This window comes from Enterobacter cloacae complex sp. P38RS (assembly GCF_014930775.1).
Taxonomy (GTDB): domain Bacteria; phylum Pseudomonadota; class Gammaproteobacteria; order Enterobacterales; family Enterobacteriaceae; genus Enterobacter; species Enterobacter bugandensis.
This window is the reverse complement of sequence record NZ_JADBRS010000008.1, coordinates 57,672-114,973: the sequence shown is the minus strand read 5'-3', so window position 1 is coordinate 114,973 and position 57,302 is coordinate 57,672. Positions and strand designations below refer to the sequence as shown.

Sequence of the window (57,302 nt, the reverse complement as noted above, 5' to 3'; positions counted from 1 at the left end):
TGGTACATCTATTTTGCCGCCACGCACACCCAGGCGCTCGACGCGCTCGGGATGTTCCAGCACCGCATGTTTGCGATTGAGTGTGCGGACCGCGATCCGCTCAGCGGTACCTGGATCGAGAAAGGGCAAATCAACACCCCGTTCGACACCTTCGCCCTGGACGCCACCACCTTTGTTCATCAGGGCAAACGCTGGTACCTGTGGGCGCAAAAAGCCCCGGATATTTCCGGTAACTCTAACCTCTATCTGTGCGAAATGGAGAACCCGTGGACGCTGAAAGGCGAGCCGGTGATGCTCAGCAAGCCAGAATACGACTGGGAATGCCGTGGTTTCTGGGTCAACGAAGGTCCGGCGGTGCTGGTTCACGGCGATAAGCTGTTTATCAGCTACTCCGCCAGCGCCACCGATGAGAACTACTGCATGGGGTTACTGTGGATAGACCTGAACGCCGATCCGCAAAACCCGGCAAACTGGCACAAATCCCCTCGCCCGGTTTTCGTCACCAGCTACGAGAACCGCCAGTACGGGCCAGGCCACAACAGCTTTACGCAAACGCCGGAAGGGGAAGATGTATTGGTATACCACGCAAGAAATTACACCGAAATTGAAGGCGATCCGCTTTACGATCCGAACCGTCATACTCGCCTGAAGCTTGTCCGCTGGGACGAAAACGGGATGCCTGATTTCGGCATCCCGCCTGCGGATACGTTATAGCCTCTGCGGCGCGCTGGGTTACACCAGCGTGCCGTAAATCGTCAGCAGCGCCACAATCACCACCACCACAAACGAGGTTTTCTTCGCCATTGAAACGGCGGCTTTTGGCGTTTCGATCTTGTCGGTATGCGGTTCGCGCGCCAGCGAGAACTGCGCCAGGCGCGTCAACACCTGGTACTGGGACGTATGGCGGTCCCCAAGAGAAGCGAACCATGCGGGCAGCGCTTTTTCACCGTGGCCAATTAAGGCGTACACCACGCCCACCAGACGCACCGGAAGCCAGTCGAGCACGTGCAGGATGGCATCAATGCCGGACAGCAAACGCTCATGCGGCGTCAGATAACGGGCAAGCCAGGTCTGCCAGGCGCGCAGGAACGAATAGCCCATCAGCAGTACCGGCCCCCACGGGCCGCCCACCACAAACCAGAACAGCGGAGCAAGGTAGTAGCGGAAGTTAATCCACAGCAGCGCGTTTTGCAGCTCGCGCAGGAACTCGCGCTCGTCGCAGTCCGGCGGCACGCCGTGGATCATCGTCAGCTCGCTCGCCATCGCGCCGCGCGCGTGGGCATCGTCACGGGAGGCGGCTTTCAGGTAGGCGTGATAGTGCAAACGCACCTTGCCCGCACCAATGCACAGCACGCCGAGCAGGATCCACACCACCAGCAGCGGCACGTTGAAAAAGAGTCCGTACAGCGAGCGCAGCAGCAGGAAGGTAATCAGCATGACGCCCGCCATCATCAGCAGCGTGCGCAGCATGGAAAAGTGCTTGATGCGGCGGAATAACACCTCCAGCCGGTGATCCAGTTGCCAGTGCTCGCCGAGCTTGAACAGGCGTTCGGCGATGATAACCAGCAGCATGGTAAACAACGTCATGGTATCTCCTTATTCTGACGACGCGGCAAGCATGGCGCGAAACCGCGGCCAGTCAAATGCCGGGCCGGGATCGGTTTTTCTCGCCGGAGCGATATCGCTGTGCCCGGTAATATTGTCGGCGATTGCCGGGTAGAGTCCGATAAGCGTGTGGATAATAGCAACCAGCTGCTGATACTGGGCATCGGTGTAGGGGGTAGTATCCGTGCCTTCCAGCTCAATCCCAATCGAGAAATCGTTGCACCGTTCGCGCCCGTGATACATCGATACCCCGGCATGCCAGGCGCGCTTATCAAAAGGAACATACTGAACCACCTCACCATCACGCCGAATCAGGCAGTGAGCCGACACGCGCAGATGCGCAATCTCAGCGAAGAAGGGATGAGCATTGGGATCTATAGTTCCCGTGAATAACGCATCGATCCACGGGCCGCCAAACTCACCCGGCGGGAGGCTAATATTATGAACCACCAGCAGTGTGGGCTTTTCATCCTCCGGGCGGCAGTCGTGGTGCGGCGAGGGCACATGCCGCGCATCCACCAGCCATCCGTTTTCTAACAACATGCTGGAACTCCTTCTGTATGGTGCAATGACTCGGTTCAGAGTAGCATGTTTCAATATTATGATTCGTTACCAATTTGGAGTTTTATCATGCCGCCTCGCCGCTACAACCCCGACCACCGACGTGAAGCGCTTCTGGAACGTATTAATATGGATATTCCGGCAAGCGTCGCCCATGCGTTGAAAGAAGACCTGGGGGGTGACGTTAACGCCGATAAAGATATTACCGCACAATTGTTGCCAAAAGAGACACGCTCGCACGCGGTCATTATCACCCGTGAGGAGGGCGTTTTCTGCGGCAAGCGTTGGGTTGAAGAGGTCTTTACTCAGCTGGCGGGTGACGATGTACAGGTGACATGGCACGTTGATGATGGTGATGCAGTGACCGCCAATCAGCCGCTGTTCGAGCTGGACGGTCCTTCCCGCGTATTACTGACCGGCGAGCGTACCGCGCTCAATTTTGTCCAAACGCTCTCTGGCGTCGCCAGTGAAGTGCGCCGCTACGTTGACCTGCTGGCCGGCACCCGTACCCAACTGCTTGATACCCGCAAAACGCTGCCGGGCCTGCGCACTGCGCTGAAGTACGCGGTGCTCTGCGGCGGCGGCGCAAACCATCGTCTGGGCTTATCCGATGCTTTCCTGATTAAAGAGAACCACATTATCGCTTCAGGCTCCGTGCGTCAGGCGGTGGAAAAGGCCTTCTGGCTGCATCCGGATGTGCCGGTTGAGGTGGAAGTTGAAAGCCTGGAAGAGCTGGAGCAGGCGATTAAGGCCGGGGCCGATATCATCATGCTCGATAACTTCGAGACGGAGCAGATGCGCGAGGCGGTGAAACTGACCAACGGCCGGGCCCAGCTTGAAGTGTCCGGAAACGTCACTTTCGAGACGATCCGTGAGTTCGCCGAAACCGGCGTGGATTACATCTCCGTTGGCGCGCTGACCAAGCACGTTCGCGCCCTCGATCTCTCAATGCGCTTCAAATAACGCACGCTCCCCTCTCTGCCCGGAGAGGGGAATTTCAGCCTCGCTCGCAAATCCATTGTCCTTCTCTGCAACACGGAATGAATTCTCTGAAGCTCCTTTCTCGTTATCTTTTTTGCCCCTCGTTTCTGCCCTGTCCCGCTGACAAAGTAGCGCCACTTTGCATAAGGAGCAGATATGGACAGACAACAAGGATTCACACTCATTGAGCTGATGGTGGTCATTGGCATCATTGCGATTCTGAGCGCCATCGGCGTTCCCGCCTATCAGAACTACCTGCGTAAAGCAGCCCTCACCGATATGCTGCAAACTTTCGTTCCCTATCGCACTGCCATTGAGCTTTGCGCGCTCGATCGCGGCGGCGTGGAGAGCTGCGATGCCGGCAGTAACGGTATTCCCTCTCCTGCCACGACGCGTTACGTTTCAGGAATGAGCGTGGCAAAAGGGGTCGTGACCTTAACAGGCCAGGAGAGCCTGAACGGGCTGACGGTAACCATGACGCCGCAGTGGAGCAACGGCAACGGTATGACGGGCTGGACGCGTGACTGCAATATCAGTGCTGACAGCGCGCTTAAGCAGGCCTGCGAAGACGTCTTCCGCTTCGACACTAACTAAGGAGCGGATAATGAACACCGATCAACTCGTGGCGCTTTGTCTTCGCCACCATGCCCTGCTGCTCACCAGCGACAGCGACATGATTAGCATCGCCGTCGTGGGAACCCCCGCGCCTGAACTGATGGAGGCCCTGCGCTTCGCGACCCAGAAGCGGATTGATATCGAATGCTGGAGCGCTGAACGCATGGAAAAGCACCGGCAGTTAACAGCGCAATCGCATCTGCCCGTCGTTTCGCAACCCCACTCTGCGGTGGATATCCTCAACCAGACGCTGCAGCAGGCAGTAAACCAGCGCGCGTCTGACATCCATATCGAACCAATGGAGCACGCGTGCCAGATCCGCTTACGTATCGACGGGGTACTTTATCCGCAGCCTCCCCTTTCCGCCGCGCTGGCGACGATGCTCAGCGCCCGGTTAAAAGTGCTGGGTAATCTGGATATTGCGGAACGGCGCTTACCTCAGGACGGTCAGTTTACGATTGAGCTGACAAACGAGCCGGTCTCGTTTCGTATCGCCACGCTTCCCTGCAACGGCGGTGAGAAAATTGTGCTGCGTTTGCTACATCAGGTTCAGCAGGCGCTGGAGCCGAACGCGCTTGGCATGAGCGCTAAACAGCTGACCTGTTTTAATGAGGTACTCCACCAGCCTCAGGGGCTAATTCTGGTCACCGGCCCGACGGGCAGCGGCAAAACCGTGACGCTGTACAGCGCGTTGCAGTCGCGTAACACCCCTGAGGTCAACATCTGCAGCGTGGAGGATCCCATCGAGATCCCGCTTGCGGGGTTAAATCAGACGCAGGTTAACCCCCGCGCGGGCTTAACATTCCAGAGCGTACTGAGAGCGCTGCTCCGTCAGGATCCGGACATCATTATGGTCGGGGAAATTCGCGATGGTGAAACGGCAGAAATTGCCATTAAAGCCGCGCAGACCGGGCATCTGGTATTGTCGACGCTGCACACCAACTCGACGACGGAAACCCTCATTCGTCTGGAGCAGATGGGCGTGGCGCGCTGGATGATCTCTTCCGCGCTCTCGATGGTAATTGCCCAGCGGCTGGTTCGGCGCCTTTGCCCGCACTGCCGACAGAAAACAGGGGAGCATACGGACCTGCCGCGCTCGGTTTGGCCGCGGCAACTTCCTCGCTGGCAGCCTGCAGGCTGCGATCGTTGTTATCACGGTTTTTACGGGCGCGTGGCCATTTTTGAAGTACTTGCGATCGATAATCCCCTGCGCCAGGCTATTGCCAGCGGGGCAGGCACCGAGGTGATTGAAGCCAGCGCCCGACAGGCTGGACTCATCTCGCTGTTTGAACACGGCTGCATGGCCGTTGAACAAGGGATGACCACGCTTGAAGAGTTAGTGCGTGTTCTGGGTATGCCCGATGGCTGCTAATCAACTCTGGCGCTGGCGAGCAATCTCCGCTGAAGGAGCCCCCCGACACGGGGTACTCTGGGCCACCGACCGCAACGCAGCCTTCACCAGGCTGATGCGTAACGACCTCCATCCTCTGGCCCTGACCCGATGCGCTCAAAGGCACCGCTGGCGTCCACATCACTGCTACGAGATGTTTCGTCAGCTCGCAACGCTCCTGCAGGCCGGGCTGACGCTCGCGCATAGTCTGCAAATGCTGGCAGACCAGCATCCAGTAGAACCGTGGCGGGGGCTACTGCAAAACGTTGCCGATGAACTCAGTGAAGGCTGTCCTTTTTCTGAGGCGCTCAAAGGGTGGCCAGCGGTCTTTAGCCCACTGCATATCTCAATGGTGAAAACCGGAGAGCTAACGGGGAAGCTTGAAGCGTGCTGCCGAGAGCTTGCAGAGCAGCAAAAAGCGCAGCAGCAGCTCAGCGCGAAGGTGAAAAAAGCGCTGCGCTACCCGGCGATCGTCCTGACGCTGGCCGTGCTCGTCGTGCTAGCAATGGTCACCCTGGTTTTGCCCGAATTTGCCGCGATCTACAAAACCTTTAATACCCCGCTTCCGGCGCTGACGCGAATTGTTATGGGGATAGCCGCGTTTATGCAGTCATATGCCCTTGCGCTGTTCGCGATGCTGCTTGTTCCCGTAACCGCAGCCTGGCCTCTGCGACACCATCCTCGCTGGCAGCGTATTCTGCTGAGTTTTCCCGTAATGGGCGCGCTGGCGAAAGGGCAAAAACTGGGGCAGATCTTCACCGTGCTGTCGCTCACGCAGCAGGCGGGCATTGCATTCTTACAGGGGCTTGAAAGTGCAGAAGAGACTGTTGAAAGCCGGTACTGGCAGGGAATACTCCGCAGCATACGCGAGAACATTGAAAAAGGTCTCCCCGTCTGGTCGTCCTTTCAGAAGGCGGCAATGTTTACCCCGCTCTGTATTCAGCTTTTACGAACCGGCGAGATGTCAGGTTCGCTGGACGTCATGCTGGCAAACCTTGCTCGCCATCACACGGAACAGACCTTTCAACGGGCAGACAACCTGGCGGCGCTTCTGGAGCCACTGCTCCTGGTTGTTACGGGGGTTATCATCGGCACGCTGGTGGTGGCAATGTATCTGCCGATTTTCCATCTGGGTGATGCGATGAGCGCGGGGTAGTGCAGTAGCGCTGGCGCACGAGCATGCGCCAGCGAAAGCCATTACAGGCTATTGAAAACGCGGTTTTCCTGCTCCTGAACGCGAATAAACGTTGTGCGTTTCGTCAGCTCTTTCAGGCGGGATGCACCCACGTAGGTACAGGCTGAGCGCAGGCCGCCCAGGATGTCGCGCGCGGTGTTTTCAACCGGGCCGCGCAGAGGCAGCTTCACGGTTTTGCCTTCTGCCGCACGGTATTTTGCCACGCCACCGACGTGGCGGGTCATCGCGGATTCAGAGCTCATACCGTAGAACAGCATGAATTTCTCGCCGTTCTCTTCCACCACGGTGCCGCCGCTCTCTTCGTGGCCTGCCAGCATACCGCCGAGCATCACGAAGTCCGCGCCGCCGCCAAAGGCCTTTGCGACATCGCCCGGCATGGTGCAACCGCCGTCGCTGATGATCTGGCCGCCCAGGCCGTGCGCCGCGTCGGCACATTCAATGACCGCGGAAAGCTGCGGATAACCAACTCCGGTCTTCACGCGCGTGGTGCATACGGAGCCCGGGCCAATGCCCACTTTCACGATGTCGGCACCGGAAAGGATCAGCTCTTCACACATTTCACCGGTCACCACGTTACCCGCGATGATGGTTTTGGTCGGCCAGGCTTCGCGCGCCTTGCTGACGAACTGCACGAAGTGCTCGGAGTAACCGTTCGCCACATCAATACAAACGAAGCTAAGCGCCGGGTTAGCATTCAGGATCTGTTTGGTTTTCTCGAAATCGGCATCGGAAGTACCGGTGGAAACCATCACGTGCTTCACCACGTCAGCAGAGGCGGACGCAACAAACGCATTCCACTCTTCAGGAGTGTAGTGCTTGTGGACTGCAGTAAGAATATCGAACTGAGCCAGCGCCGTTGCCATCTCAAAGGTACCGACTGTATCCATGTTGGCAGCAATGATTGGCACGCCAGACCACGTCTGACCGGAATGCTTAAAGGTGAATTGACGTTCGAGTTCAACGTCTGAGCGACTTTTCAGTGTAGAGCGTTTAGGGCGGATAAGAACGTCTTTGAAACCTAACTTCAGATCTTCTTCGATACGCATGTGCGGATTCCTGGGGTTAGAGGCAAATATGTTAAAAGCACAACTCCAGTGACGCTATCATACGCACTAATACCTGCTCCGCAAGACTGCGAAATTCTCTTTTTTTACGCTACAATCCTATAAATTTACCTGGTAAAAAGCCGGTAAAGAGAATCAAACAATTACTGTCGCGCGTTTGTTTTTTAAGCAACTGATTTCCATAATGAATAATTCCCAGGATTTGATTTAATGGGGTATATCGTCGCAGTAACCGGCGGCATCGGTAGTGGCAAAAGTACCGTTGCGGACGCGTTTTCTCGTCTCGGCATCGCGATTATTGATGCTGATATTATTGCCCGTCAGGTGGTAGAGCCCAATACACCCGCGCTAAAGGCCATCGCCGACCATTTCGGTCAGGCAATCATCAATGCCGATGGCACACTGAACCGCCGTCAGCTTCGCGAATATATTTTTTCCGATTCTGCGGAAAAAGCCTGGCTTAATGCCCTGCTCCACCCCATTATCCACCAGGAAACTCAGCGTCAGATAGCCGCAGCCCGCTCGCCCTATGTCCTGTGGGTGGTTCCGCTCCTGGTAGAAAATCAGCTGCATAAGAAAGCCAATCGGGTATTGGTGATTGATGTCACACCCGAGACGCAAATCCAGCGAACCATGACGCGCGACCACGTCTCGCGTGAACATGCTGAACAAATTCTTGCCGCTCAGGCCACTCGCGCTCAGCGCCTTGCCGTTGCGGATGATGTTATTGATAATAACGGCGCACCAGATGCCATTGCATCGGATGTTGCCCGCCTGCACGAGCAGTATCTAACCTTCGCCGCGCAGGCCGTTGCACAGGAAAAACCATAATGTCGACTCACATCCTTTTTGAGCACCCGCTTAATGAAAAAATGCGTACCTGGCTGCGCATTGAATTTCTCATCCAACAGCTTTCACAACATCTGCCTGTTAACGATCATGCCACGGCGTTGCACTTCTTTCGCAACGTAGGCGATCTGCTGGATGTGATTGAACGTGGCGATGTCCGCACGGAGCTGTTGAAAGAGCTGGAGCGCCAGCAGCGTAAATTACAGGCCTGGGCCGAAGTACCGGGCGTGGATCAAAGTCGAATTGACGCCTTACGCCAGCAGTTGAAAAACAGCAGCACGACGCTGATGGCCGCGCCGCGCGTTGGGCAATATTTACGAGAAGACCGTTTGATAGCGCTGGTGCGCCAGCGCCTGAGCATACCGGGCGGTTGCTGTAGCTTTGATCTGCCAACGCTGCATATGTGGCTGCATATGCCGCAGGAACAGCGCGATCGCCAGGTAAACAGCTGGCTGGGTAGCCTGGAGCCGATGAATCAGACGCTATCGCTGATCCTCGATCTTGTGCGTAACTCTGCCCCGTTCCGCAAGCAAACCAGTCTCAACGGTTTTTATCAGGACAACGGCGACGACGCCGATCTTCTGCGTCTAAATTTGTCGCTTGGCGAGCAGCTTTATCCGCAAATTTCCGGGCATAAAAGCCGTTTCGCGATCCGCTTTATGCCGCTGGACAGTGAAAATGGCACCGTGCCGGAACGCCTCGATTTTGAACTGGCCTGTTGTTAAGGAGTGCCAATGTCTGACGTCACCACCGTAAACTGCCCAACCTGTGGGAAAACTGTCGTCTGGGGAGAAGTGAGTCCGTTTCGCCCGTTCTGCTGCAAGCGCTGTCAGCTCATTGATCTGGGCGAATGGGCGGCGGAAGAGAAACGAATTCCGAGCGAAGGCGACCTCTCGGATAGCGATGACTGGAGCGAAAGCCAGCAGTAACGTTCAAAGCCTGCTGGCGATTCGTTCGGCAGGCCTACATGTTTGTCGCTAAGCGGCGGATCACAGGCTCATTGGCTGGCGGGAATTTGTCGGCATCACTGATCTGAAGTTCCACCCAGTTACCCGGCTGTCCCTCTTTTCCCCAGGGTTCACCTTCCCAGCTTTCCACCAGCCAGAACCACAGCGTGATGTGCCTGTCGGGAAACTGATACTCCAGCTTATCGAACAGCGTGGCGCCAAGCGGGGTAATCCCCACCTCTTCCTGCAGCTCACGCACCAGCGCCTCTTCCGGTGTTTCTCCTGATTCGATTTTCCCGCCAGGAAACTCCCACTTGTTCGCCATATGGGCGTCAGCAGCGCGCTGGGTGATGAAGATTTGGTTTTGCGGGTTGCGAATAATCCCGACGGCAATTTGCAGTATTTTCATAGCGTCACTCCCATAAAAAAGGCGCAGATATCTGCGCCTTTTGAGTTAGTTATGTTCTTAGCTCAGGCGGCCGTGGCACGCCTTGTATTTTTTACCGGAACCACACGGGCACGGATCGTTACGACCGACTTTACGATCGCCGGTCTGCGCGGCGATCGCTGCTGCGGCTTCGCTTTCGTCAGTCTGGTGGCTCAGCTGCTGCATCTGCGCCAGACGCTCAGCTTCTTCACGGCGCTGCTGCTCCATCGCTTCCACTTCTTCCGGCATGCGCACCTGAACCTTGCTCAGGGTGCTGATCACTTCGTACTTCAGTGACTCCAGCATAGAGGCAAACATGGAGAAGGATTCACGCTTGTATTCCTGCTTCGGATCTTTCTGCGCATAGCCGCGCAGGTGGATACCCTGACGCAGGTAGTCCATCGCCGCCAGGTGCTCTTTCCACAGGGAGTCCAGCGTCTGCAGCATCACGCCTTTTTCGAAGTGACGCATCATCTCAGCGCCAACCACTTCTTCCTTACGCTTATAAACCTCCAGCGCGGTTTCAAAGATACGTTCGCGCAGGGTCTCTTCATGCAGCTCAGGCTCTTTATCCAGCCACTCTTTGATTGGCAGATCGAGATCGAAGTCGTTTTTCAGACGTTCCTGCAGGCCTTCAACGTCCCACATCTCTTCCAGAGACTGCGGTGGAATATGCGCGTCGATGGTGGCTTTGAACACATCTTCGCGGATGCTGTTGATGGTTTCGCTCACGTCGGACACGTCCAGCAGTTCGTTACGCTGGGTGTAGATCGCGCGACGCTGATCGTTGGCCACGTCATCATATTCCAGCAGCTGCTTACGAATATCGAAGTTGCGGCTTTCCACTTTACGCTGGGCGTTAGCGATCGCTTTAGTCACCCATGGGTGCTCAATGGCTTCACCAGGCTTCATGCCCAGCTTACGCATCATGCCGGACACGCGGTCGGAGGCAAAAATACGCATCAGCGCATCTTCCATAGACAGGTAGAAGCGGGAAGAACCGGCATCACCCTGACGGCCCGCACGGCCGCGCAGCTGGTTGTCGATACGACGAGATTCGTGACGCTCGGTACCGATGATGTGCAGACCACCGGATGCCAGCACCGCGTCGTGACGCACCTGCCAGTCGGCTTTGATCTGCTCGATCTGCTCTGGCGTTGGGTTTTCCAGCTCTGCGACTTCAGCCTGCCAGCTACCGCCGAGCATAATATCGGTACCACGACCCGCCATGTTGGTGGCGATGGTCACGGCTGCCGGATAGCCCGCCTGAGCAACAATGTCCGCTTCTTTAGCGTGGAACTTGGCGTTCAGAACGTTGTGCTTGATGCCTGCTTTGGTCAGCTCATTGGAAACCACCTCGGATTTCTCGATGGAGATGGTCCCCACCAGAACCGGCTGACCATTGGCAGTACGGTCGCGAATATCTTCGATGATCGCCTGAATTTTTTCCGCTTCGGTCATGTACACCAGGTCCGGCATATCCTTACGGATCATCGGACGGTTGGTTGGCACAACCACGGTATCCAGCTTGTAGATGGAGCTGAATTCAAACGCTTCGGTATCTGCGGTACCGGTCATCCCCGCCAGCTTCTCATACAGACGGAAGTAGTTCTGGAAGGTGATTGAGGCCAGCGTCTGGTTTTCGTTTTGAATGTCCACGCCTTCTTTCGCTTCCACCGCCTGGTGCAGGCCATCGGACCAGCGACGACCCTGCATGGTACGGCCGGTGTGTTCATCGACAATGATGACTTCACCGTCTTTCACGATGTAATCAACGTCGCGGGTGAACAACGCGTGGGCACGCAGCGCGGCGGTTACGTGATGCATCAGCATAATATTGCTCGGAGAGTACAGAGACTCACCTTCTTCCATAATGCCTTCAGCCACCAGCAGCTCTTCGATTTTCACCAGACCGCGTTCGGTCAGGTTCACCTGGCGCGCTTTTTCATCTACGGAGAAGTGGCCTTCACCCTGGAAGGTATCGGAGTCTTCTTTCTCCTGACGCAGCAGGTGTGGAATGATTTTGTCGACTTTACGGTACATGTCAGAGCTGTCTTCGGCCGGGCCGGAGATGATCAGCGGGGTACGCGCTTCATCGATCAGAATGGAGTCAACCTCATCCACCAGCGCATAGTGCAGCTTACGCTGGACGCGCTCTTCCGGGCTGAACGCCATGTTGTCGCGCAGGTAGTCGAAGCCGTATTCGTTGTTGGTGCCGTAGGTGATGTCCGCGTTGTAGGCTTCGCGCTTGGCGGGTGCCGGCAGTCCGGACATGTTGATGCCGACGGTCATGCCGAGGAATTCGAACAGCGGACGGTTGTTTTCGGCATCACGCTGGGCCAGATAGTCGTTGACGGTAACGACGTGAACGCCCTTACCGGTCAGTGCATTCAGGTAAGCCGGCAGCGTTGCGGTCAGGGTTTTACCTTCACCGGTACGCATTTCCGCGATGCAGCGTTCGTTAAGCACCATACCGCCCAGCAATTGAACGTCGAAGTGACGCATGCCGAACACACGTTTACTCGCTTCACGCACCACGGCGAATGCTTCCGGGATCAGGCTCTCTAAGGTTTCGCCTTTTTCCAGGCGTGCGCGGAACTCCGCGGTTTTCGCCTTCAGCTCATCATCAGAGAGCTTCTCCATCGCCGGTTCCATACCGTTGATGATGTTTACAGCTTTGCGCATACGGCGCAGGGTACGATCGTTACGACTACCAAAAACTTTGGTTAATAATTTGATTAGCATAATAAATTCTCAAACGCCCCAGACGGGCAGATAAATTAAGGTATTGAAAAAGGTTAATTTAGCTGAGGCATTGAGGCCCGGCACGGATGCCGTGAACCTGGCTAATCCAGGTTGAAACAGAGAATGATACAGGAGGAACAAACCAGGTTTGCGCCGTCTGACTCACGGTCACGGGCGGCTGGTTATCCTGCGTCAGAAGCGCATTAAGCGTATCGAGCAGGGCAAGATGCTGAGCCTGAACCGGCAGCGATTCTTCAGCAACAGGCATCGTCTGCGGCGCCATCGCGAACGACAGATGACGAATAACCGTGCGGATGGCGTGCTGCTGCCAGTAATCAACGGAGAAATTAGGACGACGGCTGGCTTCAAGCCACGCGAGATTAGTAAAGTTAACCCGCGTCGAGAGATCGTGTTTAGTTGTCGTGGAACGTGCTGGCGCCGCCGCTTCCGCACTGTTGCTGAGCGCAGGCAAGCCGAAACTCGCCGCGACCATCCCTAATAAGAGATGCGGCCAGAAGTAACGTCTGCCAAATTGTCGCCAGCGCGTCAGTATTCCGCTCACTTGCTCCACCACAATCGCCCGCCAGTGCAGGCTGAGTTCAATTATTCTTTTTTAGCGCCCAGATATTACCACTAAAGCCAATACGCAGCAGCAGGAATGACACCTTGCAGCAGGTAAAAACGGTCAATAATGCAGCGAACACACCGTTATTCGGCACACGACAATGGCCAGGGAATAGAGGGGCAAATCAAAGAAGGGCAGAAATAAAAACGACTGGCTTCCCTAGTCGGAGAGAGTACCAGGTGAACCAGTCGCTTTTCTTACGAAACGGCGTTAACCGTTACGCCAGGACCATAGTCGGTGCTTTGAACGCCAGCGGCAGTTCCGCTTCGTCTTCAAAGGTCACATATTCCCAGGCTTCCTGTTTTGCCAGGACGGCCTGCAACAATTTGTTGTTCAGTGCATGACCGGATTTGAACGCGGTAAATGCACCAATGATGTTGTGACCACACATGAACAGGTCGCCGATCGCATCCAGCATTTTGTGACGAACGAATTCATCTTCAAAACGCAGGCCGTCTTCGTTCAGTACGCGATAATCGTCAACAACGATGGCACAATCGAAGCTGCCGCCCAGGCACAGGCCGCGGGACTGCAGATATTCGATATCACGCATGAAGCCAAACGTACGTGCGCGGCTGATCTGGCGCATAAACGCATCAGCAGAGAAGTTCATCGCGTAGCGCTGGGTGCTGGAATCAATCGCCGGATGGTTAAAGTCGATGGTAAAGTCCAACGAGAAACCATTGTACGGTTTGAATTCAGCCCACTTGTCGCCATCTTCGACGCGAACGGTCTCTTTGATGCGAACAAATTTCTTCGCACAGTTCAGTTCTTCGATGCCGGCATCCAGCAACAGATAAACGAACGGCGCAGCACTACCATCCATAATCGGGATTTCTGGCGCATCGACTTCAACAATAATGTTGTCGATACCCAGACCCGCCAGGGCGGCGTTCAGGTGCTCTACGGTAGAAATCCGCACGTCATGCTCATTCACCAGACAAGTACAGAGCATTGTATCACGCACAGATTTGGCATCGGCCGGAAAATCTACCGGTGGATTCAAGTCGGTGCGACGATAGATGACCCCGGTATTGGCCGGCGCAGGGCGTAACGTCAGTGTGACTTTCTTGCCGGTATGTAAACCGACACCCGTCGCCTGAACGATACGTTTAAGTGTCCTTTGTTTGATCATCGTATAATCTCGCCAAATTAACTATCCAACCGAGAGTGTATATCACTAACGGTGGGCCAGTTTAGCACAAAGAGCGCAAATCCCCAAATTCCAGCCAATTCTTAGTCAGCTTGCTTACGCAGGAACGCCGGGATGTCCAGATAATCTGGCTCTTTTGCCGTTTGCGGCGTTGGGTCGTTCACCACTTTCGCAGCCGGTTTTTGCTCCTGAGTCAGAGGAGACATACCGTGCTGCTGGTAACGATCCATTACCGGTTGCTGAGTCTGCTTGTTGGTCACGAGGGTGATCTCAGGACGCTTGTCCATACCGATACCGGTCGCAACAACGGTAACACGCAGCTCGTCGTTCATTTCCGGGTCAAGGGAAGTACCGATTACCACGGTCGCGTTGTCAGAAGCGAACGCGCGGATGGTATTACCCACGGTTTCGAACTCATCCAGACGCAGGTCAAAGCCAGCAGTAATGTTGACCAGCACGCCGCGTGCACCGGACAGATCGATATCTTCCAGCAGTGGAGAAGAGATAGCCATTTCAGCCGCTTCTTCCGCACGGTCTTCGCCGCTCGCCACGCCAGAGCCCATCATCGCGTAGCCCATTTCGGACATCACGGTGCGAACGTCTGCAAAGTCAACGTTCATCAGGCCAGGACGGGTAATCAGTTCTGCGATACCCTGGACCGCGCCTTTCAGCACGTCGTTTGCTGCGCCGAAGGCGTCAAGCAGGGAGATACCACGACCCAGAACTTTCAGCAGTTTGTCGTTCGGGATGGTGATCAGCGAGTCCACATGCTTGGACAGCTCGGTGATACCCTGTTCCGCGAAGGCCATACGCTTTTTGCCTTCGAAGTTGAAAGGCTTGGTCACGACAGCAACGGTCAGGATACCTAAATCTTTAGCTACTTCAGCGACAACAGGTGCTGCACCGGTACCGGTACCGCCGCCCATGCCTGCTGCGATGAAGACCATGTCCGCACCTTCCAGTGCAGCACGCAGGGCTTCACGATCTTCTTCAGCCGCGTTGCGACCGACTTCCGGGTTAGCCCCAGCGCCCAGCCCTTTGGTGATGCCACCGCCGATCTGGATAGTCTGGCCAACTGCCGTTTTACGCAGTGCCTGCGCATCGGTGTTAACTGCGAAGAATTCAACACCTTCAATGCGTTCACGCACCATATGCTCTACGGCGTTACCGCCGCCGCCACCGACGCCGATGACTTTAATCACCGCGTCGTTGGTCAGTTCCATAGGTTCAAACATAATTTCTCTCTCCGTTGTGCCTGTCGCCCGAGACCGCTAATTCTCTCCGGTCTCTTTAAAAAATTAAAACTCTTTTCGCAGCCAGTTGTTCAGTCGTTTGACCCACGACCCCACTGAGACGCGTTTTTCCACTTCTGCTTCACCACTGAGATGAGATTCCTTCCCGTAGTGGAGCAGGCCCACAGCCGTTGAATAGTACGGCTCCTGAGCATAATCCGTTAAACCGGTAATATTCAGCGGCGCACCAATACGCACCTGCGTATGGAACACGCGCTGAGCGCAGGCCGCAAGACCTTCAATTTGCGCTGCACCGCCGGTTAATACAATCCCCGCCGCAAGATGATGCTTAACACCCTGCTGACGAAGCTGTTCCTGAAGCTGTAAAATCTCTTCGTTGACCAGGTTGAGCAGCTCGGTATAGCGCGGCTCAATTACCTCTGCCAACGTCTGGCGCTGCAGGCTACGCGGCGGACGGCCGCCCACGCTCGGCACCTCAACGCTCTCATCTTTACCAACGATAGACCCCAGCGCACAGCCGTGGCGTACTTTAATCGCTTCTGCATCGCTCGGTGGCGTACCAAAAGCGTAAGCAATATCGCTGGTCACAACGTTCCCTGCGTAAGGGATCACTTTGGTGTGGCGCAGCGCACCGCCGGTATACACGGCCATGTCCATTGTACCACCACCGATATCGACCACACAGACACCCAGTTCACGTTCGTCTTCGGTCAGCACGGAATAACTTGCCGCCAGACCGGCGAAAATAAGTTGGTCAACTTTCAGGCCACAACGTTCAACGGCTTTTACGATGTTCTTCGCCATATCGTTGTGACATGTGATCAGGTGCACTTTTGCCTGCATACGCACGCCAGACAGACCAACCGGGTTCTTGATCCCTTCCTGGTAGTCAATCGCATATTCCTGCGGGATCACGTGCAGCACGCGATGCTCATCGCGAACGCGCACGGACTTCGCCGTATGCACAACGTTTTCAACGTCTTCCTGCGTCACTTCTTCTTCAGAAATCGGCACCATACCGATTTCGTTCTGGCAGCTAATGTGCTTGCCAGAAAGGGCCAGATAGACAGAAGAAATCTGGCAATCTGCCATTAATTCAGCCTGGTCGATGGCGCGCTGTACGCATTTCACCACCGACTCAAGGTCGTTTACCCCACCTTTATCCATACCACGGGACGGGCAACTGCCCACGCCAATGATATTGACCATACCGTCGGGCAGAACTTCCCCTACTAAAGCGGCAACCTTCGCGGTGCCAATCTCCAGTCCAACTACCAGTTTTCTGTCCGTCGCCTTGATCATTGTTGTTCTGCCTGTACCTGTGCCTGATTCTGTTGCTGATTAGGTTCCTCGACCGGAGCCGGCTCCCAACCGACTGCTGCGCCTGAGTCATAGCGCAAATCAACGTAGCTTATCCGTTTGCCGTCCGCCTGCGCCTGCTGTTGTAAAACCGGGTAAAGTTCTACAAAACGCGCAAGACGTTTCATTGTGTCGCCGCGTCCCAGGTTGAGCTTAATGCCGTTCGTCAACGTCAGCTGCCAGGAGCGGCGCGCCGTCATCGCAGCATCTTTTAACGTAAACCTGTCCTTCGCCAGCACCTGCCCCATTTCACGAAAACCCTGCAATACTTCGTTTTCGCTGCCTTCAGGGCCATACAACATCGGTAAATTTTGCTTGTTGACACGATCGCTCGGGACGCTGAAGGAATTTCCATCTACGTCAACCATGTGCTGATCATTCCAACGCGCAATGGGCACATATTCAACCAGATGAATCTTCAATTCATCAGGCCATTGTTTTCTGACACTCGCCTGTTTTATCCATGGCAGACGTTCAATCTGGCTCTGGATAATATTGACGTCCTGCGTCATAAAGGTGCCGGGCGATCCCAGCGCCAGAATAGACTGGCGAATATCATCGTTACGCGTGTAGTGACGCTCGCCGGTCACCACCAGCTTTGACAGCGGCAACCGCTGTGCGTCTTCCATCCAGCCCAGCACCATCCAGCCGCTGATAAACACGGTGCACAGCACCCCGAGCAGGAAAATTATCCCTGCAAGACGCGTTCCATTACTCCGGCGTGAAGAAGTGTATTCTTCTTCGTCATCGCGGTTGCGCGTGTTCAATGCAGCCTGAGACATATCAGCCCGCCTGGTCCAGAATACGTACGACTAACTGCGAGAAGCTCATTCCCGCCTGACGCGCCGCCATCGGCACAAGGCTGTGGCTGGTCATTCCCGGTGAGGTATTGGCTTCCAGCAGATAAAACTGCCCGTCATTGTCCTGCATCACATCAATGCGTCCCCAGCCGCTGCAGCCCAAAACATTCCAGGCTTTAAGCACCAGGGACTGTAATTCGGCTTCGCGCTCTGCTTCAAGACCACAAGGGCAGAAATATTGCGTCTCATCAGAGAGATACTTCGCCTCATAATCATAGAAGACTCCGGCGGGTTGGATGCGAATTGACGGTAAAATTTCTTCGCCAAGCATCGCGACGGTAAATTCCGGCCCGCTGAGCCATTTTTCAATCAGAACTTCTTCATCATGTTGAAATGCCAGCGCTAAAGCAGATGTTAAATCTTCAGCTTTATCGACCTTTGACATCCCGACGCTCGACCCTTCCCTGCTCGGCTTTACAATAACCGGTAAGCCCAGTGCCGCAATGCGTGTATTAACGCTGTCCGACAGGCCCAATTCAAATTCGCCGCGCGTCAGCGCCACCCACGGCGCAACGGGTAAACCCGCTCCCTGCCAGAGTAACTTACTGCGCAGTTTATCCATAGAGATGGCGGATGCCATCACGCCGCTGCCGGTGTAAGGCAGGCCGATCAGCTCCAGAAGCCCTTGCAGGGTTCCGTCTTCACCGCCACGACCATGTAACGCGATAAAGACCTTATCGAAGCCCATCGCTTTTAATTGCGTCACGTCGACCTCTTTTGGATCGACAATATGTGCGTTTACGCCGCCTTCACGCAGGCCCGCCAGCACGGCAGCGCCGGAATTCAGAGAAACCTCGCGCTCGGCGGAGTTGCCGCCAGAGAGGACTGCAATCTTATCAGCCATGATGCTCATCCTCCTGGGTTTGCGGCTTCAGTTTGATTTCAGCTAAGGTACGGGCGATCTTGCCGATATTTCCCGCACCCTGAATCAGGATGAGATCGTTACCGGTCAGGACCGGTGCCAGAATTTCCGCCACCTGTGCCGGGTCAGAAACCAGAATAGGGTCAACTTTACCGCGCCCGCGGATGGTACGACACAGGGAACGGCTGTCTGCGCCTGGAATTGGTGTTTCGCCGGCGGCGTAAACATCCAGCATCAGCAGGGTATCCACCTGTGACAGCACGCTGGCGAAATCGTCATACAGATCGCGGGTACGCGTGAAGCGGTGCGGCTGGAAGATCATCACCAGATTCTTCTCCGGCCAGCCCGCGCGTGCGGCTTTGATGGTCGCGTCCACTTCCGTCGGATGGTGACCGTAGTCGTCCACCAGCATCGCGGTACCTGGCTTACCATTCACCGCATCCAGCGGGAACTCGCCGAGGAAGTCGAAGCGACGCCCCGTCCCCTGGAAGCTTTCCAGCGCGCGCAGGATCGCCTCATCATCAATGCCTTCTTCCGTCGCAACAGCCACTGCCGCTGCGGCGTTGAGCGCGTTATGGCGCCCTGGCGCATTTAGCGTGACGTGCAGCAGCTCTTTGTCCTGACGTGCCAGAGTGAAATGCCCCTGCGCACCAATCTGTTTGTACTCTTCCACGCGGACGTCAGCGTCTTCGCTGAAGCCGTAGGTGGTGATTTGACGACCGACGCGCGGCAGCAGCTCGCGGATCACCGGGTCGTCCACGCACATCACCGCGCGGCCATAAAACGGCAGGTTGTGCAGGAAATTGATGAAAGTCTGCTTTAAGTTTTCGAAGTCGCCCTGGTAGGTATCCATATGGTCAGCTTCGATATTGGTGACAATCGCCACCATCGGCTGCAGGTGCAGGAACGACGCGTCGCTCTCATCCGCTTCCGCAATCAGATAACGGCTGTGGCCCAGACGCGCATGGACGCCTGCGGCTTTCACCAGACCGCCGTTGACAAAGGTAGGATCGAGACCCGCTTCCGCATAAATGCTGGAAACCATCGCCGTGGTCGTGGTTTTACCGTGGGTACCGGCAATCGCAATGCCGTGACGGAACCGCATCAGTTCCGCCAGCATTTCTGCGCGGCGGATCACCGGAATGCGCGCTTCGTGCGCGGCAACGATTTCCGGATTGTCAGAGGAGATGGCGCTCGATACCACCACCACGCTTGCATCGCGCACGTTTTCCGGGCGATGGTTGAAATAGATAGTCGCCCCAAGCGACGCCAGCTGCTGCGTAACAGGGTTTGGCGCCAGGTCAGACCCGCTGATCTGATAACCTTCGTTAGCTAACACTTCGGCAATACCGCCCATGCCAGCACCACCGATGCCAACAAAGTGAATGTGCCGGACGCGACGCATCTCGGGCACGATTGAACGCAGTTTTGCCAGTTGTTGTGTATTCATTCTCTAAACGCCATCGACTACTTAAAATTCGTGCAGCGCAACACGCGCTGCGAGGGTTAAGCCTGGGCTGCCAGGCTCACTTCTTTTGCCACCCGTTCTGTCGCATCCGGGATAGCGGCAGCGCGCGCGCGCTGTGCCATATCCAGCAGTGCGTCTCTGTTCCAGCCCGCCAGGGTGGTGGCGACCGCATCGGCGGTAAAGTGTGGCTGCTCAAAAATTTTCGCCGCACCGGCTTTCTCAAGCGGCAGCGCGTTCCAGTACTGCTGTCGGTCTTTGTGCTGGAACGGCACGAACAGCGCTGGCAAGCCGGCGGCGGCGATTTCGCTCACCGTCAGCGCGCCAGAGCGGCAGACCACGACATCGGCCCAGGCATAGGCTGCGGCCATATCGTCAATAAATTCCGTCACTTTATGCTGCGGCTGGCCTTCATCAGCGTACGCCTGCTCAACGGTCTGCTGAGCGCCTTTACCGCTTTGGTGCCAGATAGTCACGGCATCACCCAGCTTTGCCGCCACCTGCGGCATTGTCTGATTAAGAATGCGCGCACCCTGAGAACCACCAACGACCAAAACACGAACCGGGCCTTCACGTCCCGCCAGGCGGGCATCCGGCAGCGGCAGAGCCAACACGTCGACGCGCACCGGGTTACCCACCACGTCCGCTTTCGGAAACGCGCCGGGAAACGCCTGCATCACTTTGGTGGCGATTTTCGCCAGCCACTTGTTGGTCAAACCGGCAATACCGTTCTGCTCGTGCAGAACAACGGGAATGCCTAACGACCACGCGGCCAGCCCGCCGGGACCAGAAACATAGCCGCCCATACCCAGCACCACATCGGGCTTAAAGCGCTTCATGATGGTGCGCGCCTGACGCCAGGCATTAAAAATACGCACCGGCGCCAGCAGCATGGCCTTGAGGCCTTTGCCTCGCAGGCCGGAAATACGAATAAAGTCGATCTCAATACCGTGCTTCGGTACCAGGTCGGCTTCCATGCGGTCTGCGGTTCCCAGCCAGCGTACCTGCCAGCCCTGCTCCATTAAATGGTGCGCAACCGCCAGCCCCGGGAACACGTGTCCACCGGTACCGCCTGCCATCACCATTAACCGCTTCGGTTGATTCATCGTGAACCTCGTGTAAACGCCTGGGCTTTCTCCAGACGCGTCTCATAATCTATGCGTAACAAAAACATAATGGCCGTCGACATGATCAACAGGCTCGAACCACCATAGCTGATCAGTGGCAACGTCAGACCTTTGGTCGGCAGCATACCCGCTGCGGCCCCGACGTTAACCAGCGCCTGGAAGCTAAACCAGATACCAATTGAGCAGGCTAAGAAGCCTGAGAAGCGGTGATCGATCTCCAGCGCTTTTCGGCCAATCGACATGGCGCGGAAAGCGACGAAGAATACCATTAAAAGCGCTAATACCACACCGATATAACCCAGTTCTTCCCCAATAATGGAGAAGATGAAGTCGGTGTGCGCCTCCGGTAAATACTCCAGTTTCTGTACCGAGTTGCCCAGACCTTGCCCCCAGACTTCACCGCGGCCAAACGCCATCAGCGACTGCGTCAGCTGGTAACCGCTACCGAACGGATCTTCCCATGGGTTCCAGAACGAGGTCACGCGGCGGATACGGTAAGGCTCGGCGAGGATCAGCAGCACCACTGCTGAAATCCCCATCCCGATGATGGCGATGAACTGCCACAGCTTGGCCCCTGCCAGGAACAGCATCGCCAGCGTGGTGACAAACAGTACGACAACGGTCCCAAGGTCAGGCTGCGCCAGCAGCAGGATCGCCAGCACCAGAATGACGCCCATCGGCTTTAAGAAGCCGCGAAGGTTGTTTCGCACCTCATCGACTTTTCGCACCAGGTAGTTTGCCAGGTAGCAGAATAACGAAAGCTTGGTGAACTCCGCAGGCTGAATACGCAGCGGGCCGAAGGCGATCCAGCGTGATGCCCCGTTAACGGAGCTCCCGACAACCAGCACGATCAGCAGCATGATAATGGAGGCGATCAGCATCGCGGTACTGTGGCGCTGCCAGAACGCCATCGGCAGACGAAGCGTTACCAGCGCCAGGCAGAACGCCAGAATGATGTACAGCCCGTCACGCTTGGCGAACAGGAAGGGATCGTTTGCCAGGCGTTGTCCGACAGGCATGGAGGCTGAGGTCACCATGATAAAGCCGATCGCCGCCAGCCCCAGCGTCAGCCAGAACAGGGTGCGGTCGTACATAATCAGGCTATCGGAATCTTTATCCCGGGAAGCCATCACCCAGCCTTTCAGCGCCGCAAACAGCCACACCAGAATTCCAAATCCTGGCAGGCGCGGCATTTTCAGGCGAGGGAGAGATAAACGCATCAGCCTAACTCCTTCGCAAGGCGGGTAAAGACATCGCCACGCTGTTCGAAATTCTTAAACTGATCGAGGCTGGCGCACGCCGGGGAGAGCAGAACCATGTCGCCAGGCTGCACGCGCGGGGCAATCAGGCGCATCGCCTGTTCCATCGTTTCAGTTTGCTCAGCAACCTCCGGGCGTAGTTCAGCCAACTCGCTGCCGTCACGGCCAAAGCAGTACAGGCGGATGTTATCGCCGGTGAGGTACTGTTTCAGGGAGGAGAAATCAGCAGATTTGCCGTCGCCACCCAACAGAAGATGCAGGGTGCCGTCAACGTGCAGACCGTTCAGCGCGGCCTCCGTGCTTCCCACGTTGGTCGCTTTGGAGTCGTTAATCCAGCGCACGCCGTTATGCTCCAGCGCCAGCTGGAAACGGTGTGCCAGGCCGGAAAACGTGGTCAACGCTTTCAGGCTGGAAGAGCGCGGCAGCCCTACGGCATCTGCCAGCGCCAGCGCCGCCAGGGCATTGGTATAGTTGTGCTGGCCGGAAAGCTTCATCTCCTTCACGTTCAGCACTTTTTCACCTTTCACGCGCAGCCAGGTTTCGCCCAGCTGGCGGTTCAGATGATAATCACCCATGGTGATACCAAAGCTGATGCAGCGCTCGTCCGCGCCGCGCACCGGCATGGTCAGAGCGTCGTCGGCGTTAACCACGCAAACTTTGGCATTTTCGTAAACACGCAGCTTGGCCGCGCGATACTGCTGCAGACCAAATGGGTACCGATCCATATGATCTTCCGTCACGTTGAGGATCGTTGCCGCCTCCGCATGCAGGCTGGAGGTGGTTTCAAGCTGGAAGCTGGAAAGTTCCAGAACGTACAGCTCGCAGCCTTTGTCCAGCAGCATCAGCGCGGGCAGACCGATATTGCCGCCTACTCCTACGTTCATGCCTGCGGCTTTCGCCATTTCACCCACCAGGGTAGTGACGGTGCTTTTGCCGTTAGAACCGGTGATCGCGATAACCGGCGCCTGCGCTTCGCGGCAGAACAGCTCGATATCGCCGACAATCTCAACGCCCGCATCCGCAGCTGCGCTCAGTGAAGGGTGCGCCAGCGCCATACCCGGGCTGGCGACAATCAGATCGGCTGCCAGCAGCCAGTCATCATTCAGACCACCAAGGTGACGTTCAACCTGTTCCGGCAGTTTGTCCAGACCCGGCGGAGAGACACGCGTATCCATCACACGCGGCGTCACGCCGCGCGCAAGGAAAAAGTCCACGCAGGAGAGGCCAGTGAGGCCTAACCCGATGATAACGACTTTTTTACCCTGGTAATCTGCCATGATTAACGTACCTTCAGCGTTGCCAGGCCAATCAGCACCAGCATCAGCGAAATAATCCAGAAGCGCACAATCACGCGCGGCTCCGGCCAGCCTTTCAGTTCATAGTGGTGGTGGATCGGCGCCATACGGAAGATACGCTGACCGCGCAGCTTGAAGGAGCCGACCTGCAAAATCACCGACAGGGTTTCAACCACAAACACGCCGCCCATGATCACCAGCAGGAACTCCTGACGCAGCAGCACGGCGATAATGCCGAGCGCGCCGCCCAGCGCCAGAGAACCGACGTCACCCATAAAGACCTGCGCCGGATAAGTGTTGAACCAGAGGAAGCCCAGCCCCGCGCCGACTATCGCCGTACAGACGATCACCAGCTCACCCGCGTGACGCAGATAAGGGATGTGCAGGTAGTTCGCAAAGTTCATGTTACCGGTCGCCCACGCCACCAGCGCAAAACCAGCCGCCACGAAGACGGTTGGCATAATCGCCAGACCATCCAGGCCATCGGTCAGGTTAACGGCGTTACCGGTACCAACAATTACAAAGTAGGCCAGCAGGATGTAGAACAGCCCCAGCTGCGGCATCACGTCTTTAAAGAACGGCACCACCAGCTCGGTGGCGGGCGTATCTTTTCCTGCCAGATACAGCGCGAAGGCGACGCCCAGCGCAATCACTGACATCCAGAAATACTTCCAGCGGGCAATCAGGCCCTTCGTGTCTTTGCGGACGACTTTACGGTAATCATCCACAAACCCGATAATGCCGTAGCCCACCAGTACGGTCAGCACGCACCAGACGTACGGGTTAGACGGATAGGCCCACAGCAGTACGGAAACGACGATCGCGGTCAGGATCATGATCCCGCCCATCGTCGGCGTACCGCGCTTGCTGAAGTGCGACTCCGGACCGTCGTTACGTACGACCTGGCCGAAAGAGAGTTTTTGCAGACGGGCAATCATGCGCGGGCCCATCCACAACGAGATGAACAGCGCAGTCAGCAGGCTGACGATGGCGCGAAACGTCAGATACGAAAAGACGTTAAAGCCTGAATAATATTTGACCAAATGTTCGGCCAGCCAAACTAACATGTCCCGTTCTCCTGTAATGCGTGCACAACCTCTTCCATGGCGGCACTACGTGAACCTTTCACTAACACTGTCACAATTTGTTTTTCTGTAATTAATGCCTTAAGGCGCTCAATCAACGCGGCTTTGTCGGCAAAATGTTCGCCAACGCCGCTGGCATGGCTAATCGCCTGGCTCAGTTTTCCTGCGCTCAGCACGCAGTCCAGTCCCGCCGCTTTCGCCGCTTCACCCACCTGGGTATGACAGGCTTCACTTTCATCGCCCAGCTCCGCCATGTCGCCAACCACCATGACGCGGTAGCCCGGCATTTCAGATAGCACCTGCACCGCCGCCGTCATTGAGCCGACGTTCGCGTTGTAGGAGTCATCCAGCAGCAATTTGTTTTCTGCAAGCGGGATCGGGTACAGGCGTCCCGGCACGGCTTTCAAATTCGCCAGCCCGGTTTTAATCGCCTCGTGTGACGCTCCCACCGCCGTCGACAAGGCCGCTGCCGCCAGCGCATTGGCGATGTTATGGCGTCCCGGCAGCGGTAACAGCACGTCTACGTCACCCGTTGGGGTAGCAAGCGTGAATTCCGTACCGTGCGACGTCACATGGATATTGGTCGCGGTAAAGTCACTGTTGGCCGCGTTCGGCGAGAAGCGCCAAGTTTTACGCGAGCCAATGATGCTCTGCCAGTTCAGCCAGTCGTTGTTGTCGGCATTGAGAATGACAATGCCGTCAGCAGGCAGACCGGTGTAGATTTCGCCTTTCGCTTTTGCCACGCCTTCCAGCGAGCCAAAACCTTCCAGATGCGCTGCCGCGAGGTTATTCACCAGCGCCGCTTCCGGGCGAGTCAGGCTCACGGTCCAGGCGATTTCGCCCTGGTGGTTTGCCCCTAACTCGATCACCGCAAATTCATGCTCTTTGGTCAGGCGAAGTAATGTCATCGGCACGCCGATGTCATTATTGAGGTTGCCTGCGGTATAAAGCGTATTACCGCACTGGCTGAGGATGGCCGCCGTCATCTCTTTCACTGACGTTTTGCCCGATGACCCGGTCAGCGCGACAACGCGAGCAGGCACCTGCTGACGAACCCAGGCGGCCAGTTCACCGAACGCGAGACGCGTATCGTTCACCACAATCTGCGGCAAATCGATATCCAGCCTGCGGCTGACCAGCAGCGCGCCAGCGCCGTTTTCTTTGGCCTGTCCGGCAAAATCATGCGCGTCAAAACGTTCGCCTTTCAGCGCCACAAACAGACAGCCCGCGGTCACTTTGCGGGTGTCGGTGGTGACCGCGTCAATGGTCAGATCCTGGCCCAGCAGCTCTCCGTGCAGTACCGCAGCGGCCTGGCTTAAGGTGATGCTAATCATGCGACGACTCCCAGCAGACGCGCTGCCGTTACGCGGTCGGAGTAGTCCAGACGACGATTGCCAACAATCTGATAGTCTTCATGACCTTTACCGGCCAGCAGAACGACATCATTTTCTTTTGCCTGCATGATGGTGTTTGTCACGGCTTCCGCGCGGCCTTCCACCACACGGGCGCGACCGGCGTCCAGCATACCCGCCAGAATGTCGTTGATGATGGCGCGCGGCTCTTCGGTACGCGGATTGTCATCGGTGACCACAGGAATGTCCGCGAACTGCTCCGCAATGGCGCCCATCAGGGGACGTTTACCTTTGTCGCGATCGCCACCGCAGCCGAAGACGCACCAGAGTTTACCGGTGCAGTGCAGGCGTGCCGCTTCCAGCGCTTTTTCCAGCGCATCCGGCGTGTGGGCATAATCGACAACCACGGTCGGTTTGCCCGGCGCGCTAAACACTTCCATACGGCCACAAACCGGCTGGAGACGCGCTGACGTTTTCAGCAGTTCCGCCATCGGATAACCCAGCGCCAGCAGCGTTGCCAGCGCCAGCAGCAGGTTGCTGACGTTGAACGCCCCCATCAGGCGGCTTTCGATTTCACCGTCACCCCAGGAAGAGGCAAAGCGGATCGTCGCGCCACTGTCGTGATAGTTAACGTCTACGGCCTTCAGCCAGCGGCCGTGGCAGTTCGGATTGATATGGTCTTCCATCGACACCGCTACCGCGTCTGGCAGCTTCGCAAGCCAGCGGCGGCCCACTTCGTCGTCGGCATTGATAATGGCCTGGCCGTAATGGTGAGTAGAGAACAGCAGCCATTTGGCGGCTTCGTAGTGTTCCATATCACCATGATAATCAAGGTGATCGCGGCTCAGGTTGGTGAACACTGAAGCAGCAAACTTCAGTGCCGCGACGCGGTGCTGTACCAGGCCGTGCGAAGAAACTTCCATTGCGGCAAAGGTTGCCCCTTGCCCTGCCAGACCGGCAAGCACGTGCTGTACGTCAACCGCCGAACCGGTGGTGTTTTCCGTCGGGCTCACTTTGCCCAGCAGGCCGTTACCCACGGTACCCATCACCGCGCCGGTTTCACCCAGCAGCTGAGCCCACTGCGCCATCAGCTGCGTGGTGGTGGTTTTTCCGTTCGTGCCCGTCACGCCAACCAGACGCAGTTGGTCGGAAGGTTCGTGATAAAAACGTCCCGCCAGTGCAGAGAGACGCTCATTCAACTGGCTGAGATAGATAACCGGCACCCCGTGCATTTCACGGATCTCACCGTCGGTTGCCTCGTCTTTAGCCTCAGCAATAATGGCAGCCACACCTTGCGCAATCGCCTGCGGGATATAACGACGCCCGTCCGCCTGATGACCAACCACCGCCACAAAAAGATCGCCAGAAGCAGCCACGCGGCTGTCCAGTACCATCTCTCGCAGTGCTCGCTCCGGTGCATTTGGCACCCACGGAGCAAGAAGGTCGCGCAAATTACGATCTGCCACCTGTACCCTCGCCTTGATTAATTACAAATTCACTTTTTTCGCCCGTCGCCAGCGCATCTGGTTCAACGTTCATGGTGCGTAACACGCCGCCCATGATGGCGCCAAACACAGGCGCGGAAACGGCGCCGCCGTAGTATTTACCCGCCTGTGGATCGTTAATCACGACCACCAGCGCAAAACGCGGATTGCTAGCAGGCGCAACGCCTGCGGTATAGGCAATGTATTTGTTGATGTAGCGGCCGTCTGGCCCCACCTTTTTCGCCGTACCGGTTTTAATGGCGATGCGATAGCCTTTGATGGCCGCCTTCACGCCGCCGCCGCCCGGCAGCGCCACGCTTTCCATCATGTGCACAACGGTACGAACGATGGATTCCGGGAAGATACGCTCGCCCGGAACCGGTGGATCAACTTTGGTGATGGACAGCGGGCGATAGACGCCGTAGCTGCCAATCGTTGCGTAGACTCGCGCTAACTGTAACGGGGTTACCATTAGCCCGTAGCCGAAAGAGAAGGTGGCCCTCTCTATGTCAGACCACCGTTGTTTTTGAGGATATAAGCCACTGCGTTCTCCGACCAACCCCAAATTGGTCGCCTTTCCAAGTCCAAAACGTGAGTAAGTCTCTACTAACGCTGAGGACGGCATCGCTAACGCCAGCTTTGAAACACCGACGTTACTCGACTTCTGTAACACCCCGGTCAGGGTCAATTCGCTGTAGCGCGCCACGTCTTTAATCTCGTGGCCGTTAATACGGTAAGGGATCGTGTTCAGGACCGTGTTTTCATTGACGATACCGCGCTGAAGCGCCGTCATCACCACCATCGACTTCACCGTGGAGCCGGGTTCGAACACGTCGGTAATCGCCCGGTTACGCATCGCATCTTTTGCGGTGCCGGTAAAGTTGTTCGGGTTGTAGGAAGGACTGTTGGCCATGGCCAGCACTTCTCCGGTGCTGACATCCACCAGCACGGCGCTGCCGGATTCTGCCTTGTTAAACGCCACGGCGTTGTTCAGCTCGCGGTAGACCAGCGCCTGCAGGCGCTCGTCGATACTCAGAGCCAGGTTGTGCGCCGCCTGGCTGTCCGTAGAGGAGATATCTTCAATGACGCGCCCGTAGCGGTCCTTACGCACAATTCGCTCGCCAGGCTGGCCGGTGAGCCACTTATCGAAGCTTTTTTCAACGCCTTCAATCCCCTGGCTGTCGACGTTGGTGAAGCCGATGAGGTGAGCGGTTACTTCTCCGGACGGATAGTAACGACGGGATTCTTCGCGCAGATGAATGCCCGGCAGCTTCAGTTTCCGAATGTAGTCCGCCATGTCAGGGTTAACCTGGCGCGCCAGATAGATAAAACGCCCTTTCGGGTTCGCGTTGACGCGGGAGGCTAGCTGATCCAGCGGCATTTTGAGCGCATCTGAAAGCGCTTTCCAGCGGTTATCAAGCGTGATGCCACCGGCGTCGTGCAGCTCTTTCGGGTCGGCCCAAATCGCTTTCACCGGCACGCTCACCGCCAGCGGGCGACCTGAACGGTCAGTGATCATTCCGCGAGAAGTCGACACTTCCTGAACGCGAAGGGAGCGCATATCTCCCTGGCGTACCAGCATGTCAGGGGCGATGATTTGCAACCACGCCACGCGTCCCAGCAGGAAACCCAGCGCCAGTAAAATGCAGCCGCAAAGCAACGCAAAACGCCAACTGATGAAGTTGGCCTGTTCTTCCTGACGTTTTGGTTTAAGCGTTTTTGCCGCTGCTTTCATGCGTCGCGTGTTCCCTTATTTTTGTACTACGATATTTTCCTGGGAAGGATCAACATGCTGCAGCTGCAGCTTTTCCGTTGCGATCCGTTCAACCCGGCTGTGATCGCCAAGCGCGTTTTCTTCAAGGATCAGATTTCGCCATTCAATATCCAGCGCATCGCGTTCCAGCACCAGCTGCTCGCGTTGCGCAGTCAATAAACGTGTATGGTGAGCTGTGGTCACCACCGTAACTGCCGTAACAATGATGCAAATGAACAGGCAGAGTGGCAGTTTCCCGAATCGCAAAAGATCGTCGCCGATCACGCCAGGCAAGGCATGGCGCTCGTTGCTTCCTAACGATCCCTTAACTTTGCTTAGGGTTTCTGTCACTCTGCCGATCATGCGTTCGTCCTCTCTGCAACTCGCAGCACTGAACTACGGGCACGTGGATTCTCTGCCACCTCTTCTTCGCCCGGCATCAACTTGCCTAATGCTCGCAACTGACGGCCCCCCAGCTTCCTGAGTTGTTCTTCCGTCATCGGCAACCCCGCGGGAACCTGAGGACCGCGGCTCTGTTCACGCATGAAGCGTTTTACAATGCGGTCTTCCAGCGAGTGGAAGCTGATGATGGATAACCGCCCACCCGGGGCCAGCACGTCGAGCGAGCTTTTTAGCGCCAGCTCTATTTCCTCCAGTTCACTGTTTACCCAGATGCGAACCGCCTGGAAGGTACGGGTCGCGGGATGTTTGTGCTTATCCTTCACCGGCGTTGCCGCCGCGATCACCTCGGCCAACTCTTTGGTGCGGGTCATCGGCTCAATGCGGTTGCGCTCAACGATGGCGCGCGCAATGCGCTTGCCAAAACGTTCTTCGCCGAAGGTTTTGATCACCCAGGCAATATCGGCTTCGTCAGCGGTCTGCAGCCATTCGGCGGCAGACTGGCCGCGCGTCGGGTCCATACGCATGTCCAGCGGACCGTCGCGCATAAAGGAGAAGCCGCGTTCTGCATCATCAAGCTGGGGTGAAGATACGCCAAGATCGAGAAGAATCCCGTCGATCTTGCCCGTGAGATCGCGCTCGGCCACGTAATCAGCGAGCGCAGAAAAAGGTCCATGCACGATGGAAAAGCGTGGGTCATTGATGGTCTGTGCAACGGCAATCGCCTGCGGATCGCGATCGATTGCCAGCAGGCGTCCTTCCTCTCCAAGCTGGGAGAGGATCAAACGCGAGTGACCACCGCGACCAAACGTGCCATCAATGTAGATGCCATCCGGACGAATATTCAGGCCGTTCACGGCCTCGTCCAGTAACACCGTTTTATGTTTATAATTTTCCATCATATTTATAGAGACAAGTCCTGCAGCCGTTCCGATAAAGTTGCGGAATCAGACTGCTCAGCGTCGATATCTTCCTTGACCTGTTGATACCAGGTCGTTTCGTCCCACAGTTCAAACTTGTTGAACTGCCCGACCAGCATCACTTCTTTGGTCAGACCGGCATGTTGCCGCAACACAGGAGCAATCAGTAATCGCCCGGCGTTATCCATCTGACATTCACTGGCATGTCCCAATAAGAGCCGCTGCACGCGGCGTTCCTGCGGGTTCATGCTCGACAGTCGCGACAGCTTTTGCTCAATGATTTCCCATTCAGGCAAGGGGTAAAGCAGCAGGCAGGGGGAGTTGATGTCAATGGTGCAAACCATTTGACCCGAAGCATTCTCAATCAGCTGGTCGCGGTATCGGGTTGGTACCGATAAACGCCCCTTGCTGTCGAGATTGACTAACGTTGCTCCACGGAACATGCCAGTCTCACCCCTCCTCACCACTTTAACCCACAAATTCCCACCTGAAGGAGTTTACGGAGCGAGGGAAAAGCTTGTCAAGCCAGGACTCTCCCTATACGAGGCTGTACGCCCACTATTTACAGAGATAAACAGTCCCGGTTAATAACTGCACAACTGGCGAGGCAAAATTAACGTTATGAATATTTGTAAGAAAAAAACCGAATATGCACACTAGCGTTAAGGCTCACTCAATATCATCGCAGATAAATATAAAGTGTCAGTTTGCGACGCGGGCAGCATTTTATGACAGATTGTCAGGGGATGACAGCGCCAGATTCGCTCAATCGGTCGGTAGAAGCGGCGGTTGCGTTGCTGGCCGGTCGGGGGGAAGAAAAAACGTCTGAATATTCATCGACCGAAGAGGGTTTGTAACAAAGTAATACAAAGAGAGGCGTCTAAAAATCGCTTCATGATTCTTTAAGGGCCATTTAAAACGGCAAAATGAATTAAGAAAAATAGTAGATTAGGATCTCTCAAGAATTATCCTAATTTCACTGCGGGAATTAACTCGACGAATAATTCCAGTAAAAAGGGCGGTTTTTCGCCGCCCCGTCATTTCATTTATGGCGGCTCAAAATTCCGCGATGATAGAGATTACGTTTGATACGCGTCAGACCCGGCTTCGGTTTGCGCGGCTCATCCAGGCTCGCCAGAACAATCTCCAGGACGCGTTCAGCTACATCTCGGTGACGCTGGGCCACCGCCAGCACCGGGCACTGAAGGAAATCGAGAAGCTCGTTATCCCCAAACGTGGCGATCGCCAGGTCAGAGGGGAGCTTGCCTTCACGACGCAAGGTGACATCCATTACCCCCTGCAGAAGGGCAAATGACGTGGTGAACAGCGCCTGGGGCATCGGGTGCGTCTCCAGCCATTTTTCGAACAGCTGCGCAGCGGCTTCGCGTTCATAGCTGTTGGCATAGAGATAGTGGACTTCACGCGGATCGTCTTTCCAGGCGGTTCTGAACCCTTGCTCACGCAGGAAGCTTACGGAAAGCTCGGGCAGCGCGCCAAGATACAGCACCGTTTCAGCGGGGAAGGTTCTCAGCTCAGCGGCCAGCATTTCCGCGTCATCCTGATCGGCACCCACTACGCTTGTGAAATGCTCACGATCGAGCGCGCGGTCCAGCGCCACGATGGGGAACGGATCGTTCGCCCAGCGCTGGTAAAACGGATGCTCCGGCGGTAAGGAGGTCGAGACGATGATGGCATCGACCTGACGCTGGAGCAGATGTTCAATGCAGCGCATCTCGTTATCAGGCTGGTCTTCAGAACAGGCTATCAGCAGCTGGTAACCGCGCTGGCGGGCCTGACGTTCAAGATAGTTGGCGATACGGGTATAGCTGGTGTTTTCCAGATCCGGGATCACCAGACCAATAGAGCGGGTGCGCCCGGCACGCAGGCCGGCAGCGACAGCATTCGGATGGTAGTTATGCTCACGAACCACCGCCATAACTTTTTCAACGGTCTTATCGCTGACGCGGTACTGCTTTGCTTTGCCGTTAATCACATAGCTGGCCGTTGTTCGTGACACGCCGGCTAGCCGGGCGATTTCATCCAGTTTCACAATTGCCCCTTAAAAAAAGAAAAGAGTCCATGGCCCTGTCAAGGTTATGGTTAAATCTTTTAACATCTAAACGCAGAAAAGCCTTCGCGGCAACCGCTTTTATCTGCGTTGTCGGCTGATTACGCAAAAAAAAGCCCGGCTTTGGTGACCGGGCTGAAAGAGGCGAACCTTTTTAACAACTACCGCATGATTTTCTCGCCGCGTGACAGACCAACGATCCCCGATCTCGCCACCTCAACAATTTTTGCTACATCCCGCACGGATGCCAGGAAAGCGTCCAGCTTGTCACTGGTTCCGACCAGTTGAACCGTATAAAGAGAAGGCGTGACGTCGATGATCTGCCCGCGGAAGATATCCGCATTGCGTTTGACCTCCTCGCGCCCGTAACCGCTAGCCTGTATTTTTACCAGCATGACCTCACGCTCAACGTAAGCGCCCTGCCCCAGCTCGCTTACGCGCAGCACATCGACCAGCTTATGCAGCTGTTTCTCGATCTGCTCAATTACCTTGGCATCGCCAACGGTCTGAATCGTCATACGCGACATCGTCGGATCGTCCGTTGGCGCCACGGTCAGGCTTTCAATGTTATAGCCACGCTGCGCAAAAAGCCCAATGACGCGCGACAGTGCGCCAGACTCGTTTTCCAGTAATACCGATAATATCCGGCGCATATCAGGTTCTCTCCGTTTTGCTTAACCACATCTCGTCCATACCGCCGCCGCGAATATGCATCGGATAAACGTGCTCGGTTCCATCAACGATGACATCCATAAAGACGAGGCGATTGTTTTTAACGTGCTCAAGCGCTTCGGCGAGCTTCGTTTCCAGTTCAGCCGGATCGGTCACCCGCATCCCTATATGACCGTAAGCTTCAGCAAGACGAACAAAATCCGGCAGCGATTTCATATATGACTGAGAGTGGCGGCCCGAGTAGATCATATCCTGCCACTGCTTCACCATACCGAGATAGCCGTTATTAAGGTTGAGCACCAGTACCGGCAGCTCATATTGCAGCGCGGTGGAAAGTTCCTGAATGTTCATCTGAATACTGCCGTCTCCGGTCACGCAGACGACGGTTTCATTTGGCAGCGCCAGCTTCACGCCCAGCGCGGCAGGCAGGCCAAAGCCCATCGTGCCTAAACCTCCCGAGTTGATCCAGTGGCGCGGTTTATCAAACGGATAATAGAGGGCGGCAAACATTTGATGCTGGCCCACGTCAGAGGTCACATACGCGTCGCCTTTCGTCAGTCGCCATACCGTTTCGATGACCGCCTGCGGCTTAATATGCTCGCTTTGGGTGTCATATTTCAGACATTGCCGCGCGCGCCATTGCTCAATTTGCTGCCACCAGTCACGGATTTCATCCAGCGGTTGCGCTGTGTTTTCCAGCGCCAGCAGATCCAGCATTTGTTCAAGGACCTGTCGCGCGTCGCCGACGATAGGTACATCAGCAGACACCGTTTTTGAAATTGACGTCGGATCGATATCAATGTGCAGCACGGTGGCGTTCGGGCAATACTTCGCCAGGTTGTTGGTCGTACGATCGTCAAAACGCACGCCGACGGCAAAGATGACGTCAGAATGATGCATCGTCATGTTGGCTTCATAGGTACCGTGCATACCCAACATGCCGAGCGCCTGACGGTGGGTGGCGGGAAACGCTCCGAGTCCCATCAGCGATGACGCAACAGGAAGATTGAGCTTTTCAACCAGTTCACGAAGCTGTGCCTCACACGCTGAATTGACGGCCCCGCCACCGACATAGACCACCGGTTTTTTAGCGGCCAGCAGCGTTTGCAGCGCGCGTTTGATCTGACCTTTGTGACCCTGCGTTGTTGGGTTGTAAGAGCGCATGCTCACCGATTCCGGCCAGACATAAGGCAGCTTGTTGGCCGGGTTCAGGATATCTTTAGGGAGATCGACCACCACCGGCCCCGGGCGCCCGCTTGCCGCCAGCCAGAACGCCTTCTTCAGAATGCCAGGAATGTCTTCGGTTTGCTTGACCAGGAAGCTGTGCTTCACGACGGGACGCGAAATCCCGACCATGTCGCACTCCTGAAACGCATCATAGCCAATCAGTGATGTCGCGACCTGTCCGGAAAGGATCACCAGCGGAATAGAGTCCATGTACGCGGTCGCAATGCCGGTAATGGCGTTTGTCGCACCGGGCCCCGACGTGACCAGGACCACGCCCACTTCACCCGTCGCACGCGCCAGGCCATCGGCCATATGTACCGCCGCCTGCTCATGGCGTACCAGCACATGGTCAATACCCCCTACCGTATGCAGTGCGTCATAAATATCGAGGACCGCGCCGCCAGGATAGCCGAACACTTGCTTTACGCCCTGATCGATCAGCGACCGGACGACCATTTCCGCGCCAGACAACATCTCCATGCTTTGCCTCCAGGCATTTTGTTATAGACGGACCGCCGAATTCATTTCCGCACCGTCTTGCGATCGGGATGAACCCGTCTTCTATTTTGCAGAGTGATACTTACCTTAACCGCTCGTTATGAGGCAGGCAATTCGCAAACCAGGAGAGAGAAGAGGCCGTAAAAGCAGAAAAAACAGACATTGTCAGAGGATATGGTTAATTCATCTGAAATTAGGGGACGAGATGATAAATCATCACTGAAAAGCGCGGCGATGTAGAAAATCATCTATTTTTACGGGCCTGGCAGGCGCCAGATAAAATACGCAACAGAACAAAATATTAATAAAAGAAACAAAACCAGGATAAATCACATGCAAAGATGCAATTTATCCTGACTCGATTACCGACGGCAGATGCTAATAAGTAGCTCTTCCATCCACTGATGTCCTTTATCCCGTCCAGCAGCTTCATGCCAGGAGAGATAGCAGGTGCGGCTATTTAGCTTGAGCGGCAGAGGCAAAATTTGCAGATTTAACGCGCCAGAGAACTCTTCTGCCAGCCAGCGTGGGGCAATTGCCACCAGCTGCGTCTGGGAAACGACGTTTAATACGCTGACCATGGCCATCCCCTGATAAGCCACGCTCGCCTGTTTCTCTGCAGTGTCGTACCAGGGCAGGCTAAAGGAGGCATATCTGTCGAGCGCAACAACGGCATGCTGTTCGCTATAAACGTCACTTTCACGTAACGGCGCATTCAGTCGTGGATGTTTTTTGCTGGCAACCAGCACCATTTCATCTTTAAACAGCGGTACACAGGAAAATTCAGGACGGCGGAATTCTTCATAACCCAGGACGAATTCGATTTCCTGGTAACGTAACTGGTGTTCGGTGTTTTGATTTAAGGACGATTTAAAGACGAGATTAATATTAGGTGCGATCTCTTCAACTTTATTATAAATAATTGATGTCAGATAATTATCTAATGGGCTGCAGACGCAAAGATGGAATACTCGCTCACTGCTTAAGGGTTCAAAGCCCGAGCCCGGCAGCTCATTTTGCACCAACTGCAGCGCCTGGCGGATGGAGCCGAAAAGCTGGAAAGCCCGCGCTGTAGGCTGGATCCCTCTTCCATAACGAACAAACAATTCGTCGTTGAACATAACCTTAAGCCTGGCAACGGCATTACTTACGGCAGGCTGTGACATCCCCAGGGCTTGTGCCGCACGCGTGATATTCTGCTCCTGCATGACAGCATCAAACACCGTCAGTAGATTAAGATCCACCGTGCGTAACTGTGGTTTAATTCCATCAGTAATCTGTGGTTGTTTAATATTATTTTCTGGCACTTCTGACTCCACTGTCACGCTACACTCCCTTCGCCAACGCACTGTAATAATTTCGAAAAATATGATTTACCATGCAGATACGACCAGCGAAAGAAAATTGTTTAAAAATCGGAATATATAAAGATTATCTAATAATGCTATAATACAAAACGGCACAAAGGATATGCTTAACTTTAGTGTTTGAATGAAACCATAAACCAAATCAATATACAATAACCATCCAGTTAAGGATGACTTAAGTATAATTAAACTGTTATCGACATTGAGCAGAATTAAGTTAACAATCTGTTATCAATGATTCTATTTGAAGGGAGAAAAAGCTCTCTCAAAAAAAGATAACTCGATGATAGTAAAACGGTTTAAAGAGAAAGCATTTGTGAGGACTGCGTTACCTGAAAAATACCCGTTATGTTTATTCGTTTCTGCAAATGTTTTTTAAGTCCAAAAATAGACAATTAGTTAAGTTAAAAATCAAAAACCCAGCACAATAAGCTAAACAACACACCCTCTCTGTTTAGCCTTCTGGGGCCGTTTTTACCATCAGGGGTTGACATGCCCAGCTGTATCCAGTACCACTAAAAGCATATTGAATTTAACGGAGCACGATTCATGACACGCACCATTCGTTTCATCGGTCTACTACTACTAAACGCATCCACTGTGCGCGGTAGACTGGCGGGCGAAATTCAGCGTTGAATCGTCACCAGTAAGACTAAAAACCCGCGCCACTGCGCGGGTTTTTTTATGCTCGTAGCAAGGCGCCCTAAGACTGACAAGGACCTAACCCATGAGCCAGCAAGTCATTATTTTCGATACTACTTTACGTGACGGTGAACAGGCATTACAGGCAAGCCTGAGTGTAAAAGAGAAACTGCAGATTGCGCTGGCTCTCGAGCGTATGGGCGTCGACGTGATGGAGGTCGGTTTCCCCGTCTCCTCTCCGGGTGATTTTGAATCCGTACAGACTATCGCCCGCACCATTAAAAACAGCCGCGTGTGCGGTCTGGCGCGCTGCGTAGAGAAAGACATCGACGTTGCGGCTGAGTCGCTGAAGGTGGCCGAAGCCTTCCGTATTCATACCTTTATTGCAACCTCACCAATGCACATCGCAACCAAGTTGCGCAGCACGCTGGATGAGGTCATTGAACGCGCGGTATACATGGTTAAGCGCGCACGCAACTACACCGATGACGTTGAATTCTCCTGTGAAGATGCGGGCCGTACGCCGATTGAAGACCTGGCGCGCGTAGTCGAAGCCGCCATCAACGCGGGCGCTAAAACCATCAACATCCCGGACACCGTCGGCTATACCATGCCGTTTGAGTTCTCCAACATCATTACCGGCCTGTATGAGCGCGTACCTAACATTGATAAAGCAATCATCTCAGTACATACCCATGATGATTTGGGCCTGGCCGTAGGCAATGCCATCGCTGCGGTGCACGCCGGTGCACGTCAGGTAGAAGGTGCAATGAACGGTATCGGTGAACGCGCGGGCAACTGTTCACTGGAAGAAGTGATCATGGCGATCAAGGTGCGCAAAGACATCATGAACGTGCACACCCGCATCAATCACAACGAAATCTGGCGCACCAGCCAGACCGTCAGCCAGATTTGCAACATGCCGATCCCGGCTAACAAGGCGATTGTTGGAACCGGCGCGTTCGCCCACTCCTCCGGTATTCACCAGGACGGCGTGCTGAAAAACCGTGAAAACTACGAAATCATGACTCCGGAATCCATCGGCCTGAACCAGGTTCAGCTGAACCTGACCTCCCGTTCCGGTCGTGCGGCAGTGAAACACCGGATGGAAGAGATGGGCTATCAGGACAGCGATTACAACATGGATCAGCTGTACGACGCGTTCCTGAAGCTGGCCGACAAGAAAGGCCAGGTATTCGATTACGACCTGGAAGCGCTGGCCTTCATCAACAAGCAGCAGGAAGAGCCAGAGCACTTCCGTCTGGACTACTTCAACGTGCAGTCCGGCTCCAGCGACATCGCTACCGCCTCGGTCAAGTTGGCCTGCGGTGATGAAATCAAAGCGGAAGCCGCCAACGGTAACGGCCCTGTGGATGCCATCTATCAGGCGATCAACCGCGTTACCGAGTACGACGTAGAGCTGGTGAAATACGACCTGACGGCGAAAGGGCACGGTAAAGACGCGCTGGGTCAGGTGGATATCGTCGTCAACTATAATGGCCGCCGTTTCCACGGTGTGGGCCTGGCGACGGATATTGTCGAATCCTCCGCGAAAGCGATGGTGCACGTCCTGAACAACATCTGGCGCGCCGCTGAAGTCGAAAAAGAGTTGCAACGCAAAGCTCAGAATAAAGAGAACAACAAGGAAACCGTGTAATGTCGAAGAACTACCATATTGCTGTGTTGCCGGGTGACGGTATTGGTCCGGAAGTGATGGCACAGGCGCTGAAAGTACTGGAAGCCGTTCGCTCGCGTTCTGCGATGAAAATTACCACCAGCCACTACGACGTGGGCGGTATTGCGATTGATAACCACGGAACGCCATTGCCGAAAGCCACCGTTGAAGGCTGCGAAAATGCCGATGCCGTGCTGTTTGGCTCCGTCGGTGGTCCAAAATGGGAACACCTGCCGCCAGCAGAGCAGCCAGAGCGCGGCGCGCTCCTGCCGCTGCGTAAACATTTTAAACTGTTCAGTAACCTGCGTCCGGCTAAGCTGTATCAGGGGCTGGAAGAGTTTTGTCCGCTGCGCGCGGATATCGCGGCCAACGGTTTCGACATCCTGTGCGTGCGTGAGCTGACGGGCGGGATCTACTTCGGTCAGCCAAAAGGTCGCGAAGGCAGCGGTCAGCACGAGAAAGCGTTTGATACCGAGGTGTACCACCGTTTCGAAATTGAACGTATCGCCCATATCGCCTTTGAATCTGCACGCAAGCGCCGCCATAAGGTGACTTCTATTGATAAAGCGAACGTGCTGCAGTCGTCCATTTTGTGGCGCGAGATCGTCAGTGAAGTCGCTAAGCAGTACCCGGACGTTGAGCTGTCGCATATGTACATCGACAACGCGACCATGCAGCTGATTAAGGATCCGTCCCAGTTTGACGTGCTGCTCTGCTCCAACCTGTTCGGCGATATTTTGTCTGACGAGTGCGCGATGATCACCGGCTCTATGGGCATGCTGCCATCCGCCAGCCTGAATGAAGAAGGCTTTGGCCTGTACGAACCGGCGGGCGGTTCCGCGCCGGATATCGCAGGCAAGAACATTGCGAACCCGATTGCGCAGATCCTCTCCCTGGCCCTGCTGCTGCGCTACAGCCTCGATGCAGGCGACGCAGCAACCGCAATTGAAAACGCCATTAACCGGGCGTTAGAAGAAGGCGTCCGTACCGGTGACTTAGCGCGCGGCACGGCAGCAGTCAGTACTGATGAAATGGGCGACATCATTGCCCGCTATGTCGCTGAAGGGGTGTAATCATGGCCAAGACGTTATATGAAAAATTGTTTGATGCGCACGTTGTCTACGAGGCGCCAAACGAAACCCCGCTGCTGTACATTGACCGCCACCTGGTGCACGAAGTGACCTCTCCGCAGGCCTTCGACGGCCTGCGCGCGCACAAGCGTCCGGTGCGCCAGCCGGGTAAAACCTTTGCCACGATGGATCACAACGTCTCCACCCAGACCAAAGACATTAATGCTTCCGGCGAGATGGCGCGCATCCAGATGCAGGAGCTGATCAAGAACTGCAACGAATTTGGCGTGGAGCTGTACGATCTGAACCACCCGTATCAGGGCATCGTCCACGTGATGGGACCTGAGCAGGGTATTACGCTGCCGGGCATGACCATCGTCTGCGGCGACTCCCATACCGCGACCCACGGCGCGTTTGGCGCGCTGGCGTTCGGCATCGGCACATCGGAAGTTGAGCACGTTCTGGCGACGCAAACTCTGAAACAGGGCCGCGCCAAAACCATGAAGATTGAGGTGAAGGGCAAAGCCGCGCCGGGTATCACCGCGAAAGATATCGTGCTGGCGATTATCGGCAAAACCGGCAGCGCAGGCGGTACCGGTCACGTGGTGGAATTCTGCGGCGACGCGATTCAAGCGCTGAGCATGGAAGGCCGTATGACCCTGTGCAACATGGCGATTGAGATGGGTGCTAAAGCAGGCCTGGTCGCACCGGACGAAACCACCTTCAACTATGTGAAAGGCCGTCTGCACGCGCCGAAAGGTCAGGATTTTGACGACGCGGTCGCATACTGGAAAACCCTGAAAACTGACGACGGTGCCACCTTTGATACCGTTGTCACGCTGCAGGCGGAAGAGATTGCGCCGCAAGTCACCTGGGGTACCAATCCTGGCCAGGTCATCTCCGTCAACGACAGCATTCCTGACCCGGCCTCCTTCGCCGATCCGGTCGAACGCGCCAGTGCGGAAAAAGCGCTGGCCTATATGGGGCTGAAACCCGGCGTACCGCTGACCGAGGTGAACATTGATAAGGTGTTCATCGGCTCCTGCACCAACTCCCGTATCGAGGACTTACGCGCGGCGGCAGAGATTGCCAAAGGCCGCAAAGTGGCGCCGGGCGTGCAGGCGCTGGTGGTTCCTGGCTCCGGTCCGGTGAAAGCCCAGGCGGAAGCGGAAGGACTGGATAAGATCTTTATCGAAGCAGGCTTCGAATGGCGTCTGCCGGGCTGCTCCATGTGTCTGGCGATGAACAACGACCGCCTGAATCCGGGCGAACGCTGCGCCTCCACCAGCAACCGTAATTTTGAAGGCCGTCAGGGCCGGGGTGGACGCACCCACCTGGTCAGCCCGGCAATGGCCGCCGCTGCGGCAGTCACCGGCCATTTCGCCGATATTCGCAGCCTGAAATAAGGAGACAATCATGGCAGAGAAATTTACCCAACATACGGGCCGTGTTGTCCCGCTGGACGCCGCTAACGTCGATACGGACGCGATCATTCCGAAGCAGTTTTTGCAGAAAGTGACCCGCACCGGTTTTGGCGCACACCTGTTCAACGACTGGCGTTTTCTGGACGACAAAGGCGAAGTGCCAAACCCGGAGTTCGTCCTGAACTTCCCGGAATACAAAGGTGCATCCATTCTTCTGGCGCGGGAAAACTTCGGCTGCGGCTCCTCGCGTGAGCATGCGCCCTGGGCGCTGACCGACTACGGCTTTAAGGTGGTTATCGCCCCGAGCTTCGCGGATATCTTCTACGGCAACAGCTTCAACAACCAGTTGCTGCCGGTGACGCTGAGCGACGAGCAGGTCGATGAACTGTTCGCGCTGGTTAAGGCAAATCCAGGGATGGCGTTTGAGGTGGATCTGGAAGCGGAAGTGGTGAAAGCCGGGGATAAGACCTACAGCTTCAGCATTGATGCCTTCCGTCGCCACTGCATGTTGAACGGTCTGGACAGCATTGGCCTGACGCTCCAGCACGAGGACGCCATCTCAGCGTACGAGAAAAAACAGCCTGCGTTTATGGGCTAAAGGCAATGGCCCGCAGGGCGCGGGCCATTGATAAGGGTGCGTTGAGGCTCAACCACTCTGGAGAGGCGGGGACACTTCCCCCGCCAATACCGCTAACGTTTCGCTTCGTAAGCCAACACTGCCGCCAGCTCTGTTTTCTCCTGTCTGAAGTGCAACTCACACAGCGAATCACGCACCATCCAGGTGAAGATCAATAGCGTCGTACAGATCAGAAACAAACCTAACAGCAGAGTACGTTTTGGCATTCCAGCCTCCTTATTGCTTTTCGGCAATGAAGAGACTAACCTCGCAATGTTGGTTGTGAAGTTGGTCTCCCCATCAGTTTTTTGATGTGGGACTCTCCACTGTTTGCCTCTTGCGAAAGCCTGAGGCAAACAGCCTCAAGCACCCGTCACGCACTCTATGCGCCTTCTCTGTATCTGTCAGAAAATCGTTTCATTTCGTGAAGCCGCCTTCCAGAATCAAACATCCTTGACCCGGCAGGTCAGCCCAAGCGTTACCACCGAAATGGCCGCAATCATCCAGTAAACCGAGGCATGACCATAACTTTGCGCCAGCGCGCCCTGAATCACTCCCGCCAGAATAACGCCCGTCGAAATACTGTTGGTAAAAAGCGTAGTCGCAGAGCCGGCGCGGCCGGGCATGAGATCCTGGAACCAGAGCATGCCGATCCCGGCAACGATGCCAATAAACACGGCATTAAACAGCTGCAGCGCCAGCAACGCTTCACGCGAATGGAAAAGGAGCAGCCCCGCGTAGAACAGCACCCCAGCCGCCACGGCAACGATCATCATTCGACGCTTTCCGAAGCGCTTAACGTAATACCCCGCCAGAATCATCGCCGGAATTTCCAGCCCGGCGGCGGTCCCCATTAAGATCCCCGCAAGCTTGTCCGTTAGGCCTAGATCGCTGCTGATCCACAGCGGCATATCAATAATGTACATGGTGTTGCAGGTCCACATCAGCGTGGAGGCGATAAACAGCATCCGCACGTTTTTATCCTGCCAGCCGCTCACCTGAGTGATGGGCTTATCCGTCGTCTGCTCAACCCGGGCGACAGACGGCAGCGCAAAGGCAATCAGAGCCAGACTGATAATAAAAATGCCTGCCGCGATAGAAAACATGACCGTAAAGCCATAGTTCAGCGCCAACATGAAGGCCAGCGGCGGGCCGATGACCCACGCCAGCGAGAGCTGTGCGCGCATCACCGAGCTGAACATCACTACCTCTCGCGCCGAGCTGTCGGCGTATTCACGGGCCAGCGCGAAGAGCTGCGGCATGGCGGTGTTCGCCAGAGAGGCCAGCAGCACGCCGCAGGTGATGAGCGTCAGGTAATGACGGTTAAAGGCAAAAAGCAGCGCGTTGCCCACGGCCATGGCGCAGCAAAAGAGGATCAGCCTGCGGCGATCGCCCTGGCTGTCGGATCGTTTCGCCAGCCCCAGGCTAACGAGGATCCCGGCAATCGCGTTAACGGTATAAAACAGCCCCACCCAAAACGGCTGCGCCCCCACCTCGCGGCTGAGAAACAGGCTCAGCGTCGGTGCCTGTAGCGCACCGGCCACGCCCATCATGAAGGCCACCAGCATAAAAGCAGCGTACACGCCATTCAGGCGGCGCCCCATCGTCATCAACCACAGCATGCGCAAGTCCTTGTGAAAGCGAATCGAAATTGGGTGAAAGAATAAACGAAAAAAGCCAGCAAAAACATTTTGCTGGCGGGTGATAAACACCAATACTCAGTCACACATGATCGAGGCGAGTTAGCGAGAAGAGGTCGGTTTCGTAACGTCCCACTGCATCAGATCTTCCAGGATTCTCAGCCGTTGCTCTGCACACTGGCGGGCCAGCCAGGACACTCCTTTTGTCGCTGAAAAGTACTGCTGATAAAACTGACGTGCGGTAGACCTCTTCATAATTTACCTCCTCACTTCATCAGGAAGCATTATTGGCTTAATATAGGGATTAATAAATTGCTGATTTTTTGTCAGGAGTTCCCCTTTTATGCCATCCGGTCGACTGCAACAACAATTCATTCGCCTGTGGCAGTGCTGCGAGGGTCAATCGCAGGAGACCACGCTTAACGAGCTGGCAGAACTCCTCAACTGCTCTCGCCGCCATATGCGCACGTTACTCAACACTATGCAGCAGCAGGGCTGGCTAAGCTGGGAGGCCGAGGCCGGACGCGGCAAGCGCTCACGCTTGACCTTCCTTTATACCGGCCTGGCGCTGCAGCAGCAGCGGGCGGAGGATCTGCTGGAGCAGGACCGTATCGATCAGCTGGTGCAGCTGGTGGGCGACAAGGCCGCCGTGCGCCAGATGCTGGTCTCACACCTGGGACGCAGCTTTCGTCAGGGACGCCACATTCTGCGGGTGCTTTACTATCGTCCGATGAAAAACCTGTTGCCCGGCACGGCATTGCGACGTTCTGAAACCCACATGGCCCGGCAGATATTCAGCGGTCTGACGAAAATAAATGAGGAAAACGGGGAACTGGAAGCGGATATCGCGCACCACTGGCAGCAGCTTTCCCCCCTGCACTGGCGTTTCTTTTTACGCCCGGGCATTCACTTCCACCATGGCCGCGAGCTGGAGATGCGTGACGTTATCGCCTCTTTAGAGCGCGCCCGCACGCTGCCGCTCTATTCGCATATCACGCGGATCCACTCCCCAACGGCCTGGACGCTGGATATTGAGCTGTCCCAGCCAGACAACTGGCTGCCGTGGCTTCTGGGCTACGTGCCCTCGATGATCCTGCCTGCCGAGTGGCGATCCCTGAACAATTTTTCCAGCCAGCCGATCGGTACAGGCCCCTACTCCGTTACGCGCAATAACAGCAATCAGCTGAAGATCCGCGCCTTTGATGACTATTTTGGCTATCGGGCGCTGATCGACGAAGTGAACGTCTGGGTGTTACCGGATCTCAACGAAGAGCTGAGCGCAGGCCTCACCCTGGAGGGGCCCACAACCAGCGAAAAGGCGTTCGAGAGTCGCCTGGAGGAGGGCTGCTACTATCTTCTTTTTGACAGCCGCAGCCATCGCGGGGCGAATCACGACGTCCGCAAGTGGATCAGCCATATTCTGGCCCCGGCTAACCTGATTTATCACGCTGAAGAACAATACCAGACCTGGTGGTTTCCGGCCTATGGCCTGCTTCCGCGCTGGCACCATGCACAGCCGGTGCGCAGTGAAAAACCCGCCGGGCTGGAGACCATCACCCTCAGCTACTATCGCGATCACATTGAGCACCGGTTTATCGCGAGGATCATGAGCAAGCTGCTCGCGGCCGAAGGCGTGACGCTGGCGATACAGGAAGTCGATTATGATGAATGGCACCGCGGGGATGTCGTCAGCGATATCTGGCTCAACAGCGCGAACTTCACGCTGCCGCTGGATTTCTCGCTCTTTTCACACCTGTATGAAGTGCCTCTCATTCAGCACTGCATCAGCCGGGACTGGCAGCAGGACGCCGCAAGGTGGCGGGCAGGAGAGATGGATCTGGCCGCGTGGTGCCAGGAGCTGCTGGCCGGGCAGACGATCGTACCGTTGATCCACCACTGGCTGCTGATCCAGGGACAGCGCAGCATGCGCGGCCTGCGGATGAATACCCTGGGCTGGTTTGATTTTAAATCCGCCTGGTTTGCGCCGCCGGAGCCATAACGCTTTCGTAATATTCACCAAATCATTACAATAGCGCCGTTCTCAACGGGGTGCTGCATCACAGATGTGCGCTGAGATAATACCCGTCGAACCTGATCCGGATAACGCCGGCGAAGGGATTTGAGGCTGTTTCTCAAAATCCTTTGCCACTCAACCCTGAGGTGCAAAGTGTTAAAAAACGTTCTTCCTCTGCTGGCGCTGGTTGCGCTGCCTGTTTTTGCTAAGCCTGTTCTGACGGTCTATACCTACGACTCCTTCTCCGCCGACTGGGGCCCCGGCCCGGTGGTTAAAAAAGCCTTTGAAGCCGACTGCAACTGCAAGCTGAAGTTCGTGGCGCTGGAAGATGGCGTGTCGCTGCTTAACCGCCTGCGCATGGAAGGGAAAAACAGCAAGGCCGACGTGGTGCTCGGGCTGGATAACAACCTGCTGGAAGCCGCCACGCAAACCAGACTGTTTGCCAAAAGCGGCGTAGCGGCAGATGCCGTCAACGTGCCGGGCGGCTGGAAAAACGACACCTTCGTTCCCTTCGATTACGGCTACTTTGCGTTCGTCTACGATAAAAACAAGCTGAAGAACCCGCCGAAGAGCCTGAAAGAGCTGGTCGAAAGCGATCAGAAGTGGCGCGTGATTTATGAAGATCCACGCACCAGCACGCCGGGTCTGGGCCTGCTGCTGTGGATGCAGAAAGTCTACGGCGACAAAACGCCGGAGGCGTGGCAGAAGCTGGCTGCGAAAACCGTTACGGTCACTAAAGGCTGGAGCGAAGCCTACGGCCTGTTCCTGAAAGGCGAAAGCGATCTGGTGCTGAGCTACACCACCTCTCCGGCCTATCATATTATTGCCGAGAAGAAAGACAACTACGCGGCTGCGAATTTCGCTGAAGGTCACTACCTGCAGGTTGAAGTGGCTGCCCGCACCGCCGCCAGCAAACAGCCGGAACTGGCCGAGAAGTTCCTGAAATTTATGGTCTCCCCGGCATTCCAGAACGCCATTCCGACGGGCAACTGGATGTACCCGGTTACCGACGCGGCGCTGCCGGCAGGCTTTGAGCAGCTGAACAAACCGCAGACCGCGCTGGAATTTACGCCGCAGCAGGTTGCCGCGCAGCGCGCCGCATGGATAAGCGAATGGCAACGCGCCGTCAGCCGCTGATCCCCGGCTGGTTAGTTCCCGGACTGATTGCCGCCATACTGATGGTGGTCGTCAGTCTGGGAGCGTTTCTGGCGCTGTGGTTTAACGCGCCAGAGAGCGATCTGCTCGCGCTCTGGCACGATAGCTATCTCTGGCACGTTATCCGTTTCTCCTTCTGGCAGGCGTTTCTTTCCGCGCTGCTGTCAGTCATCCCGGCCATTTTCCTTGCGCGCGCCCTCTATCGCAGACGTTTCCCCGGCAGGCTGGCACTGCTGCGCCTGTGCGCTATGACGCTGATCCTGCCCGTGCTGGTGGCGGTGTTCGGGATTCTGAGCGTATACGGTCGCCAGGGCTGGCTGGCCTCGCTCTTCGCGTCTTTAGGCCTGGAATGGACCTTCTCTCCCTACGGGCTGAAGGGCATCCTGCTGGCACACATTTTCTTCAATATGCCGATGGCGACGCGCCTCTTTTTGCAGGCGCTGGAGAACATACCCGGCGAACAGCGCCAGATTGCCGCCCAGCTTGGCATGCGCGGATGGTCATTCTTCCGCTTTGTCGAATGGCCGTGGCTGCGACGCCAGATTGCCCCGGTGGCCGCGCTGATCTTTATGCTCTGTTTCGCCAGCTTTGCGACCGTGCTTTCTCTCGGCGGCGGCCCGCAGGCCACCACCATTGAGCTGGCGATCTATCAGGCATTAAGTTACGACTACGATCCGGGGCGCGCCGCGTTGCTGGCGATCGTACAGATGGTGTGCTGCCTGGCGCTGGTGTTACTCAGCCAGCGGCTGAGCAAAGCGATCCCCGCAGGAAGCAATAATCTTTCTGGCTGGCGCGATCCGCAGGACAGCCTGCACAGCCGCATCTCGGACGTGATGCTGATTGCGCTGGCGCTCCTGCTTCTGCTGCCGCCGCTGCTGGCCGTGATCGCCGATGGCCTCAACAGGAATGTGGTATCGGTACTTCAACAGCCGGTCCTGTGGCAAGCCACATGGACCTCATTGCGTATCGCGCTGGCAGCCGGGCTAATCTGCGTGGCGCTGACCATGATGCTGCTCTGGAGCAGCCGCGAGCTGTACGCGCGACATGCCCGTAAAGCCGGACACGCGCTGGAACTGACGGGCATGCTGATCCTGGCGATGCCGGGCATTGTGCTGGCGACCGGCTTCTTTTTAATGTTTAACAGCACCATCGGCCTGCCGGAAAGCGCCGACGGCATCGTCATTTTTACCAACGCCTTAATGGCCATACCGTACGCGCTGAAGGTGCTGGAAAACCCGATGCGGGATGTTAACAGCCGGTACAGCGCCCTGTGCCAGTCCCTTGGCATTATGGGCTGGCGGCGGCTGAAAGTGGTCGAACTACGCGCCCTGAAGCGGCCGCTCGCCCAGGCGATGGCCTTCGCCTGCGTGCTGTCGATTGGGGATTTTGGCGTGGTGGCCCTCTTTGGCAACGAGGATTTCCGCACGCTGCCGTTCTGGCTTTATCAGCAAATTGGCTCCTATCGCAGCCAGGACGGCGCGGTCACGGCACTTTTACTGCTGGTGCTGTGCTTTGCGTTATTTACCGTTATCGAAAAACTCCCGGGGCGTGATGTTAAAACTGACTGATGTAACCTGGCTTTACCAGCATCTGCCGATGCGTTTTACCCTCTCTGTTCGTCAGGGAGAGCGAATTGCGGTGCTTGGCCCAAGCGGGGCCGGTAAAAGTACCCTGCTCAATTTGATTGCCGGTTTTTTGCAGCCTGTCAGCGGGTCGATAGTCATTGATAATGGCGAGTATACCTACGCTCCGCCGGCTAAGCGCCCGGTGTCGATGCTGTTTCAGGAAAACAATCTGTTTAATCACCTTACGGTGTGGCAGAACATCGCGCTGGGAATCGATCCGGGGTTAAAACTCAATGCTGCGCAGCGTCAGAAGCTGGAGGCGATTGCCGAACAAATGGGCCTGTCCGCGTTGATTTCAAGACTGCCCGGTGAGCTTTCCGGCGGCCAGCGTCAGCGCGTGGCGCTGGCACGTTGTCTGGTGCGCGAGCAGCCGCTGCTGCTGCTCGACGAACCCTTCTCGGCACTCGACCCGGCCCTGCGCCAGGAGATGCTCTCGCTGGTGGAAGAGGTTTGCCAGCGCCAGCAGATCACAATGCTGATGGTTTCGCACAGCATTGAAGATGCCGCACGCATTGCGCCGCGATCGGTAGTGATCGCGGAGGGACGGATTTTGTGGGATGGAGAAACAGAAGAACTTCTGAGTGGTAACGCGGGGGCGTCTTCATTGTTAGGCATTCGTGCGGTCTGACGCCCTCACCCTGGCCCTCTCCCACGGGGAGAGGGAAAACACCTTAACGGCTCACCACCTTCAGCAGGATTTCGCCGTACACCGGCATCAGCGGATGACGAATCAGCGCGACCAGCGCTACCACCGCCACGCCCAGCGTCAGCGGGGCCAGCCAGAGCAGGCGCGTGCGCGGGAGATAGTGCGTCAGGCGATCGACACTGGCTTTCGCGCTGCGCCATAGCCGCCAGCAGAGCCAGGCCGCCAGCCACAGCAGTACCGCCGTTCCCAGCAGCAGCCACTTGAACTCACCGCTTTGCATACCGTCAGGGATATCAATGGCCGCACCCGCGAGGATCCCCGGCAGGAAGTAAAACGGCGGCCAGAATACGCAGCCGATAATGTTCGGCACCACGAATTTTGCGACGGGCAGATCCAGCATCCCCGCCACCATCGGCACCAGCGGACGCGTTGGCCCGACAAAGCGGCCTACCAGAATGGTGAACATGCTGTGCTGGTGCAGCGCATGTTCGGTTTTATCCAGCAGCGCTTTGTTCTTTTTCATGAACGACCAGCGGTGCAGCGGCTTCTTAAAGCGCCAGCCCAGCCAGAAGGAGATCCAGTCCCCCAGCAGGCAGCCGATAATCCCGGCCAGCCACGCCTGCCAGAAATTGACCTCACCGCTGCCAATAAGCGCCCCAAGCCCCGCCATCATCACGGTGCCGGGCAGGATCAGCCCAACCAGCGCCAGCGATTCCAGAAACGCCACCAGCGCCACAGCGATGAGCGAGTACATAACGGACTGGGTAATAAAGTGTTCCAGCAATGCCTGCATAACTATTCCGGTCAGAAAACGAATCAGCGATTCTGCTTAGCGCCCCGCACCGCGTCAAGGCATCAATTGTCTGAATAGTTTACAGGATGCTCCTGAAGTTCACCTGAATGTTTACCGTTTATTCACATCCCGCGCGGAATTCACTGGGACTGGCGCCTGTGCACTTCTTAAACACGCGAGAGAAATAGAGCTGATCTTCAAAGCCCACGTTGCGTCCGACGGTCGCGATAGGCATCCGGGTGGTGCTCAGCAACAGCTTTGCCTGGCTGATGCGCTGATCCTCACGCCAGCTCAGCACGCTCACGCCAAGCTGCTGGCGGAACAGGTGTGACAGGCGGGACGGCGAAAGACAGACGTGCTGGGCAACGCTGGCGATATCAAACTGGCTGTCGGCCAGATGGTCGCTGATGTACTGGCAGGCGTCGCGGACGCGGTTATCCAGCGGCGGGTTAAGCGACTCGTTGATCGCCTCCATGCGGCGCAGCAGCACCTGCTCAAGCAGGTTGATCGCCAGCAGTTCGGCATAGCGCCCGCCCGCCTGCCCCGCCTCAATAATTTGTGCGAACAGTTCACGAAACTGCGCCAGATGCGCCTCATCCGGACGATAAAAACCGGTTTGCGCGAAAATAGCCGGCCATGAGAGCCACTCCTGCCAGTAGGCGCGCGGGCGGAAATAGACCCACTGGTGATACCACTCTTTGGCGTCCGGGTGACGCCCGTAGTGGTGGATCTCCCCCGGCGGGAACAGCAGCATATCGCCCGGGCGGCAAACAAACTGCCGATCGCCGTTTTTGATCACCCCTTCCCCGCGTACGGTCAGGTTCAGAATATACCCTTTCATGCCGAGCGGCCGGTCGACGTAAAAATCGAGATACCCCTCGGCCTCAATTGGCGTCAGCCCCGCCACCAGATGGGCGTTAAATGAGTATCCCGGCAGCAGGGGATCGTTTTGCGGTTCGGCCATAGATTCAGTTCTCCCAAGGGTCCTGAAGGAAACCATTTGTCCATATCGTTAAAAGCAGTATAAAAATGGCCTGCGAAAAGATCCAAAAAGCATCACGCCTCTTTTACGTCCGCCATGTTTCAGCCTTTTCCCCTGATTTTTCTGCCGACACGGGCAGAGAAGCAGTAACAAAAGTGTCTATAAGTGCGGCAGAAATGTCCACATTGAATATTTGCACGGCGTCACACTTTCCGTCGTAACAGCAATTTAGTCCATAAGATTAGCGGATCCTGCCTGACGATTTTTGTCCCCAGTCTCTAATGTTCTTCCATACCTGTTTCGGATGGAGCAACACCATGGCAATTGCAATTGGCCTCGATTTTGGCAGCGACTCGGTTCGCGCGCTGGCAGTGGACTGTACGACTGGCCAGGAGATAGCAACCAGCGTTGAGTGGTATCCGCGCTGGCAAGAGGGGCGCTACTGCGACGCGCCAAACAACCAGTTCCGTCACCACCCGCGCGATTACATTGAATCGATGGAAGCGGCGATCAAAACCGTGCTGGCTGAACTGACTGACGCCCAGCGGGCCGACGTCGTGGGGATTGGCGTCGACAGCACCGGTTCAACGCCAGCCCCGGTGGACGCTGAAGGCCGCGTGCTGGCGCTGCGCCCGGAGTTTGCCGACAACCCGAACGCCATGTTCGTGCTGTGGAAAGACCATACCGCCGTGGAAGAGGCGGAAGCCATCACCCGCTTATGCCATCAGCCGGGCAAAACCGACTACTCGCGCTACATCGGCGGCATCTACTCCAGCGAATGGTTCTGGGCCAAAATCCTGCACGTTACCCGCGCGGACGCTTCGGTCGCCCAGGCCGCGGCATCATGGATTGAGCTGTGCGACTGGGTTCCCGCCCTGCTCTCCGGCACCACTCGCCCGCAGGATATCCGCCGCGGCCGCTGCAGCGCCGGGCATAAATCCCTGTGGCATGAAGGCTGGGGCGGTCTTCCTCCGGCAGCGTTCTTCGATGAACTTGACCCGATCATCAACAAAAATCTGAAATACCCGCTCTTTACCGACACCTTCACCGCCGATATTCCGGTCGGCACGCTCTGCGAAGAGTGGGCGACGCGTCTCGGCCTGCCGCAAAGCGTGACCATTTCCGGCGGCGCGTTCGACTGCCACATGGGTGCCGTGGGTGCGGGTGCGCAGCCTAACACGCTGGTGAAAGTGATTGGCACCTCCACCTGCGACATTCTGACGGCAGATAAAGCCAGCGTCGGCGACCGCGCGGTGAAAGGGATCTGCGGCCAGGTTGACGGCAGCGTGGTGCCAGATTTTATCGGCCTCGAAGCCGGTCAGTCCGCGTTTGGCGATATCTACGCCTGGTTTGGCCGGGTGCTCGGCTGGCCGCTGGATCAGCTGGCTGCCGCGCATCCTGAGCTGAAAACACAGATTACCGCGAGCAAAAAACAGCTCCTGCCGCAGCTCACCGAAGCCTGGGCAAAAAATCCGACCCTCGACCACCTGCCGGTGGTGCTGGACTGGTTTAACGGTCGCCGCACGCCGTTTGCCAACCAGCGCCTGAAGGGGGTGATTACCGATCTCAACCTGGCGACCGATGCCCCGGCGCTGTTCGGCGGTCTGATTGCCGCCACCGCGTTCGGCGCGCGCGCCATTATGGAGTGCTTCACCGAACAGGGCATCGACGTGAACAACGTGATGGCGCTGGGGGGTATCGCCCGTAAAAATCCGGTGATTATGCAGGCCTGCTGCGACGTCCTGAACCGTCCGCTGCAGATTGTGGCCTCCGATCAGTGCTGTGCGCTGGGCGCCGCGATTTTCGCTGCCGTGGCCGCAGGCGTTCATGCGGATATCCCGACGGCGCAGCAGCACATGGCAAGCGCCGTCGAAAACACGCTCCAGCCGCGTGTCCAGCAGGCACAACGCTTTGAACAGCTTTATCAGCGCTACCAGCAATGGGCAAAAAGCGCCGAGCTTCACTATCTCCCTGTCGCCGCCCCGGCCAAAAGCACCGCGGACACTACGGCAACCCTGACCCATTAAGGACACGATGATGACCATTTTTAATAATTATGAAGTGTGGTTTGTGATTGGCAGCCAGCATCTGTACGGACCGGAAGCGCTGCAGCAGGTAACGAAACATGCGGAGCACGTGGTTAACGCGCTGAACGCGGAAGCCAAACTGCCGTGCAAACTGGTGCTGAAGCCGCTGGGTACAACGCGGGACGAAATCACCAATATCTGCCGTGACGCCAACTACGACGACAAATGCGCCGGCCTGGTTGTGTGGCTGCACACCTTCTCACCGGCCAAAATGTGGATCAACGGCCTGGCAATCCTCAACAAACCGCTGCTGCAGTTCCACACTCAGTTCAATGCCTCCCTGCCGTGGGACAGCATCGACATGGACTTCATGAACCTGAACCAGACCGCGCACGGCGGCCGCGAGTTCGGCTTCATCGGCGCGCGCATGCGCCAGCAGCACGCTGTGGTCACCGGCCACTGGCAGGACGGCAAGGCACAACAGCGTATCGGCTCCTGGATGCGTCAGGCGGTCTCTAAGCAGGATACCCGTCACCTGAAAGTGGTGCGTTTCGGCGACAACATGCGTGAAGTGGCGGTGACCGACGGTGACAAAGTGGCCGCGCAGATCAAGTTCGGCTTCTCCGTGAATACCTGGGCGGTGGGCGACCTGGTGCAGGTGGTGAATGAAATCAGCGACGGCGACGTGAGCGCGCTGGTGGACGAGTACGAAAGCAGCTACCGCCTGACGCCTGCGGCACAAATCAACGGCGACAAGCGCCAGAACGTGCTGGATGCCGCACGCATTGAGCTGGGCATGAAGCGTTTTCTGGAACAGGGCGGCTTCCATGCTTTTACTACCACTTTCGAAGACCTCCACGGCCTGAAACAGCTGCCGGGTCTGGCAGTACAACGTCTGATGCAGCAGGGCTACGGCTTTGCGGGTGAAGGCGACTGGAAAACTGCCGCTCTGCTTCGCATCATGAAGGTGATGTCGACCGGTCTGCAGGGCGGCACCTCCTTTATGGAGGACTACACCTACCACTTCGAGAACGGCAACGATCTGGTGCTCGGTTCGCACATGCTGGAAGTGTGTCCCTCCATCGCGGTTGAAGAGAAACCGATCCTTGACGTGCAGTACCTCGGCATCGGCGGCAAAGCGGATCCGGCCCGTCTGATCTTCAACACCCGTACCGGTCCGGCCATCAACGCCAGCCTGATCGACCTCGGCGACCGCTTCCGCCTGCTGGTGAACTGTGTCGATGCGGTTGAAACTCCGCACTCTCTGCCGAAGCTGCCGGTCGCCAATGCCCTGTGGAAAGCGCAGCCGGACCTGCCAACCGCGTCAGAGGCTTGGATCCTGGCGGGTGGCGCGCACCACACCGTCTTCAGCCACGCGCTGGACCTGAACGATATGCGCCAGTTTGCCGAGCTGCACGATATCGAGCTGACCGTGATTGATAACGACACCCGTCTGCCAGCCTTTAAAGACGCGCTGCGCTGGAACGAAGTCTATTACGGTTCAAAACGCTAAGTACGTAATGCCCGGTGGCGCTGCGCTCGCCGGGCAGGGAGACAACGATGTTAGAAGATCTCAAACGTCAGGTACTTGAAGCCAACCTGGCGCTGCCAAAACATAACCTGGTGACCCTGACCTGGGGCAACGTTAGCGCCGTTGACCGGGAAAAAGGGGTATTCGTGATCAAGCCTTCGGGCGTGGATTACACGGTGATGACCGCAGAGGATATGGTCGTGGTCAGCATCGAAACGGGTGAAGTGGTGGAAGGTAACAAAAAACCGTCGTCCGATACGCCCACCCACCGTCTGCTGTACCAGTCCTTCCCGACTATCGGCGGCATCGTGCATACCCATTCGCGTCACGCGACCATCTGGGCGCAGGCGGGCCAGCCCATTCCGGCCACCGGCACCACCCACGCGGACTACTTTTACGGCACCATTCCCTGTACGCGTCTGATGACCGATGCGGAGATTAACGGCGAGTACGAATGGGAAACCGGGAACGTGATCGTCGAAACCTTTGAAAAACAGGGGATCGACGCGGCGCAAATGCCCGGCGTACTGGTGCATTCCCACGGCCCGTTTGCCTGGGGTAAAAACGCGCAAGACGCAGTGCATAACGCAATAGTGCTGGAGGAAATCGCCTACATGGGGATCTTCTGCCGCCAGTTGGCACCGCAGTTGCCGGATATGCAGCAAACCCTGCTGGATAAACACTACCTGCGCAAGCACGGCGCGAAGGCCTATTACGGACAATAAACTGTATATATCCCCAGCATAAAACATTCAACCAGGCTATAATCAGGCCTGGTTTTGTTTTGTGGGATAGCGGCGTGGCACAGGCGCAAGAAGGCTTTTTACTGACCCGACACTGGCGGGATACCCCTCAGGGCACCGAGGTTGCGTTCTGGCTGGCGACAGATAACGGCCCGCTGCACGTTACGCTTCCTCCTCAGGAATCCGTGGCGTTTATCCCTGAACATTACGTCGAGAAGGTAAAACAACTGCTGCGCGATGAGAACGGCTGGCGCCTCACTCCTCTTGAGCTAAAAGATTTCCATCGTCAGCCGGTGTATGGCCTTTACTGCCGCGCCCATCGCCAGCTGATGCGCTACGAAAAACTGCTGCGCGAAGCGGGCGTGACGCTCTACGAAGCGGACATTCGTCCGCCGGAACGCTTTCTGATGGAGCGGTTTATTACCGCCCCCGTCTGGGTTGACGGCGCTGAGCAAAACGGCACCCTTATCAACGCTCGCCTGAAGCCTAATCCGCATTATCGCCCCCCGCTAAAGTGGGTTTCCCTGGATATCGAAACCACCCGCCACGGCGAACTGTACTGCATCGGCCTGGAAGGCTGCGGGCAGCGGGTTGTCTATATGCTCGGACCGCCGAACGGCGATGCGTCCGCGCTCGATTTTCAGCTTGAGTACGTCAACAGCCGACCGCAGCTGCTGGAGAAGCTTAACCAGTGGTTTGCCGAGCACGACCCGGACGTGCTGATCGGCTGGAACGTGGTGCAGTTTGACCTGCGCGTGCTGCAAAAACACGCAGAGCGGTATCGCATTCCACTGATGCTCGGGCGCGGAAATACGGAGCTGGAGTGGCGCGAGCACGGCTTTAAGAACGGCGTGTTCTTTGCGCAGGCCAATGGCCGCCTGATTATCGACGGCATCGAGGCGCTGAAATCCGCGTTCTGGAATTTCTCCTCCTTCTCTCTGGAAGCGGTAGCGCAGGAATTGCTCGGTGAAGGCAAATCCATCGACAATCCGTGGGACCGCATGGACGAGATTGACCGGCGCTTCAACGAAGACAAACCGGCGCTCGCCACCTATAACCTGAAAGACTGCGAGCTGGTGACGCAAATATTCCACAAAACCGAGATCATGCCGTTCCTGCTGGAGCGCGCGACGGTAAATGGCCTCGCGGCTGACAGGCACGGCGGCTCGGTAGCCGCCTTTAGCCACCTCTATTTCCCACGAATGCACCGTGCGGGCTATGTTGCGCCCAACCTCGGCGACGTGCCGCCGCAAGCCAGCCCCGGCGGCTACGTGATGGACTCCCGCCCAGGACTGTATGATTCGGTTCTGGTGCTGGACTACAAAAGCCTCTACCCGTCAATTATCCGCACTTTCCTTATTGACCCGGTGGGGCTGGTGGAGGGGATGGCGCAGCCAGACGACGCGCACAGCACCGAAGGTTTTCTCGGAGCACGCTTCTCGCGCGAAAAACACTGTCTGCCGGAGATTGTGGGGAACATCTGGCACGGCCGCGACGAGGCGAAACGTCATGGCAACAAGCCGCTCTCGCAGGCCCTGAAAATTATTATGAACGCTTTCTACGGCGTGCTGGGTACCAGCGCCTGCCGCTTCTTCGATCCGCGTCTGGCGTCGTCCATCACCATGCGCGGACACGACATCATGCGTCAGACCAAAGCGCTGATTGAATCCCGGGGCTATGACGTTATCTACGGCGACACGGATTCAACCTTTGTGTGGCTTAAGGGCGCACATTCAGAAGACGACGCCTCACGAATCGGCAAAGAGCTGGTGGCCTTCGTAAACGACTGGTGGCAGGAACATTTGCAAAAAGAGCGGTTAACCAGCGCATTAGAACTGGAATTTGAAACCCACTTTGCCCGCTTTTTAATGCCCACCATCCGCGGTACTGACCAGGGCAGCAAGAAGCGCTACGCCGGACTGATCCAGGAGGGTGAAAAGCAGAGAATGGTGTTTAAGGGTCTGGAGACGGTGCGCACTGACTGGACGCCGCTGGCCCAGCAGTTCCAGCAGACGCTCTATCTGCGGGTGTTTCGCAATGAGCCGTATCAGGACTACGTGCGCGAAACGATCGCCAGCCTGATGGCCGGCGAGCTGGATGACCAGCTGGTGTATAGCAAGCGCCTGCGCCGCCCGCTGGCGGAGTACCAGCGCAACGTCCCGCCCCACGTGCGCGCCGCGCGCCTGGCGGACGAAGAGAATGTACGCCGGGGACGCGCGCCGCAGTATCAGAACCGGGGGACGATAAAATACGTCTG

At 56.4% G+C, this 57,302-nt stretch carries 52 protein-coding genes and 1 riboswitch (2 of these 53 cut by a window edge); of the genes, 21 read left to right on the top strand and 31 right to left on the bottom strand.

Going from position 1 to position 57,302, the window contains the following annotated elements:
* Positions 1-714, top strand: partial view of a family 43 glycosylhydrolase gene (locus tag IM303_RS12705; protein WP_049000513.1) — the 3' portion only. 237 nt of this gene lie to the left of the window's left edge; the window shows 714 of its 951 coding nt (coding positions 238-951); its start codon lies off the left edge, out of view; its stop codon occupies positions 712-714.
* A gap of 18 nt (positions 715-732) precedes the next feature.
* Here the strand turns inward: IM303_RS12705 and ampE are convergent, their stop codons facing one another.
* Together ampE and ampD are read right to left on the bottom strand one after the other, a co-directional pair.
* On the bottom strand, positions 733-1,587 hold the full coding sequence (gene ampE / locus IM303_RS12700) for a beta-lactamase regulator AmpE (protein ID WP_041911235.1): 855 nt from the start codon (positions 1,585-1,587) through the stop codon (positions 733-735).
* 9 nt (positions 1,588-1,596) lie between these two features.
* Positions 1,597-2,148: a 1,6-anhydro-N-acetylmuramyl-L-alanine amidase AmpD gene (ampD, locus tag IM303_RS12695; protein ID WP_049000512.1), complete on the bottom strand. Its 552-nt coding sequence runs from the start codon at positions 2,146-2,148 to the stop codon at positions 1,597-1,599.
* Positions 2,149-2,235: 87 nt separating this feature from the next.
* On the opposite strand from ampD, the gene nadC reads away from it, so the two are divergent.
* The 4 genes from nadC (at position 2,236) to hofC (ending at position 6,308) form a co-directional block, all read left to right on the top strand.
* Positions 2,236-3,129 carry a carboxylating nicotinate-nucleotide diphosphorylase gene (gene nadC, locus IM303_RS12690; RefSeq protein ID WP_045259465.1) on the top strand — a complete coding sequence of 298 codons (894 nt, stop codon included), beginning with the start codon at positions 2,236-2,238 and terminating at the stop codon, positions 3,127-3,129.
* A 174-nt stretch (positions 3,130-3,303) separates the two neighbouring features.
* A complete protein-coding gene (ppdD, locus tag IM303_RS12685) occupies positions 3,304-3,741 on the top strand; it encodes a prepilin peptidase-dependent pilin (RefSeq protein ID WP_028015522.1) in 438 nt (145 codons plus the stop codon).
* Between the two features lie 10 nt (positions 3,742-3,751).
* The gene (gene gspE / locus IM303_RS12680; RefSeq protein WP_049000510.1) at positions 3,752-5,134 is read left to right on the top strand and encodes a type II secretion system protein GspE; all 1,383 of its coding nucleotides are present in this window, start codon (positions 3,752-3,754) and stop codon (positions 5,132-5,134) included.
* Complete coding sequence (gene hofC / locus IM303_RS12675; protein WP_193359996.1) at positions 5,124-6,308, top strand: protein transport protein HofC; 1,185 nt, start codon at positions 5,124-5,126, stop codon at positions 6,306-6,308. Before gspE ends, hofC begins: the two co-directional genes overlap by 11 nt.
* 41 nt (positions 6,309-6,349) lie before the next feature.
* Here the strand turns inward: hofC and IM303_RS12670 are convergent, their stop codons facing one another.
* The gene (locus IM303_RS12670) at positions 6,350-7,393 is read right to left on the bottom strand and encodes a GMP reductase (protein WP_028015519.1); all 1,044 of its coding nucleotides are present in this window, start codon (positions 7,391-7,393) and stop codon (positions 6,350-6,352) included.
* A 228-nt stretch (positions 7,394-7,621) separates the two neighbouring features.
* Between IM303_RS12670 and coaE the strand changes: the two genes are divergently transcribed.
* From coaE to yacG, 3 genes are read left to right on the top strand one after another with little or no spacing between them, the layout of a single operon-like run.
* A complete protein-coding gene (gene coaE / locus IM303_RS12665; RefSeq protein WP_028015518.1) occupies positions 7,622-8,242 on the top strand; it encodes a dephospho-CoA kinase in 621 nt (206 codons plus the stop codon).
* On the top strand, positions 8,242-8,985 hold the full coding sequence (gene zapD / locus IM303_RS12660) for a cell division protein ZapD (protein ID WP_028015517.1): 744 nt from the start codon (positions 8,242-8,244) through the stop codon (positions 8,983-8,985). The genes coaE and zapD overlap by 1 nt, the downstream gene beginning before the upstream one ends.
* Positions 8,986-8,994: 9 nt before the next feature.
* The gene (yacG, locus tag IM303_RS12655; RefSeq protein ID WP_028015516.1) at positions 8,995-9,189 is read left to right on the top strand and encodes a DNA gyrase inhibitor YacG; all 195 of its coding nucleotides are present in this window, start codon (positions 8,995-8,997) and stop codon (positions 9,187-9,189) included.
* Between the two features lie 34 nt (positions 9,190-9,223).
* Here yacG and mutT read toward each other — a convergent pair whose 3' ends face one another.
* The 23 genes from mutT to leuO form a co-directional block, all read right to left on the bottom strand.
* Positions 9,224-9,616, bottom strand: a complete 393-nt coding sequence (gene mutT, locus IM303_RS12650) for an 8-oxo-dGTP diphosphatase MutT (RefSeq protein ID WP_049000507.1) — start codon at positions 9,614-9,616, stop codon at positions 9,224-9,226.
* Positions 9,617-9,673: 57 nt separating this feature from the next.
* Positions 9,674-12,379 carry a preprotein translocase subunit SecA gene (gene secA / locus IM303_RS12645; protein ID WP_045259459.1) on the bottom strand — a complete coding sequence of 902 codons (2,706 nt, stop codon included), beginning with the start codon at positions 12,377-12,379 and terminating at the stop codon, positions 9,674-9,676.
* 58 nt (positions 12,380-12,437) lie between these two features.
* Entirely contained in the window at positions 12,438-12,941 is a 504-nt protein-coding gene (gene secM / locus IM303_RS12640) for a secA translation cis-regulator SecM (RefSeq protein WP_049000578.1), read from the bottom strand.
* Between the two features lie 280 nt (positions 12,942-13,221).
* Entirely contained in the window at positions 13,222-14,139 is a 918-nt protein-coding gene (gene lpxC, locus IM303_RS12635) for a UDP-3-O-acyl-N-acetylglucosamine deacetylase (RefSeq protein ID WP_006810110.1), read from the bottom strand.
* A 101-nt stretch (positions 14,140-14,240) separates the two neighbouring features.
* On the bottom strand, positions 14,241-15,392 hold the full coding sequence (ftsZ, locus tag IM303_RS12630) for a cell division protein FtsZ (RefSeq protein ID WP_008501978.1): 1,152 nt from the start codon (positions 15,390-15,392) through the stop codon (positions 14,241-14,243).
* Between the two features lie 63 nt (positions 15,393-15,455).
* Entirely contained in the window at positions 15,456-16,712 is a 1,257-nt protein-coding gene (gene ftsA, locus IM303_RS12625; RefSeq protein ID WP_006173845.1) for a cell division protein FtsA, read from the bottom strand.
* Complete coding sequence (ftsQ, locus tag IM303_RS12620) at positions 16,709-17,551, bottom strand: cell division protein FtsQ (protein ID WP_045259458.1); 843 nt, start codon at positions 17,549-17,551, stop codon at positions 16,709-16,711. Before ftsQ ends, ftsA begins: the two co-directional genes overlap by 4 nt.
* 1 nt (position 17,552) lies before the next feature.
* A complete protein-coding gene (locus IM303_RS12615) occupies positions 17,553-18,473 on the bottom strand; it encodes a D-alanine--D-alanine ligase (protein WP_041911244.1) in 921 nt (306 codons plus the stop codon).
* On the bottom strand, positions 18,466-19,941 hold the full coding sequence (gene murC, locus IM303_RS12610; protein WP_028015510.1) for a UDP-N-acetylmuramate--L-alanine ligase: 1,476 nt from the start codon (positions 19,939-19,941) through the stop codon (positions 18,466-18,468). The genes IM303_RS12615 and murC overlap by 8 nt, the downstream gene beginning before the upstream one ends.
* A 56-nt stretch (positions 19,942-19,997) precedes the next feature.
* Positions 19,998-21,062, bottom strand: coding sequence for an undecaprenyldiphospho-muramoylpentapeptide beta-N-acetylglucosaminyltransferase (gene murG, locus IM303_RS12605; protein ID WP_049000503.1), 1,065 nt, complete (start codon positions 21,060-21,062; stop codon positions 19,998-20,000).
* On the bottom strand, positions 21,059-22,303 hold the full coding sequence (gene ftsW, locus IM303_RS12600; protein ID WP_028015508.1) for a cell division protein FtsW: 1,245 nt from the start codon (positions 22,301-22,303) through the stop codon (positions 21,059-21,061). Before ftsW ends, murG begins: the two co-directional genes overlap by 4 nt.
* The gene (gene murD / locus IM303_RS12595) at positions 22,303-23,619 is read right to left on the bottom strand and encodes a UDP-N-acetylmuramoyl-L-alanine--D-glutamate ligase (protein ID WP_049000501.1); all 1,317 of its coding nucleotides are present in this window, start codon (positions 23,617-23,619) and stop codon (positions 22,303-22,305) included. The genes ftsW and murD overlap by 1 nt, the downstream gene beginning before the upstream one ends.
* A gap of 2 nt (positions 23,620-23,621) precedes the next feature.
* On the bottom strand, positions 23,622-24,704 hold the full coding sequence (gene mraY / locus IM303_RS12590; protein ID WP_008501985.1) for a phospho-N-acetylmuramoyl-pentapeptide-transferase: 1,083 nt from the start codon (positions 24,702-24,704) through the stop codon (positions 23,622-23,624).
* Positions 24,698-26,056: a UDP-N-acetylmuramoyl-tripeptide--D-alanyl-D-alanine ligase gene (gene murF / locus IM303_RS12585; RefSeq protein ID WP_049000499.1), complete on the bottom strand. Its 1,359-nt coding sequence runs from the start codon at positions 26,054-26,056 to the stop codon at positions 24,698-24,700. The genes mraY and murF overlap by 7 nt, the downstream gene beginning before the upstream one ends.
* Positions 26,053-27,540 carry a UDP-N-acetylmuramoyl-L-alanyl-D-glutamate--2,6-diaminopimelate ligase gene (gene murE, locus IM303_RS12580; RefSeq protein WP_048960679.1) on the bottom strand — a complete coding sequence of 496 codons (1,488 nt, stop codon included), beginning with the start codon at positions 27,538-27,540 and terminating at the stop codon, positions 26,053-26,055. Before murE ends, murF begins: the two co-directional genes overlap by 4 nt.
* A complete protein-coding gene (locus tag IM303_RS12575; protein ID WP_193359995.1) occupies positions 27,527-29,293 on the bottom strand; it encodes a peptidoglycan glycosyltransferase FtsI in 1,767 nt (588 codons plus the stop codon). Before IM303_RS12575 ends, murE begins: the two co-directional genes overlap by 14 nt.
* A 15-nt stretch (positions 29,294-29,308) precedes the next feature.
* Complete coding sequence (gene ftsL / locus IM303_RS12570) at positions 29,309-29,674, bottom strand: cell division protein FtsL (protein ID WP_006173860.1); 366 nt, start codon at positions 29,672-29,674, stop codon at positions 29,309-29,311.
* Positions 29,671-30,612 (bottom strand): 16S rRNA (cytosine(1402)-N(4))-methyltransferase RsmH, encoded by a 942-nt coding sequence (rsmH, locus tag IM303_RS12565; protein WP_045259453.1) that lies wholly within the window; start codon positions 30,610-30,612, stop codon positions 29,671-29,673. Before rsmH ends, ftsL begins: the two co-directional genes overlap by 4 nt.
* Before the next feature lie 2 nt (positions 30,613-30,614).
* Entirely contained in the window at positions 30,615-31,073 is a 459-nt protein-coding gene (mraZ, locus tag IM303_RS12560) for a division/cell wall cluster transcriptional repressor MraZ (protein WP_010426995.1), read from the bottom strand.
* 599 nt (positions 31,074-31,672) lie between these two features.
* The gene (gene cra / locus IM303_RS12555) at positions 31,673-32,680 is read right to left on the bottom strand and encodes a catabolite repressor/activator (protein WP_014168621.1); all 1,008 of its coding nucleotides are present in this window, start codon (positions 32,678-32,680) and stop codon (positions 31,673-31,675) included.
* A gap of 179 nt (positions 32,681-32,859) precedes the next feature.
* Entirely contained in the window at positions 32,860-33,351 is a 492-nt protein-coding gene (gene ilvN, locus IM303_RS12550) for an acetolactate synthase small subunit (protein ID WP_049000496.1), read from the bottom strand.
* A gap of 1 nt (position 33,352) precedes the next feature.
* Positions 33,353-35,077: an acetolactate synthase 3 large subunit gene (gene ilvI / locus IM303_RS12545; protein WP_028015500.1), complete on the bottom strand. Its 1,725-nt coding sequence runs from the start codon at positions 35,075-35,077 to the stop codon at positions 33,353-33,355.
* A 380-nt stretch (positions 35,078-35,457) separates the two neighbouring features.
* The gene (leuO, locus tag IM303_RS12540) at positions 35,458-36,402 is read right to left on the bottom strand and encodes a transcriptional regulator LeuO (protein ID WP_041911249.1); all 945 of its coding nucleotides are present in this window, start codon (positions 36,400-36,402) and stop codon (positions 35,458-35,460) included.
* A 609-nt stretch (positions 36,403-37,011) separates the two neighbouring features.
* Here leuO and leuL point away from each other — a divergent pair.
* The 5 genes from leuL (at position 37,012) to leuD (ending at position 41,871) form a co-directional block, all read left to right on the top strand.
* Positions 37,012-37,098, top strand: a complete 87-nt coding sequence (leuL, locus tag IM303_RS22385; RefSeq protein WP_071993742.1) for a leu operon leader peptide — start codon at positions 37,012-37,014, stop codon at positions 37,096-37,098.
* 91 nt (positions 37,099-37,189) lie between these two features.
* On the top strand, positions 37,190-38,761 hold the full coding sequence (gene leuA / locus IM303_RS12530) for a 2-isopropylmalate synthase (protein WP_028015499.1): 1,572 nt from the start codon (positions 37,190-37,192) through the stop codon (positions 38,759-38,761).
* Positions 38,761-39,852, top strand: a complete 1,092-nt coding sequence (gene leuB, locus IM303_RS12525) for a 3-isopropylmalate dehydrogenase (RefSeq protein ID WP_193359994.1) — start codon at positions 38,761-38,763, stop codon at positions 39,850-39,852. The genes leuA and leuB overlap by 1 nt, the downstream gene beginning before the upstream one ends.
* Before the next feature lie 2 nt (positions 39,853-39,854).
* Positions 39,855-41,255 (top strand): 3-isopropylmalate dehydratase large subunit, encoded by a 1,401-nt coding sequence (gene leuC, locus IM303_RS12520; RefSeq protein WP_193359993.1) that lies wholly within the window; start codon positions 39,855-39,857, stop codon positions 41,253-41,255.
* A 10-nt stretch (positions 41,256-41,265) separates the two neighbouring features.
* Entirely contained in the window at positions 41,266-41,871 is a 606-nt protein-coding gene (leuD, locus tag IM303_RS12515) for a 3-isopropylmalate dehydratase small subunit (protein WP_028015497.1), read from the top strand.
* Between the two features lie 92 nt (positions 41,872-41,963).
* Here leuD and IM303_RS12510 read toward each other — a convergent pair whose 3' ends face one another.
* From IM303_RS12510 to sgrT, 3 genes are all read right to left on the bottom strand, one after another.
* Positions 41,964-42,116, bottom strand: coding sequence for a Hok/Gef family protein (locus IM303_RS12510; RefSeq protein WP_010427008.1), 153 nt, complete (start codon positions 42,114-42,116; stop codon positions 41,964-41,966).
* A 216-nt stretch (positions 42,117-42,332) separates the two neighbouring features.
* A complete protein-coding gene (locus IM303_RS12505) occupies positions 42,333-43,511 on the bottom strand; it encodes a sugar efflux transporter (protein WP_192986823.1) in 1,179 nt (392 codons plus the stop codon).
* Positions 43,512-43,631: 120 nt separating this feature from the next.
* A complete protein-coding gene (sgrT, locus tag IM303_RS12500) occupies positions 43,632-43,784 on the bottom strand; it encodes a glucose uptake inhibitor SgrT (RefSeq protein ID WP_045631150.1) in 153 nt (50 codons plus the stop codon).
* Positions 43,785-43,872: 88 nt separating this feature from the next.
* Between sgrT and sgrR the strand changes: the two genes are divergently transcribed.
* The 4 genes from sgrR (at position 43,873) to thiQ (ending at position 48,951) form a co-directional block, all read left to right on the top strand.
* Positions 43,873-45,528, top strand: coding sequence for an HTH-type transcriptional regulator SgrR (gene sgrR / locus IM303_RS12495; protein ID WP_048999043.1), 1,656 nt, complete (start codon positions 43,873-43,875; stop codon positions 45,526-45,528).
* Between the two features lie 36 nt (positions 45,529-45,564).
* A riboswitch (TPP riboswitch) is annotated at positions 45,565-45,665 on the top strand.
* A 31-nt stretch (positions 45,666-45,696) separates the two neighbouring features.
* Positions 45,697-46,680, top strand: coding sequence for a thiamine ABC transporter substrate binding subunit (thiB, locus tag IM303_RS12490; protein ID WP_048999042.1), 984 nt, complete (start codon positions 45,697-45,699; stop codon positions 46,678-46,680).
* A complete protein-coding gene (gene thiP / locus IM303_RS12485; RefSeq protein WP_193359992.1) occupies positions 46,656-48,266 on the top strand; it encodes a thiamine/thiamine pyrophosphate ABC transporter permease ThiP in 1,611 nt (536 codons plus the stop codon). The genes thiB and thiP overlap by 25 nt, the downstream gene beginning before the upstream one ends.
* Positions 48,250-48,951: a thiamine ABC transporter ATP-binding protein ThiQ gene (thiQ, locus tag IM303_RS12480; protein ID WP_048957872.1), complete on the top strand. Its 702-nt coding sequence runs from the start codon at positions 48,250-48,252 to the stop codon at positions 48,949-48,951. Before thiP ends, thiQ begins: the two co-directional genes overlap by 17 nt.
* A 43-nt stretch (positions 48,952-48,994) precedes the next feature.
* Here thiQ and IM303_RS12475 read toward each other — a convergent pair whose 3' ends face one another.
* The gene (locus tag IM303_RS12475; protein WP_028015491.1) at positions 48,995-49,762 is read right to left on the bottom strand and encodes a DedA family protein; all 768 of its coding nucleotides are present in this window, start codon (positions 49,760-49,762) and stop codon (positions 48,995-48,997) included.
* A gap of 118 nt (positions 49,763-49,880) precedes the next feature.
* Positions 49,881-50,726: an arabinose operon transcriptional regulator AraC gene (araC, locus tag IM303_RS12470; RefSeq protein WP_028015490.1), complete on the bottom strand. Its 846-nt coding sequence runs from the start codon at positions 50,724-50,726 to the stop codon at positions 49,881-49,883.
* A gap of 335 nt (positions 50,727-51,061) precedes the next feature.
* Here araC and araB point away from each other — a divergent pair, with 335 nt between their 5' ends.
* The 4 genes from araB to polB form a co-directional block, all read left to right on the top strand.
* Positions 51,062-52,771 carry a ribulokinase gene (gene araB / locus IM303_RS12465; protein WP_048999039.1) on the top strand — a complete coding sequence of 570 codons (1,710 nt, stop codon included), beginning with the start codon at positions 51,062-51,064 and terminating at the stop codon, positions 52,769-52,771.
* A gap of 10 nt (positions 52,772-52,781) precedes the next feature.
* A complete protein-coding gene (gene araA, locus IM303_RS12460) occupies positions 52,782-54,284 on the top strand; it encodes an L-arabinose isomerase (RefSeq protein WP_193360007.1) in 1,503 nt (500 codons plus the stop codon).
* Positions 54,285-54,331: 47 nt separating this feature from the next.
* The gene (gene araD, locus IM303_RS12455; RefSeq protein ID WP_048999037.1) at positions 54,332-55,027 is read left to right on the top strand and encodes an L-ribulose-5-phosphate 4-epimerase; all 696 of its coding nucleotides are present in this window, start codon (positions 54,332-54,334) and stop codon (positions 55,025-55,027) included.
* Between the two features lie 74 nt (positions 55,028-55,101).
* Positions 55,102-57,302 carry the 5' portion of a DNA polymerase II gene (gene polB, locus IM303_RS12450; RefSeq protein WP_193359991.1) on the top strand. 157 nt of this gene lie beyond the right edge of the window, so the window shows 2,201 of its 2,358 coding nt (coding positions 1-2,201); it begins with the start codon at positions 55,102-55,104; its stop codon lies off the right edge, out of view.

What these genes read in the sequence shown, in the direction of transcription:
- IM303_RS12615 (WP_041911244.1), bottom strand. Translation starts at nt 18,473, where the DNA reads ATGGCTGATAAGATTGCAGTCCTCTCTGGCGGCAACTCCGCCGAGCGC.
- araA (WP_193360007.1), top strand. Translation starts at nt 52,782, where the DNA reads ATGACCATTTTTAATAATTATGAAGTGTGGTTTGTGATTGGCAGCCAG.
- leuD (WP_028015497.1), top strand. Translation starts at nt 41,266, where the DNA reads ATGGCAGAGAAATTTACCCAACATACGGGCCGTGTTGTCCCGCTGGAC.
- ilvI (WP_028015500.1), bottom strand. Translation starts at nt 35,077, where the DNA reads ATGGAGATGTTGTCTGGCGCGGAAATGGTCGTCCGGTCGCTGATCGAT.
- secA (WP_045259459.1), bottom strand. Translation starts at nt 12,379, where the DNA reads ATGCTAATCAAATTATTAACCAAAGTTTTTGGTAGTCGTAACGATCGT.
- gspE (WP_049000510.1), top strand. Translation starts at nt 3,752, where the DNA reads ATGAACACCGATCAACTCGTGGCGCTTTGTCTTCGCCACCATGCCCTG.
- hofC (WP_193359996.1), top strand. Translation starts at nt 5,124, where the DNA reads ATGGCTGCTAATCAACTCTGGCGCTGGCGAGCAATCTCCGCTGAAGGA.
- mutT (WP_049000507.1), bottom strand. Translation starts at nt 9,616, where the DNA reads ATGAAAATACTGCAAATTGCCGTCGGGATTATTCGCAACCCGCAAAAC.
- sgrT (WP_045631150.1), bottom strand. Translation starts at nt 43,784, where the DNA reads ATGAAGAGGTCTACCGCACGTCAGTTTTATCAGCAGTACTTTTCAGCG.
- ftsQ (WP_045259458.1), bottom strand. Translation starts at nt 17,551, where the DNA reads ATGTCTCAGGCTGCATTGAACACGCGCAACCGCGATGACGAAGAAGAA.
- yacG (WP_028015516.1), top strand. Translation starts at nt 8,995, where the DNA reads ATGTCTGACGTCACCACCGTAAACTGCCCAACCTGTGGGAAAACTGTC.
- IM303_RS12510 (WP_010427008.1), bottom strand. Translation starts at nt 42,116, where the DNA reads ATGCCAAAACGTACTCTGCTGTTAGGTTTGTTTCTGATCTGTACGACG.
- murC (WP_028015510.1), bottom strand. Translation starts at nt 19,941, where the DNA reads ATGAATACACAACAACTGGCAAAACTGCGTTCAATCGTGCCCGAGATG.
- thiP (WP_193359992.1), top strand. Translation starts at nt 46,656, where the DNA reads ATGGCAACGCGCCGTCAGCCGCTGATCCCCGGCTGGTTAGTTCCCGGA.
- IM303_RS12475 (WP_028015491.1), bottom strand. Translation starts at nt 49,762, where the DNA reads ATGCAGGCATTGCTGGAACACTTTATTACCCAGTCCGTTATGTACTCG.
- ftsZ (WP_008501978.1), bottom strand. Translation starts at nt 15,392, where the DNA reads ATGTTTGAACCTATGGAACTGACCAACGACGCGGTGATTAAAGTCATC.
- ampE (WP_041911235.1), bottom strand. Translation starts at nt 1,587, where the DNA reads ATGACGTTGTTTACCATGCTGCTGGTTATCATCGCCGAACGCCTGTTC.
- leuL (WP_071993742.1), top strand. Translation starts at nt 37,012, where the DNA reads ATGACACGCACCATTCGTTTCATCGGTCTACTACTACTAAACGCATCC.
- leuB (WP_193359994.1), top strand. Translation starts at nt 38,761, where the DNA reads ATGTCGAAGAACTACCATATTGCTGTGTTGCCGGGTGACGGTATTGGT.
- IM303_RS12505 (WP_192986823.1), bottom strand. Translation starts at nt 43,511, where the DNA reads ATGCTGTGGTTGATGACGATGGGGCGCCGCCTGAATGGCGTGTACGCT.
- leuC (WP_193359993.1), top strand. Translation starts at nt 39,855, where the DNA reads ATGGCCAAGACGTTATATGAAAAATTGTTTGATGCGCACGTTGTCTAC.
- zapD (WP_028015517.1), top strand. Translation starts at nt 8,242, where the DNA reads ATGTCGACTCACATCCTTTTTGAGCACCCGCTTAATGAAAAAATGCGT.
- coaE (WP_028015518.1), top strand. Translation starts at nt 7,622, where the DNA reads ATGGGGTATATCGTCGCAGTAACCGGCGGCATCGGTAGTGGCAAAAGT.
- leuA (WP_028015499.1), top strand. Translation starts at nt 37,190, where the DNA reads ATGAGCCAGCAAGTCATTATTTTCGATACTACTTTACGTGACGGTGAA.
- mraY (WP_008501985.1), bottom strand. Translation starts at nt 24,704, where the DNA reads ATGTTAGTTTGGCTGGCCGAACATTTGGTCAAATATTATTCAGGCTTT.
- araC (WP_028015490.1), bottom strand. Translation starts at nt 50,726, where the DNA reads ATGGCCGAACCGCAAAACGATCCCCTGCTGCCGGGATACTCATTTAAC.
- ilvN (WP_049000496.1), bottom strand. Translation starts at nt 33,351, where the DNA reads ATGCGCCGGATATTATCGGTATTACTGGAAAACGAGTCTGGCGCACTG.
- murG (WP_049000503.1), bottom strand. Translation starts at nt 21,062, where the DNA reads ATGAATCAACCGAAGCGGTTAATGGTGATGGCAGGCGGTACCGGTGGA.
- murF (WP_049000499.1), bottom strand. Translation starts at nt 26,056, where the DNA reads ATGATTAGCATCACCTTAAGCCAGGCCGCTGCGGTACTGCACGGAGAG.
- nadC (WP_045259465.1), top strand. Translation starts at nt 2,236, where the DNA reads ATGCCGCCTCGCCGCTACAACCCCGACCACCGACGTGAAGCGCTTCTG.
- sgrR (WP_048999043.1), top strand. Translation starts at nt 43,873, where the DNA reads ATGCCATCCGGTCGACTGCAACAACAATTCATTCGCCTGTGGCAGTGC.
- ftsL (WP_006173860.1), bottom strand. Translation starts at nt 29,674, where the DNA reads ATGATCGGCAGAGTGACAGAAACCCTAAGCAAAGTTAAGGGATCGTTA.
- murD (WP_049000501.1), bottom strand. Translation starts at nt 23,619, where the DNA reads ATGGCAGATTACCAGGGTAAAAAAGTCGTTATCATCGGGTTAGGCCTC.
- ftsA (WP_006173845.1), bottom strand. Translation starts at nt 16,712, where the DNA reads ATGATCAAGGCGACGGACAGAAAACTGGTAGTTGGACTGGAGATTGGC.
- mraZ (WP_010426995.1), bottom strand. Translation starts at nt 31,073, where the DNA reads ATGTTCCGTGGAGCAACGTTAGTCAATCTCGACAGCAAGGGGCGTTTA.
- ppdD (WP_028015522.1), top strand. Translation starts at nt 3,304, where the DNA reads ATGGACAGACAACAAGGATTCACACTCATTGAGCTGATGGTGGTCATT.
- ampD (WP_049000512.1), bottom strand. Translation starts at nt 2,148, where the DNA reads ATGTTGTTAGAAAACGGATGGCTGGTGGATGCGCGGCATGTGCCCTCG.
- araB (WP_048999039.1), top strand. Translation starts at nt 51,062, where the DNA reads ATGGCAATTGCAATTGGCCTCGATTTTGGCAGCGACTCGGTTCGCGCG.
- rsmH (WP_045259453.1), bottom strand. Translation starts at nt 30,612, where the DNA reads ATGATGGAAAATTATAAACATAAAACGGTGTTACTGGACGAGGCCGTG.
- IM303_RS12670 (WP_028015519.1), bottom strand. Translation starts at nt 7,393, where the DNA reads ATGCGTATCGAAGAAGATCTGAAGTTAGGTTTCAAAGACGTTCTTATC.
- lpxC (WP_006810110.1), bottom strand. Translation starts at nt 14,139, where the DNA reads ATGATCAAACAAAGGACACTTAAACGTATCGTTCAGGCGACGGGTGTC.
- IM303_RS12575 (WP_193359995.1), bottom strand. Translation starts at nt 29,293, where the DNA reads ATGAAAGCAGCGGCAAAAACGCTTAAACCAAAACGTCAGGAAGAACAG.
- ftsW (WP_028015508.1), bottom strand. Translation starts at nt 22,303, where the DNA reads ATGCGTTTATCTCTCCCTCGCCTGAAAATGCCGCGCCTGCCAGGATTT.
- thiQ (WP_048957872.1), top strand. Translation starts at nt 48,250, where the DNA reads ATGTTAAAACTGACTGATGTAACCTGGCTTTACCAGCATCTGCCGATG.
- araD (WP_048999037.1), top strand. Translation starts at nt 54,332, where the DNA reads ATGTTAGAAGATCTCAAACGTCAGGTACTTGAAGCCAACCTGGCGCTG.